We start from the raw sequence: 57,671 nt of genomic DNA, 5'->3' as shown, positions 1-57,671 counted from the left end.
GCTGTTGAGATTTATATCGTAAATGATATTCTGTTGATAGAATTTCTTCCGACTTTCTTTTTCAGTGAGTTAATAAGAGAATGAAAAACGAAAGATTGGAAGAAGGAAACAGAAAATTCCTTTTTCCAACCTATGTCTTTGTATTTTATATCTCGTTTAATGATGAGTTGATGAAGTTCAATTCTTCCTCAGATAGGTTGACAGACATTGCCTGTGCATTTTCAATAGCTTGTTGTGCATTTCTTGCCCCTGCTAATACTACGGTAATTGCCGGCTGCAAAGCAGTCCATCTCAATACCAATTGTGAAAGGGTAGCTCCTTTTTCCTGAGCAATAGGCTCAATTTTTTCTAAGAAAGTTTTCACTTTATTCAGATCAAACTGAGAGAAATATCCGTTTCTGTGGTCATTGTCTTTCAGTGTGTTGTTTTTAAAATACTTACCTGTAAGAAGACCTCTTTCCATGGGGCTGTAAACGATGATTCCTGAATTGTTTTCTAAAGAATAAGGAACAAGATCGCTCTCAATGGCACGGTTCAGCATACTGTAAGAAACCTGGTTGCTGGCAAGCTTTAAAGTTCTGTTGGCTTCTTCCATTTGAGCCACACTGTAATTACTTACTCCTGCAGCTCTTATTTTCCCTTGTTGGATCAGAAGCTCCATTGCTTCCATAGTTTCGCAGATCGGAGTGGTGCTGTCTGGCCAGTGAAGTTGCAAAAGGTCAATATAATCTGTTCCTAATCTTTTTAGGCTTTCTTCCACTTCTTTGATGATGTTTTCCTTGGAAGCCAGTTTGTAAACAGGAATCGTTTTTCCTTCATCTTCAGCGTCAAAGAAAAATTCTCCTGTTCCATTATTGCTTCCGTCCCATACCAATCCGAATTTTGTTAAAAGCTGAATTTTTGAACGGTCTTTACCTTTGATTGCTTCACCAATCATTTCTTCACTTAGCCCGAAACCGTAGAAAGGCGCCGTATCTATTGAAGTTACTCCATGATCCAAAGATGCATGAATAGAATTGATAGAGTCTTGTTTTTCGTTACCACCCCACATATTTCCACCAATAGCAAAAGCACCGTGTGTGATTGTTGATAATTCTAAATCTGTATTTCCTAATTTTCTGTATTCCATTTTTTTGTTTTAAAATTGTTGTTGTACTAAACCATCCGTCAAAAATTCTTTGAATTTTTGCCACCCCTCCAGAGGAGAGAAATTCTCGCCGTTTCAATGGTGACATTTTTTAAGAAGTTTAATGTCTGAAAACTGTCGTGAATTTTGTGGTTAATAATTGTCTATTATTTTTTTAATTCTTTTAAAATTGCTTCTCCAACACTTTTTGCAGATTGAGGGTTTTGTCCGGTAATTACTCTTTGGTTGGTTACTACATGGTTTTGCCAAAGCCCCGATTTTTCAAATTTTGCTCCCCTTTCTTTCAGTTTATCTTCCAGTAAGAAAGGAACTACGTCTGTAAGTTTTACTGCCGTTTCTTCTTCATTGGTAAATGCATTGATCTTTTTTCCGTCCACCAGATATTTTCCGTTGGTAAGTTTAATATTAACCAAACCTGCAGGGCCATGACAAACCCCTGCTACAATTCCTCCATTTTCATAGATCTTAGAAGCTATCGCTGACAGTTCTGTATTATCAGCAAAATCCCACATGGCACCATGACCTCCTGCGTAGAATATGGTAGAATACTCTTTGGGATTCACCTGAGAAGGCTGTAAAGAATGATCAATTTTATCTTTGTACTCCTTATTTTCCCAGAATTCTTTGTTTACGGGATCTTTTAAATCAAAACCATCTACCGGTGGAGTTCCTCCTTTTGGACTTACAAAGTCGATTTCGTAGCCTGCTTTGTGAAGAACTTCCCAGGGATGAGAAACTTCGCCCAAATAATATCCTGTATCTTCACCTGTACTTCCTTTTTTATCGTGACTGGTGATTACAAATAAAATCTTCTTTTTCATATGTTTTGATTTTTTGGTTTGGGCCTGAACGATTCCTATAGTGAAGACAGCTAGCATTAATAAAGCGAACCTTTTCATAGTTAAAGAATGTGTGTTAAGTAAATTTGTGGCGTTTCCTGAAGCTTTTCATCAACCAAAGCCCCAAAAGCCTGAATATAAGGTTGCTGATTATGTTGTTCTAATCCTGCTTCGTTTTTCCAGATTTCGTAGAAGATAAACTGATTTTTGTCCTCTATTCCCTGGTGAAGAGTATACAATTCACAGGCTTCTTCTTTTCTGGTTTCCTGAACCATGTTCTGAAGAACTTCCAATACTTCTTGCTGATGTTCTTCTTTGGCTTTAATAACTGCGGTAAGGTGAATTTTCATTATACTAATTCTGGTTTTAATTCTATTGCAAATACATTTCTTACATGCTCTCTGTACAATTTCATATCACGTTCTACATTAGCATTCTTTTCTACATCATGAAAGTGGAAACTTTTCATTTTTTCTAATGAAACGAAGGCGTTCATTCTATGGAATCCAAATAATGGTCCATCATCTACACTTTTCTCATCGAAAAACTCTCCGGGAAGGGTGAAAGCAGTGGCAGGTGCATTCCAGCTCGTAGTCAGCATGTATTTTCTTCCGCTAAGCATTCCTCCGGTTCCATAGTTGATTTCCGGGTTTTCAGCATTTCTTCCGTCACTCATATAAATACCTTTGGCGTGGCCGGCTGTGAATACTTCATCAATATATTTTTTTAACCCGTTCGGAAGCTGGAACCACCAGATTGGCGTGTGATAAATAATGTAATCTGCCCAAACAAATTTTTGCACTTCTTCATTTTTATCGTAATTTTCACTTACATTGGTGATCTTTACTTCTACATTGTCAAATTCCTGAAGAACCGCTAAGGTATTGTCTGCAATAGTCTGATTATATTTTCCTCCGGAATGTCCAAAGTTCTGTCCTCCGTTGATGATTAATACTTTTTTCATTTTTTTATGATTGTTTAAATTTTACTCTGCAAAGTTAGAACGGAACTTTGTATAATAAAAATAATATAAATTATATCAAAGTATCATTAAAATTATAGATTGAGTAGTTCAATATCTTAGCGCGATAATTGTAGGGTCTGTATTGCTGAATTTCGAAATGAATCTGTTCGTTATTGATTTCAGGAAGTAAAATTGACAACTGATGAATCTTCTTTTCATGGTAAAATGTCATATCATATCTGAACAAAAATTCCTTTTTGTCACGTAAATTTGTTTAACAAATTGAAGGACAATGATACAGATTGCAGTTTTTAGTGATGTGCATGGGAATCTTCCTGCATTGGAAGCCGTACTGAATGATATAGAGCAGAGAGGAATTCATCAGAAATTCTGCCTGGGAGATCTTGTTGATTTTGCTCCATGGGGGAATGAAGTGATACAGAAAATTAAAAATCTGAATATTCCTTGTTTAATGGGAAATCACGATGAGAGAATTGCCTTTGATATCCCTGTTGTTGCTCTGTCTAAACATTCTGAAGAAGAAACCAGCGCCAGGTTTATTGCCATAGACCATTCTAAAAAGTATATTACGCAAGAAAACAAAAATTTTTTAGCAGAATTACCATTTCATTTTAAACTCAACTATAAAGTAGGTGAAAAACATTGGAATATACAGCTTGTCCATTCCAGCCTCGAAAGTAATGACACCTATTTATATGAATCTGAAAATGATGAGGTTTTTATCAATATGCTGAAAGAATCTCAATCTGATCTCGTAGCGATGGGGCATACCCATTTATCATTCCAAAAACAATTTGAAAATAAGACGTGGGCCATTAACTGTGGTTCTGTAGGACGTTCCAAAGAGAAAAACAGGCTGGCTTCCTATCTGGTTCTTACGCTCAGCGAAGAAAATATCATTCCAGAGATCATACAATTGAGCTATCCTCTTGAGGAAGTTGCCCTTCAGATCGAAGAAAGCGGGATTCCGGATTACTATGCTTCATTTTTAAGAAATAAAAAGGTATCAATATAATAATTGTTTTGTAACTTTGTATCAGAATATTAATGATATAAGTTATGGTCAATTTAGAATGGTATCGTACTTTTAAAGCCATCTATAAAACCGGAACACTCACCGGAGCAGCAGATGCTTTATTCATTTCGCAACCAGGGGTAAGTCTTCATTTAAGCTCTCTTGAAGCATATGTGGGATATAAACTGTTTGACAGAACAGGAAGAAGAATGATTCCTACAGAAAGAGGAAAGGTTTTATTTAATGCTGTGGCCGAACCCATCACCAAGCTCGAAGATGTAGAGAAGAATTTTCAGAAATCAACCGAAAAGCATACCCCGACAATTAGCGTCGGAATGTGCTTCGAGACTTTTCAGACGACTTTGGAGCAGTATGTTTCCTCTTTACCTTTTAACCTGATTATCAGCTTTGGGGAATATCCTGAGATGTTGGATCAGCTGGATAAAGGTATTCTGGATCTTATTATCACACCCAAAAAAGGATCTTCTCCCAATATAGAACATGAGGCTTTTTCTTCGGAACAAATTGTTCTTGTTGGTGGAAAAGATACCGACACTGCAGCCTTTAATAAAGTGTTGAAATCAAAAGATGCCGAACAGATAGAAAATTGGCTGAAGAATGAAAAATGGTACGGAACTACAGGCGATATGGAACATCTCTTTCAGTTCTGGACTTTAAATTTTGGGCATAAACCTGATTTCAGACCCAATTATATCGTTCCTAATCTGAATTCAATCATTCGTTGCCTGAAAGGAGGGACCGGACTGGCTGTTATCCCGGACTTTTTATGTAAAAATGAAATTGAAAACGGAGAAGTTAAACTGATTTGGGAAGGAAAGAAAAAGTTGGAAAACACTCTATATTTCGGATGCAGAAAAAAGACAAACTACCACACGGAAATAGAACACATCAAAGGGCTATTCCGAAAAATGATGGGTAAGTAGAACCATATCACGCATTTGTAAACCGTTTTCGTAAATAGGTTCAGGGTAATTTTCAATAAAGAAATTTTTCTTTAGACCTGTTATAAGAAATCCGTTTTTCTCATAAAACCTGATTTGTTGGAACCCGGTGTCTGAAGTTCCAACGGTCAGTTTTTTGTAACGATGGGTTTGGGCAATTTCTTTAGCCTTATTGATGAGGATACTTCCAATTCCTTTACTTCTGTAAGCATCAATGACTGCGATATTTTTTATTTCCAGTTCAGTGTTATTATTTTTATGAAGAGCCATCACAGCAATGTTTTGCTTGTCATCAATCAAAAGATAAATATCACAATTGAAAATATACTTATCAATAGCGGCCGTAGTTTCGTCGGCTAAAAGCAGCAAGTCATACGGGATTCCCTCCCCTGGCTCCAAATGTTTAAAAGTAAAATCTTCCATTACAGGCTCATGTGAATAAGTGGATAATCTTTTCCAGAACCATCTTTCTCAGATCTTCCGATTTTTTTGAATCCCATTTTTTCATAGAAACCTATCGCCTGTAGGTTTTGTTCGTTGACATCTACTTTGGTAAGCCCGGTTTTTTCTTTCATAAAATGATAAAGCTCTTTACCAAAACCTTTTCCACGAACATCATTATGAATGAAAAGCATTTCCAGGTTACCTTCTGCTACCGATGCAAAACCTTGGGCTTCATCGTTTTCTGTAATTAAATAAACTTCCAGATTCGGAAGATAATCTCTTGGGATAGCCTCTTTGAAATAATTGAAATCTTCTTCTGCAAGAAAGTCGTGGGTAGCCCGTACTGCCGATTCCCAGATTTCCATAATTCTTGAATAATCCTCAGCATTAGCCAGTCTAATTGAATGTGACATGATTTAAAAAATTTACACAAAAATAGAAAAATTGAGGTAGGTAAAAGAAAAGCCGGAGGTAATGAAAGAAAATTATACCGTTCAATTCATCAATTAAGATTGCGTATTCATAGAGAAAGAATGAAATTTTCATTACATCGACTGGTATTTTTTACCTGAAAAATTTAGTAGAAACAGTAAAATTGGTAAGTGGAAATCCCGATTTTTTATCGCAAATTTGTTTAATCACTTTATATTAAAATCAAAAATAAACAACTATGCAAAAGAAAACTTATACAGGGCAGCCTGTGGTAACTTTCAATAACGGAGTAGATATTCCGGCTTTAGGATTTGGAGTATGGCAGATGGAAGATCTGCAAGAATGTGAGAATGCTGTGATCAAAGCTATCCAGACCGGATACAGAATGATTGATACAGCTGCTATTTATCAGAATGAAACAGCAGTAGGGGATGCAGTGAAAAGTAGCGGTGTAAACAGAGATGAGTTGTTTATCACATCAAAAGTATGGGTTCAGGATCATGGTTATGAGAAAGCAAAAGCCGCTTTTCAGAGAACTTTAGACAGATTGCAGATGGATTATCTGGATATGTATCTTATCCACTGGCCTTATGGAGATTTTATCGGTACGTGGAAAGCTTTGGAAGATTTATATAAAGAAGGAAAGATCAAGGCAATTGGAGTATGTAATTTTACCGTTGAAAAACTGGAAGAATTAAAAGCTAACTCAACAGTTCTGCCTGTCATCAACCAAATTGAGCTTCACCCTGTATTTCAGCAAAAAGAGCTTCAGGTATATGATAAAGAAAATAATATCGTAACACAGCCATGGAGCCCTCTTGGAAATGGAAATGCCAATCTGTTAAGTAATCCCGAACTGAAGTCTATTGCTGAAAAGTATGGCAAAACAGTAGCACAGGTAATTTTGAGATGGCATTTACAGGAAGGTTTTGTAGTGATTCCAAAATCTGTAACTCCGTCAAGGATCGAAGAAAATTTCAAGGTATTCGATTTTGAACTGACAGAAGATGAAATGAACATAGTACGTTCTTTAGACACAGGAAAAAGACTGTTCTTTGATCCGAAAGATCCGGAATGGGAGCAAAAAATGCTAAATTCTGTAGCAGATATTTAATTGTTGGAGATTAAAAATAATTCCCGCAGATTTCACTGGCAGTACAGATTTATATTCTGTGAGACTCGTGAAATTTACGGGAATTTTTTATGGATGATCATCATGGTGAGCAATATCATGTTATTCCGGGGCGGGCATTGCTTCTTTCTTCGTACATTTTTATAAAAATAATTCTTATGTTTTGGCCAGATACAATCAGTAAAAAACTGGGGATAGAATACCCTGTCATTCAGGCTCCGATGTTTGGAGTGAGTACAACAGAGATGGTAGCTGCTGCTACAAGGGCAGGATGTCTGGGATCTCTGGCACTGGCGGATCTCTCTGCCGATCAAACTGTGGCGCTGATCAGAGAAACAAGAACGTTAACTAATCTACCTTTTGCTGCCAACATTTTTGTTCATCATATTCCTGAAATCACAGATGCTTTAAAGGACAAGTATCTGAAAACAAAACAGTTTATAGAACAATTGGCTTTAGAACATCATATTGAAGTGAAACTTCCTGATCTTGAAGAAATTAAAGTAAATTCTTATCATGAACAGGTAGACGCTATTATTCAGGAGCAATGCAAGATTGTAAGTTTTACTTTTGGTAATCTGGATGATAAAAGTATTCAGAAACTGAAAGAGAACGGTACAATACTCATAGGAACTTGTACCTCTCTGAAAGAAGCTCAGATTCTTGAGAAATCAGGAATTGATATTATATGTGTTCAGGGCATTGAAGCAGGTGGCCACCGTGGCACGTTTGATGCTGATCATATTCTGCAAATCGGAGGATTATCTTTGCTGTCACACATCTATGATCATGTGAATGTTCCGTTGATCTATGCCGGAGGAATTTACAATGCAAAAACTTTACGTGCTGTAAAGGATTTGGGGGCGCAGGGCTTTCAGGTAGGAAATCTTTTATTAGCTTCCCAGGAAAGTGCTTTGTTGCCATTCGAAAAAGAAAGACTGCACAACGTAAAAGAAGAAGATATTTTGCTTACAAAAAGCTTCTCCGGAAGATATGCCAGAGGAATTAATAATAAATACATCCAGGCTGTAGAAAATTCTGAGTATATTTTACCTTATCCTTACCAAAACAAATTGACGAATGCATTGCGAAAAGCCGCAAAATCTTTACAAAACCCTGAGTTTGCAGGAATCTGGATAGGACAGTCTATTCATCAATATAGTGAGCTTTCTGCCGAAGAAATATTGAAAAAACTGATCTGGGAATGTGAAGATCGTTTGGGTTAGATTTTTAATGCCAGTAAAGTATAAGTAATAAAAAAGCTTCAGAAAGATATTCTGAAGCTTTATATTTTATTTTGTCAAATCAAGACCTCCAAAATTTCCGGAACTCATCATTAAATAAACTCCTCTGGATTTGTCTAAAGTTTCCCAATACGCATGAAGATCTTCGGCATTGGTGAAAACTTTTAAATGTTCATTCTTGAATTTTTCCTTGATGAATTCAGGAGATATAGGTTCCATTCTTTTGATTTTCAAAGCATCTTCAGAATAGAAAACTACAGCTTCATCCAAGCCATCCATTGCATGGTCGTATTGCTCTAAGAAAGCAGGATTTAAGCTGGAATAGGTATGAAGTTCTAAGAAACCATATTTTTTATCAGCTTTAAACTGCTCGCAAAAGGCTTTTACCGCTGCTTTTACCTTGCTTGGTGCATGGGCAAAATCTTTGTAAAGAATTCCTTTATCTTCTCTTTCTACCTTTTCAAGACGCTTAGATGCCCCTTTGAAGCTCATAATAGCTTCATAGAAGTCTTCATCCATAATCCCCATATGGTGGCAGATATGTCTTGCTCCTTCAAGATTCAACAGGTTGTGCGCTCCAAAAACAGAAAGCGGAACATCTCCCATTTCGGTTTTTAAATATACTTTTCCATTGGTGATATCATATTCAGGAGTTTTGTAAGGTATTTTTCTGAAATAATTTTCAGCGTTTTCCACTACTTTTACTACCTCCGGATCTTCTTCATTATATACCAAAACACCTCCGGCTGTTATACTTGCCACAAACTTTCGAAACTGATCGATATAATCATCAAATGTTTTGAAAACATTGATATGATCCCATGCAATACCGCTCATTAAAGCAATATTCGGTTGGTATAACAGGAACTTTGAACGAAGGTCGATAGGAGAAGAAAGATACTCGTCTCCTTCCAGTACCATAAAATCATTATCTTCAGTAAGTTTTACCATGCAGTCGAAGCCTTCCAATTGCGCTCCTACCATAAAATCCACATCTTTCTGGTGGAAGTTCAGAACGTGAAGAATCATTGAAGTGATGGTGGTTTTACCATGAGAACCTGCAATGACTACTCTTGTTTTGTTTTTAGACTGCTCGTAAAGGAATTCCGGATAAGAATATATTTTCAGACCCAATTCTTTAGCTTTTGCCAATTCAGGATTATCCTGATGAGCATGCATTCCCAGAATTATAGCATCAATATCCGAAGTGATTTTTTCCGGAAACCAACCCATTTCCTGAGGCAGAATTCCCTTTTTCTCCAATCTGGATTTTGAGGGTTCGAAGATTGCATCATCCGAACCTGTAACCTGATATCCTTTATCTTTTAATGCAATAGCAAGATTGTGCATGGCGCTGCCGCCAACGGCTATGAAGTGGGTTTTCAATTGTATTTACTGTTTTTTAACATTAGTATTAATGATCTGCTGGAATGCTTCAACAATGTTTTTCCAATTGGTCTGATAGTTGGGAATAATCAAACTGGCGTCCGATTTACTTCCTTCATTGGGACCTTTTTTAACGTTGATAGAAATTGAAATATTGTCGTACAGCTTTTTACGGTCTTCCTGTATTCTTCTGAAATTGTTTTGAGAAAGAACCTGATCCAGCTTTTTTAAATCTTCGTCGGTAATTTTAAAATCCTGCTTGTATTTTTTTCCCTGACCTTCGAAAGAGTAGTGTACACTGTTACCTTTTATAAGCAGATTTTCATAAACAGGCGCAAAGCCTCCGCTTTTCGAATAGCTGATGTCAAAATCCGAATATACTTTCTGGCTGTTGCATGAAACTAATACTATGACTGCGAATAGGATTCCAAGTATTTTGTTCATAATTTTCTTTTTTACTTTAATTATTTGAGTCCTTTTGTTCTAATTTTTTAGCTTTAAGTTCTTCATCATAACTGTGTAATAGATTGAAAGCTTCAGTCTGCTCTATGGCAGTCATAATTTTCAGGAGAATCTCCGGTGCTTTTTCGTTATCGTAATCAATATCCAATGGAGCCTTAAACTCCATAGTAGGTTTTACACCGGTAACCTTTACTCTGAGTCCTTTTTTATCAAAAGCTCTTCTGAATCCGTTTATTTTAATGGGAATAACGATAGGGCGTTGATTTTTTACCAGTTTTGCAGTTCCTCTTCTTCCCTGTGCAAACGCAGACGTTGTACCTTGAGGGAAAGTAGCAACCCAGCCATTATCCAGGGCCTTCATGATATTATCCACCTCGCTCATATCAACCATTCTGTTCACATTTTTTCCTTCTGCTCTCCAGGTTCTTTTTACGGTTACAGCTCCTGCAATTTTGAATATTTTGGGAAGAATACCTTTGTTCATGGTTTCTTCAGCTGCTACATAATAGAAATCAATCTTAGGATTCAGCAGATAGATGGGGTTTTTAATGGTATTTAAATATCCATTATTAACGGCACAGAAGGCATGGTACATTGCAGCAACGTCGGCAAAATACGTTTGATGATTGCAAACAAACAATACATTGGAATCCGGAAGGTCCACAAGATGTTCTGTTCCGGTAATTTTCAGTTTATTAAAGCCATTGAATCTTCTGTAGGATACAAGTCCTAAAATAAAAATAATTAACCTTTTTAAAAAATAAGGTGTTCCGAATGCATCGGTGAAAATATTTTTCTTCGCCATTTTTCAATTAAACACGGTAGTGCAAAGTTACATTTTTTTCAGCAACTGACTGAATTCACTTAATATCATTGCTGTAGCTCCCCAGATAATATATCCATTAAAGTTGATGACAGGAACTTCATGTCCTCCGGCAGTAGGAAGTGCCATGATTTCCGGAGTGTCTGGTAAACTTAAAAATGAAGTGATAGGAAATTCAATGGTTTCCTCTACTTCACTTTGCTGAAGTATAAAAGCAGGATTTTTTTTGGTGTATGAGATGTAAGGGTACACATAAAAATTACTTGGCGGAATATATATAGGAGACATTTCTCGGATGATCCTTACATAATGTTTATCGATGCCAATTTCTTCTGATGTTTCACGTACAGCAGTTTCTGCGAAATCTTTGTCCATTTCCTCACGCTTTCCGCCAGGTAATGAAATCTGACCGCTGTGTCTGTCGTGCTCATTGATCGTTCTTTGGATTAATGGAAAATACCACTCGTTGTCTTTTAAATATAAGACGATGTTAACCGCAGCAAATTTGGGATTTTTTGACAGAACTTCATCGTAGGTAAAAACGGGACGATAGGGAGGAGAAAATACTCCATGAGCAGGTTCGCCGGGAAGAGCGACACTTTTTATTTTTCGTAATAAATCTTTTCCAAAACTTTCCATAGCTCAAATTTAATAATATATCTTGAAGAAATAAGACACTTAACATATATTAACCTATACCGAATGGTAAGTTGAGACGTAAAAGCAGAAAATGGAATCTTGAAGATGAAGAACTGATCATTTTAAGCAGTTGAAAGACTGAATAGATGGTGGGTAAAGTCTGTGGTTTATTCTTTCATGAAAGCATATCTTAAGACATCTGTAAATAGGAAAAAGCTACAGTTTTCAAGATTTCTTTTTCCGTGTTTTTCCCTCACTGAATCCGGTGATGATTCAGGTACAATGGGTTACCGAAAATAATGACTTCCACAACTGTAAACCGTGATTTTTAAAATTTACACTTTGATGGTGGTTTTTCATTTTGTGGTAGCCTATACCTTTGTCATACTATTAACCAATTAATTTTATCAAAATGAAAAATTTACTTACAGGTGTATTTACACTATTGGCAATGAGCTTTGGTTTCGCTCAGTTTAATATTGATGTGACCAGCCAGACAGGAAACTTGAATGTAGCCACTGTAGATCAAACAGGTCTTTTGAATATGAATTCTTTAACACAGACCGGAAATCGTAATACAGCAGATATTGACCAGGTAGGAATCTTAAATGTGAATACTGCACAAAGTATTGGAAACAGAAACTCCGTAGATGTAGACCAAATAGGCATTGGAAACTCCAATGATGTATTGCAACAAGGAAATAGAAACTCTGCTTCTACTTTACAGATTGGGATTCTGAACTCTACAGATCAAACTCAGATAGGAAGAAGAAATGACGCTTCTTCAGTACAAGTGGGGGTAGGAAACTCTGTTACTCAATATCAGGATGGAAGAAGAAATGATGCTTCTGCCATTCAGTTAGGAGCAAATAATACAATGTATCAGCTACAGTCGGGAAGACGAAACGAGGCTAATGGTCTTCAGGTAGGATCTAGTAACTTACTTGTTCAGTATCAGGATGGAGATGATAACAGTGCTACTCATACTCAACTTGGTAACAGTAATGTAGCAGGTTCTCTACAAATTGGTGATGATAATACAGCTGTAGGTATGCAGGTAGGTAACAGCAACCAATTGTATCAGGTTCAATTAGGAAATTCCAATACTGCTGTGGATTTACAGATGGGTAACGGAAACTTTACCTGGGTAACTCAGACTGGTGATTCTCATGTGCATTTGGGAACTCAAATGGGTAATGCCAACTCAATGATTATCAATCAATCCAACTAAATAAGTTCTATGGCAAGGATGCTGTACATCTAAGAAACTAAAGGAGAAATAATCAGCATTGTTTCTCCTTTTTATTTTGAATGGAAATATACCGGAAAACCGTGAGCCGTTATAATTCCCTACAATACGTGTTTTTCCCGATATTCAATTAATGTACCTTTAATATAATAAAAACACATATCATGTTTAACTTAAGATGGGGGGTATTGCTTTCTTTTATTATACTTCCCTTATATGCACAGCAGATCGACTGGGATAAAATCAACAGCAATGCAATCTTCAATATAATCACAGAACAGAATTTGGGACAGGATCTTTATTACTCCAATATTATTCAAATAGGTGATTATAACAGGGCAGAACTTTCTTTGAATGCCAAAACAGGTATTGAGGTAAAACAGCTGGGAGATTATAATACCCTTTACTTTATCAATTCTTTTACAGATAAAGAGAACAGAACAGGCATTACGGCACAGGGAAATAACAACATTATTGATGTTACAGGAAGCAACAGTGTATCGGATGGAATGCAGATTAACGTAAAAGGAGATAACAAAACTATTTTCATGAGAAATTATTAAAACGCAAATGATGAAAATTTTATACTCCAGAAGTCTGTACACTTTTTTGATCTTCCTGTCTGTTCTTGCTTATGGGCAGGAAGATAAAAAAGTAATTGCAAGGCTGGAACAGAGCCCTATCGAAAATCAGATCAGACTTAAAGCTATTGTAGCCAACAATACTCCCGTTTATAAAGAACTGAATTATCTTCTGGTATCCATAAAAAAAGGAGGGAGCGGAAATCTTTCCAAAAATCAGCAGAGTGGCAAATTTTCAATCAATCCTAATGAAGTGAAAGTTCTCTCCGAAACCGGTGTAAACCTTGAGCCTGCAGATGCTTTGAAAGCTTTTTTATATATCCGGGATGAAGAAACCCAGAAATTGATTGCCAAAGACAGCGTAGAACTTAATGGCGATCTTTTCAGGAAAAAATCAGCCAAGATAGAAGAGGATACATCTTTTGAGCTCAAAGGACTTACGATTGATGAAACCAAAACGAAGGTGGGAAAAGATTTTTATGATCTGTTTTACATGCAGTATAGCCAGCAACCGGATAAAAGCAACAGCATTATTACCATTTCTGAACTTCCTCTCCGTGGAACAAGCGGCCAGATCAATATTCAGATGGATGATAAAGTGATTTATAGCTTTATGACGAACCCCGGAGAAGATTATTTACAGGAACAGCTTACTTATAGTTTAAAATATATCAAAGAATTTAACGCCAAGAAAAACCTTATTAAAAATGAATTTATCTACTAAAAATGTCCGCTATGAAAACTTTAACCATTATTTTGATCTTTATTGCTGGTATTTTTTACGGAAAATCTCAACAGCTTGTTTATAAACCGATAAATCCTGCATTTGGAGGCGATACCTTCAACTATCAATGGCTTTTAAGCTCCGCGAATGCACAAAATCAGTTTGATGAAAAAAATAATTACAGCGACCTGCTGGATCGTGTGAACTCTCTTGACAGCTTCACACAGAGTATCAACAGGCAGGTACTGAGCGAACTGTCAAGAAAATTGTTTGAAGATCAGTTTGGAGAGGGAAGTATAAAGCCAGGAAATTATCTCTTCGGTTCCCTCTACTTACAGATTACCACTACCAACCAAGGACTTTTGATCAATATTTTGGATACCAGTTCAGGCGATCAGTCCGAGATCGTAATTCCAAAATAAATACTAACTAAAAAAGAACTTACCATGAGAACTTATACTTACACCAGAATTTTTTTCTGTAGTTTTCTGCTATGTGTTTTGCAGGCCTGTAGTTCTATCTTTGGCTTGCCTTCAGATCCCGAAAAACCTACACTTGGGGAGATTACGACTTCCACTACAGAGCTCAGAAACCTTCCTCTACCTAAAGAGAAGATTGTAATAGGAGTTTATAAATTCAGAGACCAGACCGGGCAGTACAAACCTTCAGAAAATGGAAACAACTGGAGTACTGCCGTACCTCAGGGAACTACAACAATTCTTATTAAAGCGTTGGAAGACAGCCGATGGTTTATTCCTATTGAAAGAGAAAATATTGCCAATCTTCTCAACGAAAGACAGATCATCCGCTCTACAAGACAGGAATATATAAAAGACGCCGATAAAAACAGCCAGTCACTACCACCACTTCTTTATGCCGGAATTCTTCTGGAAGGCGGGGTCATTTCTTACGACAGTAATATTTTGACAGGCGGGCTTGGAGCCAGATATTTCGGTATAGGAGCTTCTACCCAATATCGTCAGGATAGAATTACTATTTATCTGCGCGCTGTTTCTACTCTTAACGGGGAAATTCTTAAAACGGTATACACCTCAAAAACCATACTTTCTACCAGCGTAAACGGAAGTTTTTTCAGATATATTGATACAGAAAGACTTCTGGAAGCAGAAGTAGGACTTACCCAAAACGAACCCGTTCAGCTTGCTGTAACAGAAGCTATTGAAAAAGCTGTAAAATCTCTGATTGTAGAAGGAGTAAGAGACAGGATTTGGGGGAAAGCTGTGGATGGCACAAACGGATATCAATCTTTGATCAATGAATACAACCGTGAACAGGAACAGAATAACGGAAGAGTAATAGGAAACCGATTTCCTGAATATGTCAGACAGAAAATTTCCGTATTTGCCAATGTAGAAGCACAGAAAGTAAGAGATGATTATGTAAACCCAAAGATGAACATAGGAGGAAAGCTTGGTTTTAAATATTTTCTCAATCCTAATTTTAATGTGGAGATCAACGGAAGCTATTTTACCATTGAAAATACCAACATTGTAAAAAGAAGCTACTTCGTCCCCGAAGTTAATCTTGAATATCTCCTTTTTCCCAAATACAGATTCAGCCCTTTTATTTATGGCGGAGCCGGTGCGATGTATTCGAAATATAAACCTCAGTATAAGGGACAGTTTGGAGGCGGACTTGAATATATGCTTGACCATACTTTTTCTCTCAGAGCTTCTGCTCAGTATGATCTCGGTTTCAAAGATGATTGGGAAGGCCTTGTAAACGGAAAAAGAAAAGACCAGGCTTTACGATTTGCATTAGGAATCAATTTTTACCTTGGAAACAAATAAAAACACGAATTATGAAAACTCTAATAAAAATATTCAGCATCTTGATCTTTATCTATTGTCTGTTTTCATGTAGTGAAGATCTTGTAGAGCAGGCCCAGACAGGCGCTTTAAAAGGAAAAGTAGTAAAAAGAGGAAGCAATGTACCTCTTGCCAATGTGAAAATTTTTACCACACCTACTACACAAACGGTTTTCAGTGGTGCAGACGGATCTTTTGAAATCTCTTCAATGCCCATAGGAAATTATTCTGTAAAAGCAGAACTTTCAGGATATATAACCAATTTCCAGGCCGTTAATATACAGAATCAAAATCAGGTGGTAACGGTTGTTTTTGAGATGAGTGATGATACTTCACTGAATTCTCCTCCCACAGCACCGCAGCTGCTCAGTCCGATTGATAATGCGGTTAATCAGCCTTTAAGTGTTGAGTTAACCTGGAATGCCACAGACCCCGATACTACGGATGTTTTAAAGTACAGTTTGACAATTAAAAATAATCTTGACACTAATGTGATTCAGGTTAATGATTTGGCAGCGACTCATTATACGCTTTCAAATTTAAAGTTTGGTGTAAGTTACTTCTGGCAGGTGTCTGTTTCGGACGGCATTCACCAGCCAGTTTTAAGTCAGATCAGTAAGTTTACCACCAATACAGTTCCAGTCAACAGATATCATTATGTACAGAAACAGAATGGAAATTTTGTGATAATATCCAGTGACGGACAAGGTAATAGTTTTCAACTTACCAGTTCATCATACAATAGCTGGAGACCAAGGAAAAATAATAATGCCGGCCTCATTGCATTTCTTCGTACAGAAGGCGGAAGTACTCATATTTATACAGCCAATCCTGATGGATCCAATCCTTTTAAAGTGACGACAGTAGCTGCAGCTGGTTTTAATAATTATGAAATGGACTTTTCCTGGAGTACCAACGGACAGGAAATTATTTATTCAAACTTTAATAAACTCTATAGAATTAATAAAGATGGCAGTGGCTTGAATCTTATATACACCACTCCCGACGGAAGTATGATTTCAGAATGTGACTGGAGTTATGATGGAAGTAAAATAGCCCTCAAAACCAATGATTACAGCGGCTATAATACCAAAATTTATGTCATAGATACTACCGGGAGCGTTATAAAAACAGTTTTAACAGGAGCTTCCGGAGCCAGTGGAGGATTGAATTTCTCTGTGGATGGGCACCTTCTTCTTTTTACCCGTGATATTTCCGGATATCAGGATGGAAGTGGAAATTATCGTCAGCTTGATACTCATATTTTTATCTACAATCTCACCAATGATACTGTAAATGATATTTCCGTAGAAAGCGAGAAACCAATGGGAACCAACGATCTTGATCCAAGATTTTCACCGAACAACGCACAGGTTATCTTTATGAATACCTCCAATGATAATATCTCACAGAAAAATATTATGGTGATTGATCTGAACAGCAGTATGACAGATCTTTCAAGGACATCCGTTTTCACTAATGGAGAGATGCCGGACTACGAATAATCAGTTTAGTCAGCTTTAAAGATGAAAGACCGGAATAGGGTTTAAAGTTCCAGCCTTCAAGTCTAAGAATTCTTATGATGCTTGCAGGTTTCGCCTCTGGTCTTTTCATCTTTTTTGAGTAGGCATTATCGTAAAAGTCTTCTCATTTTAAAGGAAGTTTATGGATAAAACAATTCCGGGCCGTAAGGCCCGGAATTGTTTATGTTTTTTGTAAATGGATTGTTTTCAGTCTATAATATGGTTTTCAATTGCATATTTTACAATGCCGACAGAGTTTTTGGCATTAAGTTTTAAAAGAATTCTTTTTCTGTGTGTTTCTACCGTATTGATGCTGATAAAAAGTTTTTCTGAAATATCTTTACTGCTTAGCCCATCGCAAATCAATTTAAGGATTTCCATTTCACGACGGGTAAGGGGTTCTTTGATGTGTGGATTTCGTTTATCCTGCTCATTACTGATGAAGCTGATCATTCTTTCTTTTGCATGATCACAAATATAAATTTCATTGAGTAAGAGCGCGTTGATGGATTTTAAAAACTCATTATAGTTGCTATTCTTATCAAGATAACTTTTGATGCCTTTGTTGAAAAGCTTTCTGATATCAATCATATCATAACAGTTCCCGATAATGATAATCTTAATGCTGCTATGTTCTGAAATAACATTTTCTATCACTTTATAGAGTTCCGTAAGCATAAGCATGTTAGAACTCATGACAAGAATTTCCGGTGGCTCTTCTTTTAAATGTCTGGAAAGGGTTTCCAGGGAATTACAAATATCAATAGTATTGAAAATTTTGCTTTGTGTAAGTAGTTTTGAGAGCCCTTCTGTATACAAAATGGGTTCGTCGAAAATAGTTAATCTTGGTTTCATCATGGGTTGTTTTGTTTATATAAAAATATAAAAAAAACTTCATATTTGTGTATTAATTATTGAATATTTTTAAACTTAATTGCATTTATTCGTAATTAAATACTGATTTCATTGATTATTTGTTAAATAAATCTCTTTTTGTTGAATTTTTGTTGTAAAAGTTAGAATTATTGTTGTCATAATGTAGTGATAGAGGTAGTTGTGTGATTTTATTATTGAGAAGAAATTTGTTTAACTAACACTGTGGGGATATGTTTTACAGGAAAATTAACAGAGTTGGCAATAAAACAATATTCATTGGCCTTATGGTGAAGTTCCCTGGCTGTTTCAATCATTGATTCTTCTGTTACAGTAATCATCGGATGCAGTGTAACCTCTGTAAAATGTCCACTTCCATTAACCGTTTCATTCATTATTCCTGTAGCTTCATCTGTATAATCTGTTACGATAACTCCAGCCTGAGAACAGAAATGGAGGTACCAAAGCATATGGCAGGAGGATAGGGAAGAGAGTAACATTTCTTCAGGGTTATATTTTGTTTGATCTCCCCGGAATGCAGGATCAGATGATGCTTCAATAATGACCTTGTTTTCTGCTGAAATTGTATGACTTCTTTCATAATCTTTATAGCTGCTGGTTCCGGTTCCTTTATTGCCTGTCCAGCGGATAAGAGTTTTGTAATGGTGATTTTTCATCCTGTAGATCTGTAATAAAATTATATTGGTTTACATCAGTTTAAATGTAATGATGTTTTTTTATAATAACCTCTTCAGAACAATAAAAAAACCTCCAGTAGAAACTGAAGGTTTGAATTTTGTCTTAATTAGAGAATTCTATCAATTCTTCTTTTTTGGAATTGTAGATCTTGTATTCTAAATATTTAAAAGAATCCCTAGGTACAATGGTTACCCATTTTTTGTATTTAATGAACCATTTCATTTGGATACTTTTGATGCCTTTGGTTAAGTAGGCTTCTACGAAAGGGTGTACGTGCAGGTATATTTTTCCTTTTTCTTTCTGCAGGATATTTCGTAAGGTTTCACCCATTCTTTCCACGATAACAATAGGAGCTACAATTTCTCCGTCTTTGTTCGGGTTTTCTTCTTTGGTTTCAATCTGTTTCTCCGGACGGTTTCTTTGTCTGGTGATCTGGATCAGTCCAAATTTACTTGGAGGAAGTATTTTGTGGCGAGCTTTGTCGCGCTTCATTTCCTCTTTAAGATGCTCATAGAGATCTCTTCTATGATCAGAGTTTGGCATATCGATGAAGTCGATTACAATGATGCCCCCCATATCACGTAGACGAAGCTGTCTTGCAATTTCGGTGGCTGCCATTTTGTTCACTTTCAGTGCGTGTTCTTTGTTGACGGCGGTTCCGGTGGTAATGTTGTTTCCGGAGTTGACATCTACGACGTGAAGTGCTTCTGTGTGTTCAATAACAAGATAAGCGCCTTTAGAACTTGGAATGTTAACGTGTTTTCCGAAGCTCTGTTTTAGCTGTTTTTCAACATTGTAATATTCCAGAAGAGGAATATGAGAATCATAAAACTGGACAATATTTTTCTTTTCAGGAGCAATTACTTCAATGTAATTTTTCATTTCGTGAACCATCTGCTCGTCATCACACATGATATTCACGAAATCCTGATTAAAATTGTCCCTTAAAATAGCTGAAGCTTTGTCTTCTTCGCTTAAAACTTTGGATGGAACTTTGTTTTTCTGGATATTTTTGAAAGTGCTTTCCCATTTTTGAACCAGTTGGTTCATATCATTATGAAGGTCTGCTACTTTTTTTCCTTCGGCCACTGTTCTGATAATTACCCCGAAACCTTCAGGCTTGATGCTATCGATAAGGGTTCTCAGTCTTTCTTTTTCCTCAGTGCTTCTGATTTTTTTGGAAATAGAAACTTTGTTGTCGAAAGGAATTAATACCAGGAAACGTCCCGTGAGTGAAATCTGGGTAGATATTCTGGGACCTTTGGTAGAGATGGGTTCTTTGGTAATCTGCAGCAAAACGACGTCGTCTTTCGCAATTACTTTGTCTACCGTTCCATTTTTATCTATTTCGGGTTGTATCTCGAAATTTTTTAAGCTTGAAGTGCTTTGTTTTTTAGAAATAGTATCTCTTAAAAACTTTCTGTATGTAAGATATTGCGGGCCCAGATCCTGATAATGCAGAAATGCATCCTTATCATATCCTATATTTACGAATGCCGCATTCAGGTTAGGAGCCAGCTTTTTTACTTTTCCTATAAACAGATCTCCAACTATAAAATCGCTTTTGTCTTCTTGCTCATGAAGTTCACATAGTCTTCCGTCTTCCAGCAGTGCAATCTTTGTAAGATCATCTTCATGCGAAACTATTAGTTCTTTCTTCATTTTGTTATAAGATAAAAATTTTAAGATTATAGGGAATTCGGTAATGTTGTCGATTAATTCATCTAATAAATATAAGGATTTTGAATGAAAACCATTATATTTTTATTAAAATAATATTTGAAACCATCCGTTTTCCGCGAAATCTTATAGTTGCAAACAAAAATATAGTCGGTGAACTTTAGAAATTTAAAACCACCAACTATATTATTATATTGTAAATCTCGAGAAGAGGAGATTATTTTTTCTTATGTCTGTTCGCTCTTCTTCTTTTCTTTCTTTTGTGAGTCGCAACCTTGTGTCTTTTTCTTTTCTTTCCGCTTGGCATAATTTTAATTTTTTAGTAACTAGTTAATATTCAGTTAATGTTCTTATTTTACTGCAACTTTAGTTTTTACTTTCTCAACAAAAGATTTTGAAGGTTTGAAAGCAGGAATGTTATGAGCAGGAATCTCAATTGCAGTATTCTTAGAAATATTTCTTCCTGTTTTAGCAGCTCTTGTTTTAATGATAAAAGATCCAAAACCTCTCAGATAAACGTTATCCCCATTATACATAGAAGTTCTGATCTCCTGCATAAAAGCTTCTACAACTTTCTGTGTTTCATTCTTTTCTGTTCCCAACTTATTTGAGATGGTGTTTACCAATTCTGCCTTTGTCATTTCCTTATTTTAATTTTAAATTTTAGGTGTGCAAATTTAGTTAAAAAAATTGAATACTAGCAAATTAGTGGCAAAATATTTTTGTTCAGAGAGTTGGAGGTTTTAATGTATACTCTATATTAAGGCGGCTTCGGCTAAGTTAATGATAAAATAATATAGTACAATAATTAGGTGGAAAATTAAGGGAAATTTTTGAAAAAACGACTTATGTTGATATTTATCAAGCATTTCTGTCTCAGCCGGAGTGAAATTCTCTCCCCCGAATTTTCTTCCTTTATTTTGATCTAAAGGCTGGAATTGTAATAGCCATTTTCTACACAAAAACGGATAAGATGAAGTTTGGTTTTAAGACCTAATTTTTCTGTAAGACGATTAATGTAAGTGTCAATCGTTCTTGTACTGAGGTTTAGTTTTTCCGCAATTTCTTTGTTGCTGAACCCTTCATAGCAGAATCTCATAAGCTGTATTTCGGCAGGAGAAAGTTCTTCCTGGCCTTTTTTCTGACGGTCCATGTATTCTTGCACGGCCAGAGGCTGCTGCTCCCATTCTTTGGAGTAAGTTTGGTAATCGAAATCTTCAGAAGCAATACTCCCTTTGATAATATCCTTAATAATAGTACTTTTCTTCTGGCAGTAATAGATATTAGGAATCTTCGAAAGAATATCAGCCATATCTTCCTGATAGGTGTTGGAATAGGTGATAATAGGAGTTTCAGTATTGTTTTTCCTGATGTATTTAATGGCTTCAATTCCGCTTAATACCGGCATAAAAAGCTCAATAACAAACACGTCTTCCTGTCTTCTGTATATTCTGTTCACAAGCTCATGCCCATTGTTGCAGTCATTAAGAAGCATATAGAAAGGATTTTCCATTAATGTTTTGATCATTATTTTTTTAAAATAAAAATCGCTGTCTGCAATAGAAAAACGTACGGTATTAGATAATATTTTACTCATTCTTAATATCGATTTGGCAACTGATATTTAAAATTCAGAGGCCTAATTTAGGAAAAACTTATTAAAGTGGAAATTAATATTAAGTTAATCAGGGATTTCACGAAACCGCCACAGGGAAATTACGTATTGTGCATGATATTTTTTTTTTATATTTTCACAGGCCAAACAAATCGCAAATTATGTCTTCGAACAGGGAAAAAAAATTGAACAAATCTGACGTCAGAATAGGCATTTGGAAGTTTATACTATCTTTTGCCGTTTTGTCGGTGGTATCTTTTGCTTGTCTATTTCTCTTCTTTAAGAGTTATGATATACAGCGGGAAGGAATCAGCAGAGAAGCAGAAGCTTATAAAGAACTGATGCTTCGAAGCGATGTACTGAAAGATCATATTGATGATATTTATGAGAAAATGAACCAGCTTAGTATTAATAAGGTGGATAATGACATTTTCCTCAGAACCAGTATTATGGATAACGTGAGGGATGCTCAGAATATTATGGGTAAAGACAGTGCCCAAAGCTTTAAGCATTATGCAATACTGATGAAGCAGATCGTTCCTATGATGAATCTGAAAGCCAAAATCATTGAGGTAGAAACCGACAAAAAGAGAGTTTTAAGAGATCTTGATGAATGTATTGGCAAAGTAAGGATTACCAACAATCAGCTTAGAATAGATCCTACCCGAAACTTCACCGGAAGTAAAAGAAAGAAATAAAAAGAAAAGATATGCAAGGACAAATCACACTATCTAAGAAAGAAAGGCATTATCAGTTTTTTTATTTGATACTGATGCTTGTAACCGCCATGTTATTTTTGGGAGTTATCTTTTTAAAAGGATTTGTATCCCCGTTTTCCGATGAAGACGTAAGAGGAATTCAGAACCTTGAACAAAAAGCAGAATTTGAACACCACCAAAAAGTAATTCTACCTATCATGGACAGTACTTATACCATGATCAGCAAGCTTACCAATGAAACACCACAACCCTTTGTGGAAAATAATATCCAATTAGGAGTAAACGATCTCAACAGTTACTTTAATGGCTATGACGTAATCGACATCCGAAAAGATGCTTATCCTCAGATTGCGAAATTCTATAAAATGTATTTTGACGACAAGAAAGTAATTTCTACAACTACTGAAGATATCAAGATCTTTCAGAAGCAGGTAGAAGAATGCAGAATCGGATTTAAAGATAAGCAGAACAAACTTTATGATCGTGAAAAAGCATTAAAGGAAAGAATGCAGTAAACAAAATTTAAATACTAGGAACTATAAAACACATCACAATTACTTAATTATGAATTATTTTCAAAAGAACAAGAAAAACATTATTATCGGTGTTATCGCAACCTTGCTCATCGCAGCACTTGTGGCTCTATGGCTGCAGAAGAAAGTGATACACTCTGCCGACGATATTGTTGGAGTGGTTTATCCGTCTTCACTGGCGGTGGGAGATACCCTTTTATTTGAAGATAAAACCCAATTTGCAAAAACCAAAAGATGGAATTTCGGAGACGGTACTACTTCTGATAAAAATACAGGGATTCACTTCTATAATAAACCAGGATACTATCAGGTGAGTCTTATTGTGGACAACAAGTACACAAAATCTTTTCCGGTAATGGTATCGGCAAGAAGCATTAAAGCCAAAGATACAGTGAAGTCTAAGACAACAATTGAAGCACCGTTACAGGCTATGCAGAACGAAAACGTACAGTTTCGTGCCGTTTCTGAAGCAAAGCAGTTTGCATGGAAATTCGGAGAGACAGGAAATACAGATTCTAAAGACAAGTTCACCATCTATTCATATAAAAAACCAGGAGATTATCTGGTTACTTTATACACAGAAGAAACGGAGGAACCTATTTATCACCGTATCAAAATTCTTCCTGTTTATGACGCTCTTGCAGAAGATGAAGTATCTGTAGAAGATTCTTATGCAAAGGTTGACAGTGATTTCAAATATCACCTCCAGCAGATTGCCAACGGAAACAGTTTCAATATGCACTACAATTACCTGTTGAAAACTTATCTGTGTAACAATGAAAACACAGTAGTAAAGGTAAATGACAGTAAAGCAAATAACTTCTATATGTACTGTGCCGGTCTTCAGTTTGACAAAAACGTAGTGATCCAGACTGTAAAAGTGAACCTTGATGATAAACAGAATTGTGTTACTAAAGTAGATATCAATCAAAGCAAATAATATCGTCCGTTTGTACGGATGTGCCAATCATAAAAAGATAAAATAGGATGAAAAATAAATTTCCTCTAGCAGCATATTATATAGGACTATCGGTATTGTTGACGAGTTGTCAGGTAAAGCTTCCCTCCAAGAAGACGCCCGAACCTTCTCAGTATGGGCAGATAGACAGCTCTCCTGTAGTCAATGGGTATCCTAAGAAGTCTACTCCCTGGATCGTTATTTCAGACAGATCCAGAAATACGGCTTACTTGGACAAAGACAACGAAAAATCATACAAAGAAGTAAAGTTCCTTGAACCTTTGATGGTTTTAAAGCATAGAGACGGAATGGTGAAAGTCGCGGAATACGTTCCCGATGCTTTAATGAAAAAAGTTTCACCAAAATCAGTTAAAACATACGGCTGGATTCATGAATCTGATTTGCTTCTTTGGAACAATTCTTTAAAAAGCGAAAAAACAGGTTATCCGGTAAGAGTAGCAGTAGTACCAAGCAACAGTGAAGTTATCAGAAACGCTGAAAGGTATTACAAAAATGACTCTATCATGGTGTTCAACTCACCAAGTCTTATTGAAAATGCCAAAGTAAAAATTCCCAACGGCCAGATCGTATATGTTTATAAACAGGCTGAAAATAACAAAAGATTTTTAGTAGGTAAAAAACCTTCAATTGACATAGACAGCATCGGTACTGGGCTATACGGATGGGTAAGTTCCAATGTAATTTCTTCATGGGGCGAACGTTCTGGTGTAAAACTGAAAAATACGACAGGAATTAGTGAATCAGCTTTGGGAATTCACGAAGGATATCCCGGAGGTTCAGCATCCGATGCTGAAAATAAAACAGCAGTACTTCTTACAGATGTTAACAAGAGAACTCCTCTTGAAAATATCTTCCCTGTGAATCTTTCCTTAGAAGAAGCTCCGGCTCCGGATACAAAGACCAAATATTTCACTAATATTTTAGATTACAGCAAAAACTTTGTTTCCAACGTATTGGGAGAACCTATTTACTTTGACAGATACAGAGAAATTACAGAGAGAGATAAAAATATAAACATCGTTTTTGCATTGGATATCAGTGCTCCGAACACTCCTTATACTCCTATTGTAAAATCATTACTGCAGGACCTTCAGCTTAGATTTGAAAAACCATCCTATTTCAGCAATGTAAAATATGGAGTGGTTTTATATAAAAATAATCCTTGCGGAAACAATATTTCTGTTTCAAACTTAAGTACAGATTACAGCAAAATAAGCTCATTTATTGATCAGAAAACCAATGAAATGAACTGTGCTAGCAATAATGGATATCAGCCTGTAGGGGAGGCGCTTACGGCAGCAGGAAATCTTCTTTCCAATGTTTCTGATGAAACCAATATTGTTGTAACAGTAGGAACATCTGCTAACCAGAGCGGAAATATGTATAGTGTTATCAGTTCACTTACTCAGGCTCAGGCCAGGCTGATCATGTTCCAGACCAGTGCAAGATCTTCAGATACTTACAACGATTTTGTATTGATGGCCGAAAATGTAGTAACCAATACAGCGAAAAACATTGCGGAATTAAAAAAGCAGAAGATCATTAACCAGTATGATGTTCTTACCAAAAATAACTTCAGTCTTGTAGAAGGAGACGCAGGATTCTTCTCCTTAGATTATCCAAAACAGAGTATGTCTCAGGGATTTGTAATCTTTCCTAAAAAAGGCGACATTACAACTCCAGGGTTCCTGAAAAAATCAGTAGACAGTCTTATTTCTCAGGTTACTTTAGATAATCAAACTGTGGACAAATCTCTGAATGCCTATTTCCATTCATCAGTGGGAGCAGGAAGAACAGATGTAGACGTAAAATACAAATATCTGTATCCAGGACTTACCAATCCTGTTTCTGCAGGAATTGCGGCTCAGTTGATCAACTACGGAAGTCCGTTCCTTGTAAAAGGTTATATTCCTAAAGAATTGAAAGAATTTACGCCTGGTATAGAAAAAGGGATCCTTATTTCTGAAGCGGAATATGATAATTTAAAAGCATTCTACACGGAAGTCTATAGAAATACTGAAGCAGACAAACCAGGATTCAGCCAGTCCAAGGCGATCAAAGAATACGTGAAGTTGCTGAAAAAATATAACCCGACCATCAAGTTTCTGGACAAAGGAGATCTTTATGAAATGCCAATGTCTTATGCTGTTGGGATGAGTACCGGGTTCGATCTTTCGGAAGAAGAGCTTATGTCTAAGTATAAACTGAAAGGGTGGAAAAAGTCAAAAATTGTTTCCAGTGAAACCGTAAGAAACTACTTTCATCATTATAAAGATTTAGCGGACAGAATGCTTGCCAACAGAAATAATCCGGCAGTAAAAATCCAGCAAAACGGACAGACTTTCTATTGGTTGAACGAATACTTTACCCCAACAAGAATTCCGACGGAACAACCGGAATATACCAAGCATTAAAAAAAACAAATATTTAATTTTTATAATTACTAAAAGCAGAAGGCAAGTACTTCTGCTTTTTTTATCTCTTTTTTTGAAAATGAGGAGATAAAAGTAGAAATTGAAGTTTGGTTTTTGTAAAGATGAATCATTTTTAATCTAAATTTTGAGCCTTCAATGAACAAGGTGAATTTTCCATTCATAGTGAATATTTATCGCTTTTAATGCTGTTTATTTCTCTTTTATGTGTAAAATATTCTTTTTAATGGCGTTTTTTTAGAAGCTGTAAAATACTTTATAAAGCTTGTTTGAGTGATTTTATTAAATCCATTGTCGTAGAATTACGACACAAAATCGTAGAACTACTACAATTTTTCAGATTTATGGAGAAAAGTTTTTTTTACAGGAAAAGACCCTCTATATTTGCTGAACAATCACCGAATCACAAAATATTAATTACGATCAAAATTTACAAATCATGGCAGAAAGAAATTCGAGAGGAATCTTAAAATTCAACAACGGAGAAGGACAGAAGCTGTTAAAAATGAACTACAGCGTTTCAAGATCTACAGATGTATCTGGACGTGTAGCATCAGATCCTTCCAATGCTCTTATCAAAATTACTGTAGAAGCTACAGAAAAATCTGATATTCTAGAGAGCTTGCTGAACGGAAAATACAAACCAACAGTAGGAGAAGTTACATTCAACAAATCACACGAAGAAGGAACGTTGATCACGCTAAACTGGAAAAACGGTTACGTTATCCAGCACGAAGTAGATTTCGACGCTATCGACAGCAACAGTATGCTGATCAGTTTTGTAGTAAGTGCAGAAACTATTGACTACGGTTCTTCAGAATATGCAGGACTTTGGCCAAGCAGCTAGAATTTATACACATTATCAACATTCATAAGAAAAAGACTGTCTCTATTGAGGGCAGTCTTTTTTGACTGCAAATTTGAAAGTCAAACTATCTGACGAGGATTTCATCAAATATCTTTACATTCACAAAATAACACCAAAAATTGGGTACGGGCTAAAAAGCTAAAAACAAACCATGAAAGCAGCAATCCTTTTTTTTTCAATATACCTTCTAATCGGTATAGTCAGTTATTTTGGCTATCGTTTAGTATACAATTCTTCATTTGATTTAGGGCTTTTTTGCGAGGTGAGTACAGATTGTTATGAAATGGCTCAGAAAAGCATTATTTTTAATTGGATCCTATTGTTCATCCTGATCGCAGTGGGAAGATTGATCTTAAAAAATAAGTATCAATATCTCATGGTCGTACTACTGGTTTTATTTTTCAATATTATAAGACTGGGGTCTGCAGTAGCCATGTTGTTACTTTTTATCGTAAATATGTTGGTATTGCTTTTTTCGGCATTTCTTATAGAACAGGAATCCATCTGGCATCGCATTATAGCTTGTATAGGAATCATATTGATATATTTTCTTGAATTGTTTTACATCTCTGAGTTGTTTTATTACAATCCACGATTTGAGGCTTTGGAAAATGTAATGTATATTGTGCTACCATTTTTTTCTCTATGTAATCTGTTACTAAGTTTCTTAAAGAGAAAAACGGATAAGGTTGTACAGCCTTTACATTAACATATCATATAAAAACTAAACCATCTATGAATACCATTACAACTCACCTCAAATATTTTTCAAAACTTTCTGCAGTCTTTATTTTCAGCCTTTTTAAAATATATGCATTAGGAGTTCTTTCAACCATTATTACTCTGGTTCTGGGAATTTACATCCTTTCAGAAACTTTGGGCTCATCACTGGGACATATTGGTGCTGTTGCTTTTTTAGTAGCGACTGTAATGGCAAAACCGGTGTCTGCAGGTTTATTTTATATTGTAATGATTGCTGCACCTTTTTTTACCGCTGTTTTTGCTACAAAATATGCTATGTCGGTAGTCATTCATAAATTGCTTCAGGATCATTCAAAAACAATCGTAACTCCTTTTATTGATAAGGTAATTAATGTATTTAAAGCGAAACAGCCTACAGTGATCAGATCCAGCGCAGATTTCGCAATAGCAAAAGTCAAATTACTGAACGAATTTAAAAACAGCTCCGAAAACAAAATCCTCAAAAAAATCATTGGCTATGCTCTCAACAAGATAAAATTTGATGAATTGAATCTGGGGGCAGAAAATGCAGACTTCTCCGAGATTATTAAAACGCAATTGCTGGAAAAACTTCATGAATTGGCAGAACCTTCGGCGGTGATATTCTATATCTACATCGGACTTCAGTGGATAAGTTTGATTCTCTTGTATTTTTTGAATATATAAATCATTTTGTAGAATAAAAGAATTTAAAAGAAGAAATTGGTGGTTTCAACTTTATCATAAAGCAGACCCAAAGAAAGAAAAACAACGGCTGCTACTTCTCTGGATGAAGAATTAACTATCTTTATCACATTTAGAATAAAATATTTAATTTTAGCAGAATAAAATACCGCTTTTCATTTCTCCATCACCAAGGAAGAAAAAAGCAAAAATTCAGACATCAAATCATCTGAAAAAAGTAAAACAGAACGCAAATATATTAATATAAGAAAAATTATAAATGGGAGTACTAGTAACCAACGAAACAGTAAAGCAACTATTTCACATTGCTCAGTCGATAGCGAAGGAAAATTACAACGGAACATATGGAGGACCACATATCCTGCAGGCTTTAATGCATAAAGATATTGGACTTAATGAATTCCTGAAAAATATAGATAAAGACCCAGGCTATTTCTATGAATGGGCAGATGTTCGTATTGAAGAATATCCTAAAACAGCTCATCTTCCTGATGAAGTAGGTCAGGATGATGCCATAGATACACTTATCGAAGAAGCAGATGATATCCGCTTGAAATTAGGACTGGATGAGATTACACCCATCTGTATTCTGACTGCTATCGTAAAGCCACAGGTCGTATTCTCGCTTCAACAGTTAAAATCTCTTCCATTAAGAGAACATGATATATTCAATCTGTATAGAAAAGACACACCTTTTACCGTTTCAGAAGATGGCGATTTTTCTTCTGTATTTTCAAACGGATCAGACTATTCAGATTCATCCTTTCCATCCATTAAAAGCTACTGTGTAGACAGAACAGCGCAGGCCCGAAAAGGAGATCTTGAAAATATCATCGGTAGGGATAAAGAACTCAGAATGCTTGTAGAAATCCTTTGCCGTAGAAGCAAGCCTAATGTAATTATCATCGGTGAGCCTGGTGTGGGAAAAACAGCATTGGTAGAAGGTTTTGCCATCGAAATTACCAAAGGAAATGTACCGGAAATGCTGAAAAACGGAACCCTTTTGGAATTGGACACTGGGGCATTATTAGCAGGAACTTCCTATAAAGGCGAAATAGAAGACCGTCTGAAAAAGGTGATCAATGAATGTAAGAAAATTGAAAAAGCCATTTTGTTTATTGACGAAATCCATACCCTTCTGGATCCAAAAGGAAGCATTGGAAATGTAGCCAATCTTCTGAAACCGGAACTTGCAAGAGGGGAAATTACAGTAATTGGAGCCACCACTCAGGAAGAATATAGAAAAATTATTGAACCGGAACAGGCTTTCAACCGTCGTTTTGAAGTATTAACAGTGAACGAGCCGGACGAAAAAACCTGTGTGAAAATGATTGATGTATTGCTGGAAGGCTATAAAAAACACCACGGTATTGAAGTCGAAAAAACAGCCCTTCCAGAATGTGTAAGATTGGCAAAAAGATATGCAAAAGGTAAAAAATTACCAGACGCCGCCATCGATTTATTAGACAGAACAATGGCTGCCATCAAAATGCTTGATGAGCTTTCCGAAAAAGAACTGGAAAGCTGGAAAGAAAGCTATGAATCTATTTTAAAAGAAGAATTTACAGACAATAAAGATAAAGCAGATGAGCTCATCTGGACCTACAATCTCCTGAGAGATAAAATAAGCCCTATTCTTTGGGGATCCCTCAGTGAGCAGCCGGCGATAGATAACTCTATGCCTGTAGACCAGATTCAGAAGATTATTGAAGATACTTACGCAGAACTTTTACAACACGCTGCTAAGAAGAGAGAAAAAGTAGACCGACTTGAGCTGGCCGCAGTAATGGCTGCCAAAACCAATATCCCAATCGGGAAAATTCAGGCTCAGGAAAAAGAAAAACTCCTGAATATGGAATCTCTGCTACTGAACAGAGTTGTAGGCCAGGATCATGCCTTGAAAATACTTTCTGATGCTATCGTTGAAAACCGAAGCGGTTTGAACAAACCAGGACAACCTATCGGATCATTCTTTCTTTTAGGGCCTACCGGTACCGGAAAAACAGAGCTGGCAAAATCGATGGCAGAATTGCTTTTCAATGATGAAAAAGCGATGGTACGTTTCGATATGTCGGAATTTAAAGAAGAACATTCTGCAGCATTGTTATATGGAGCGCCTCCGGGATATGTTGGATATGAAGAGGGAGGTATGTTGGTGAATAAAATCAGACAGCAGCCTTATACTGTTGTTTTGTTTGATGAAATTGAAAAAGCACACCATTCTGTATTTGATGTATTCCTTCAGATCATGGATGAAGGAAAGGTTCATGATAAATTAGGAAAAGAAGGAGATTTTAGCAATGCTTTGATTCTTTTTACGTCAAACATCGGAAGCGAAGAAATCGTAAAACAATTTGAAGAAGGGAAAATCCCGGAATCGTCCTCGTTGATGCAAATTATGTCCAATTCTGGAAGATTCAGACCTGAATTTTTGGCCAGAATTACAGAGATCATTCCTTTTGCACCGATTACAGAATCTATTGCAGAAAGAATTTTCAATATCCAGCTGAAATCACTTCATACCTCACTGACAAGGCTGGGAATTGCTTTAAAAATAAGTGATGATGCAGTAAGAAACCTTGCTTTAGGAGGATTCAGCAGTAAGTATGGAGCCAGACAGATTTCAGGAGTCATCCGTGCACAGCTTGCAAGGCCGATTTCCAAAATGATCGTTAGAGAAGAAGTAAAGTCAGGACAAACCGTTCATGTAGACTGGAATGAAGAAGAAGGGAAAATAAGCTGGAAAGTAGACTAATCATGAAGCAAAAAGGTAGATTTACAAATCTGTTTTTTACCTTTTCGCCTTTCAAATATATTTAAAATGAAAACGATTTTCAGAAATATTTTTACAGGGTTGATGCTTTTAGGAACCGTTGTTTTTGTAAACGGGCAATTCCTTGAGGCTTCAGATACCTCAGAAAGCAGTGTAAAAAGATACCAGGGAATCATTAATGCCAACAAAGATCTTGTTGAATTTATTGAGCAGCTGCTCCTTCAAAAAGGACTTCCAAAGCATTTGAGAAATCTGGCTCTTATAGAATCACATTTTAATAAAAATATTACCTCAGGAGCAGGTGCTGTGGGAATCTGGCAGTTTATGACCGCTCATGCCAATCAATATGGGCTTACGGAACAGGGGCGTACAGATATTTATAAAAGTACAAAAACAGCAACGATCTCTTTGAGTAATCTTTATAAAAAATACAACAATTGGGTAACTGTAGTAGCTGCCTACAACTGTGGTGAGGGAAATATAGCAAAAGCAATGCAGGCGGCAGGTTCTTCTCAATACCACGAATTTTATAAATATCTTCCGGCAGAGACCATTAATCACGTCAAGAAGTACCTCAATGCATGCTATGCAACAGGAGAACTTCAAAGCGTGTTGAGTAACTACAACTCAGCAAGAATTAATAAAATATTCTTTGAAAACGGAAATAGAAAAACAGTAACTGAAAACCTGGCCGAAACAGAGATCAATGCAGGATTTAACCTGAAGGTAGTTGCTGATGAACTGAATGTTGAGGTAGATAGAATTTTATCCTGGAATCCTGGAATTGTCGAAGAATTACAGAAAAAAGGTGAAAGTACATTTTTTCTTCCCACTGACCTGATGCCGGATTTTCTGCTAAGAAAAAATAAAATCCTGACGCGTTCCATAAAAGTAGGAGCTGCCATTCAGCAATAGAATTACAGTAACGATTTCAAATACAAAAATCTCCTTCGTGCGAAGGAGATTTTTTGTTATGAATAAATTTTCCTGAATACAGTGAAAAAAATATAAATCTTTAAAATAGCTGAAATATAGTTGCTTAAGATCTCCTTTTTTGAGCTGAATTTTTTCCTTTAATCATCATTATTTCTCTTTAATGTGTAAAATATTCTTTTTTTTAAATAATAAATAAAACATGAAAAGCTTATCTGGAGCCATATAAACGTGCTTGTTAAATCCATTGTCGTAGAATTACGACACAAAATCGTAGAACTACTACAATTTTTCAGATTTACATTCAAAAGTTTTTTTTACCAAAAAAGACCTTCTATATTTGTTGAACAATCACCGAATCACAAAATATTATTAACGATTAAAATTTACAATCATGGCAGAAAGAAATTCAAGAGGAATCTTAAAATTCAACAACGGAGAAGGTCAGAAGCTGTTAAAAATGAATTACAGCGTAGCAAGATCTACAGACGTGTCAGGACGTGTAGCATCAGATCCTTCTAACGCACTTATTAAAGTTACAGTAGAAGCTACTGAAAAATCAGACATCCTTGAAAGCTTATTGAATGGAAAATATAAGCCTACAGTAGGAGAAATCACATTCAACAAATCACACGAAGAAGGAACGTTGATCACTTTGAAATGGGAAAACGGATACGTTATCCAACACGAAGTAGACTTTGACGCTATCGACAGCAACAGTATGCTGATCAGCTTCGTAGTAAGTGCTGAAACCATTGGATACGGTACTTCTGAGTACGCTGGACTGTGGCCTTCATCTGGCAAATAAGCCTATTCATCATCTTAGTAAAAATAAAATTGGTACAGGACAGTGCACTCGTAAGGGTATACTGTTCTGTTTTTTCCATATAATACCATGATATTTCAGGCATATTCTTTGTGAGTATAACTGTCAAATATATATTGATTCTGTATTTGCTGTATCAGCAGTCATTTATTTAATGTATAACCCAAACACAAAACACTATGTTTCAGGATGACAAAACAATTAGAGTAGAAAACTCCGATGCCAGCTTGAAGGCAGGTAAAGAACAGCTGAAAAATGCTGTAAAAGAAAATATTACTCAAAAAGCAGAAGAAAAAGTGAGTAACGCAAGCGGAAAAATTAAAAATGTTGTAACAACAGGACAACAAAGTGTAGCCGCTGTACAGGGAGCAGATTTGTTCATGAATCAGACTCTGGTTCCCAATAATTCTTCCATTGTTGAAAATAAAGTATGGGCTAAACAGCCTACTTCAAAAATACATAATGTAGAAGCGATTGCCGAAAGTTTTATTGCCGGAATCAACCGGGTGGTAAAACTGGATATCGTTATTGAAGGTCAGATTATTAATCATTTCAAACATTTTAGACTGATACAAAGCGCCGCCAAACATCATGAATTCAGTCTTACATTGGCACATGACACACTAGGAAGCGCAGAAAATCACAATCTGGAAGAAGCACAGAATTTTTTAGGAAAAAGAATAACGGTCGTTTTTAAATATAAAGATATTGATAAGGGCGCTGAACGAAACTTTGTTGGAGTCGTTACAGAAGTAGGATTCAGCCAGGAAAAAGGCAGTTTGGGAAATATTGTACTGAAAGGTTACAGCCCAACCGTATTATTGGATGCGGCCCCTCATATTCAAAGCTTTGGAGGCAGTCAGCCTGTAAGTTTGAACAGTATTGCAGATCATGTAATCAGGGAAGGATTGGGGCAAAATAAATTTGACTTTAGAGTAGATGCTCAACATGGAAATGTTTCCTACAGCTCACAATACGAAGAAACCCATTACAATTATCTTGCAAGAATGGCGGAGGCTTATGGTGAGCAGTTCTATTATGACGGGGAAGTGCTTCACTTCGGTAAACTTCCTCCACAGGAAAAACCGGTAAAACTTACCTATGGAAGCAGTGTAAGCGATATTGCCGTTAAGATGAAAGCCCAGCATGTAAGTCCAAGTTTCTATGGATACAACAGTAGTAAGCATGAAAAATTAACTGGCGGAAGCTCGAAAATCAATCACACTTCAGATATTGCAAGACGTGCTTATGAAATCTCCGAAAAAACATTTACCACTCCTTCTTTAAGAGTGGCACCTATCAAGGCGTCGTCTTTTATGGATATTGATGCTTCTCAGAAAGGAACTGCCGGAAGTAAGGCATCGGAAGTTTTTATCACTTCGGGAACCACTACAGTACCTTTTTTATATCCGGGATGTACTGCAGACATTGAAATGCGTAAAGCAGATACCAATGATACAGCCTATTTTACTAAATTAATGATCATCGGAGTCGTTCATGACGTAGATGCCCGAGGATATTATGATGGTCATTTTGAAGCCATTGCCGCAGATACAGGTTTCATTCCAAGACCTGAGTTCGAAAATCCAAGAGCCGAAGCTCAGTTTGCCAAAGTAATATCCAATACAGATCCTCAAAATCAGGGAAGAGTTCAGGTACAGTTTGACTGGCAAAACGGACCGGATATCACAGAATTTATCCGAGTAATGTCCCCTGATGCGGGAAGCAGTGATAAAGTGAACAAAAACAGAGGATTCATGTCTATCCCTGAAGTTGGAGATCAGGTCATTGTCAACTTTGTACATCAGCATCCTGATCGTCCGTTTGTAATGGGAGGCATGTTTCATGGTCGCGTAGGTGCCGGAGGTGGAGCTGGAAATAATGTCATGAGCTTTAGCGGAAGAAGTGGAGCCGAGCTGAAATATGACAACGGAGCCGGTTCTATGAATTTAAAAGACCAGGGAGGAGCCAATATGTTTTTCGATGGAGCTGGAAATGTAGTACACAATGCCAATAATGACAGTACCAAAACCGTTGGTAATGATAAAACGGATAAAGTAGGAAATAATAAAAAGCTGGAAGTAGGTTGCGATCATATTGCAGATGTGGGAAATACCCATAAAGTGGCAGTAGGAAAAGACCAAAGTGTATTTACAATGGATAATACCGGTACAATTGATTTAACAGGTGTTAAACAAATTAAACTTAAAGTGGGAAGCAGCGAAATTGTGATTACTGAAAATAAGATTTCTATTACAAGTCCGGAAGTAGATATTAAGGCAGGAAATGCAAGTGCCAATTTTAAAGGTAATACAAAAATAACAGGAACACAGGTAGATATTAATTAGAAAATGGAATTTATAAAATACGAAATAAAAAAAGGAGATACATTAAATTCTATAGCAGAAAAACAAGGAATATCAGTTAAGGAGCTTATTCGTTTTCATAATGAAAATTGTGGATTAACGAATATTATTATTGGAAGTTCTATTCCTTTACAGTTAAGCTTTCTGATCTTGGAGAAAAATAATAAGAAAGCTTTCAATGAAGAGGAAAGGGATAGAATTAATTATATGGCAAGGTATAGATGTGAGCAAATTAACATATCTAGAATAAATAATAACGTAATAACACTTTCTGCTAATACATATTCAGAGTATCTTTTAAAACGGGATGAAATAGCTTCAAACATTTTTGAAGTAAAATTGGTCGACAGTACATTTAATGCAGATCCCGTTATTTATGAACAGGGTTTTGATTTTGCATTAAAGCTTGAAAAATTAAGAACTCCTGTCGTGTGTAGTATTGATTCCAGTGGAAGAATTGATAAAATTTATAATGAAGATGAGTTGCGATCAAGATGGGAAAATTTCAGAGATAACAAATTAAATAGCGACCCTGTATATACTCAACTGCGTACCCAAGCACCTGAGCAGGCTAAAGATCTTATAATCACAGGAAATAAAGAATTTTCTTCAATGTCTGATTTTGCGATGACATTGGATAAAAATCTTTTCTTCCATATTATATTTAGAGCTATTCAAGGAAAAAAATTAGAAGATTATGATTTGAATCAGATGTCTCAGATATTTCCTAATGTAGATCTAAATACGAATGTGATTAAATCTTTAGTAAAGGAAGATGATAATGTGGAGGTTTATAGGCTGGTAGGTACTCTTTCTAAAGAAAAAATATCGAATGAATCATTGGAAATAATGTATAATGAAATATATAAACCAATGATTAAATATTCGTTTACAGAATTTGATTATATCTATAGAGTAAATTACACTATCGATAAAAGCTCAGGCATGTTGGTTGAAGGAAGAGCTGCTCTGTCAGAGAAAATAAAAAATAATTATGAAATACTCACGGAATTTAATATAAAAAGAGTAGAATTATAAAGAGAGTATTTGGAAAAGAATATACTTTGTTGGAAGAAGTTTATAGGAAAAAAATTATCTTTTGACATCATATAAAAATAGAATGTAATGAATAATTTTGAAGTAAGAGTTGCGAACAAAAAAGTCACAGTTTTTGGTTTTATAGGAGCTATACTACTATGTGGAATTCTATATCTATGGGGCTCAGAAATGAAATATACAACTCAGCAAACCTATATGATGATTGTTGGTCTAAGCTTGTATGTATTGATAATGTATCGTGTCAATTTAAAAAAATCCCAAATAGTCAATTTTAATTTCAATAATAATGGGGATATGGTTATTCGAGAAAATGAGAGCATTTTACAGGAAGTATATGATATAAATAGTTATTATTATAAGAATATAATTCCTCGAAAATTTGGGTTTTTATTATACGTAAGAACACATAAAGAAAACCATCTCTATTATATTGTATCTAAGGATTTAGCCACCTATAAAAAATCAGATTCCGATAATGTTGATCAACTTAGCAATTGTATAGATACTTTATTTAAAGGTAAGAAAAATAGAAATGTGATTGTTGATTTTATTGCATACTTACCTCCATTACTAATTCTTATTTCTATCATAGTAGTGATATCGGTTTTATATGGAATCAATACACAATAAGCAGCTACTAACAATCTTTTTAACAGTTTAAAATTTAAAAATATGGCAGTTTCATATATTCCACAAAATAAGGTTTTTGCAGTATGTACTTTTCAATTGAGTTCAGCGCCACAAAAATTTTCTTACAGTAGAGGAAAAGTCAATGTCTATTATCAGAATAAAAAACAACCGGTACTTACTGCGGATGATAAAAATATAATGAGAGAATTTACCTGTAAATCTCCATGGAATCTAGCAGGTACATTATTAGCTTTTGGTGCTGGTTTATTACTTGTGGCATCTGGTCCTGTGGGATGGATTGCTGTGGGACTTATTGTAGCTGGAACAGTTGCTGTAATTGCTGCTGCTGTTCATAAATGCACTGATCCACTAAAAGCTGGAAATTGGTTTCTCGCTCATAATTCGGTAAAAATTAATGGAGCAGCAGCAATTACCCGCTCATCTATATTGAAGTGTGATAAAGGGGGAGTTCTTACTCCTTTTTTTGATGAGGCAACTGCAATTGCTGTAGCAGGTTCAATTTCAACAAGAAATAGATGGGAATTAGGAATTAACGTAGTAGCTTCGTTTGGTGCTGGTTTTTTTCTTCCAAGTGCTTTTTCAGGCTGGGGTGCAGCTTCTGTTGGAGGAAAGATCTGGTTAGGAGGAGGAAGGTTTGTACTTGGCTTTCTTGCATTTAGTGGGCTTAATTATGGTGAAAGGGGAATAATCAGAACATATCATGAAAACGCTGGAGATCTAAAGGATAATACCACTTACGATCAAATGAATAATCATAAAGAAGTATTTGTTGAAAACGGAAAACCTGTTGAAAAAGATATTGATCAGAATAGTTATCTAGGAATGCCTTCAAAGCCGGATGATTTTACACAGGACTCTGAAGATTTAGTAAAAGTTGAGAAAACAGGTGGATCAGGAAGCAACTCCTATAAGATATCATATATGAGTAAAATTACAGGAGTAATAGAATCATATACAGTACTTGCAGAAAGTAGAGCATTACAGAAGCAATTAAATCAATTGGATGGACTTAGCAGGCCCGTACTTAGTAGAAACCCTATCGCTCAACAATTACTGAATGATTTAAACGCTGGAAAATACCCAGAATGGAAAAATGCTATACGTTTTTATAATCAGAATAAAATGAGACCGGGAATGGTTGATGACGGAAGAACAGCAATGGCTAATGCAACAAAGGAAAATTTAAAGAGCTTTGCATCAAACTCTGTACAGGGAATTCTCTTTGTTATTCCTTTTATAGGAACTTGGTTGTCGGAAGAAGCACGAGCAGATCTTGCATTAGCCGTATCAACAGATCTTGCGGCCAATGCTGGTGTTAGTCTTGTTGCTGAAACTCCTGTGGATTAAACCAGATAATGAAAAAATAGAGATATATTTTATAATTATCATCCGGCAAAGAATATAATTGGAAAGTTAATGAAGAGGTAATTATAAAATTTGAAAAGTAGAATTATAATGATGAGTTCACAGGCATTATCTAAAGGAAAAGGATATTATCACTCTGTAGTCACTAAAACTGCCTATTTATATCTTCCTCTATTTGCAGTAATCGTTTTAGTCTGTACCATTTTTGAAAAATTGAGGTTTATCCTATATTGTACAGTGGTAGGCGCATCTTATACATTTATTTTAAATCAGTTGAAGAAAAAAAGTATAGACATTGAGTTTAGCTCAGATCATATTGCATTAGATAGCTGCATCATACCTATTGAAGATATACAGAGTTATTATCTTTCTTTACCTTTAAATCAATTATTGATGCTGAGGATTAAAACAAAAAATAAAGACATTCCCATTTACATAGATAAAGATTTAAAGACCGTTATTGAATCTTTTTTTGAAAAGCATTCCATTCGACCCTTGAAAGAAGGATATGACAACTATTTAAAATATGGACATTTGATCATGCCTTTTGCAGGATTGTTTATTTGTGGATTTGTTTATAGTATCTATAATTGCTTTAAATATAGTTGATTACAGTTGTAAGTCTCAACACTAAGATTATTGAAAGCAAAGTATATAAATTAGAAAATTTTGACACTAAAATAAAACTGTAAACTATATATATCATTTTTATACTATTTCTATTTATTAATTTTATTGCTTAATGAAAAACTATTTTATTATTAGGTGTTATCGGACTATTGGGAATTGTAGCTATTGCAAAAAATAAACTGTTTACAAATCCTAATGATGATTTATACAATAAAGGCTGGACGGAATATCAAAGTGGAGAATTTCAAAAATCAATAATGTCTTTATCCGGTCTAGATATCAAAGAATATCCTAAAATATCTATGGCATTGGGAGATAGTTATTTTGAAATGCAGGATTATAAAAATGCCGAGAAATACTTACAAATCACTTTTGATAAGCATCTATTCAAAAATGTAGATGAAAAGAAAATGCTGACAAATATGCTGGGGATTTGTAATATTGAATTAAAAAATTATAAAAATGCCAGATTCTTTCTTGAAGAATCAGAGAAACTAGGAAACCCTAATAGTAAAAGAAACCTACAAATTTTAGATTCTCTGGAAAATCGTAATAATAAATAGACCTGAAAAAGGTCTTTGTTAGATAAAAATAGATGTTAGAAAGACATGATATTTCCCATTTTTGTGTATTAATTTGTGTTTATTTATTTCTATAACATGATCTATAAAGTATTTATTACTAGATATTTGTATTATTTATTAACTCCATTGTCGTAGAATTACGACACAAAATCGTAGAACTACTACACTTTTTCAGATTTCCTTTCAAAATCTTTTTTTTCAAAACCATGGGTTTTATCTTTGTTATATAATTATTGAATTACAATTTATTACTAACGATTAAAATTTACAATCATGGCAGAAAGAAATTCAAGAGGAATCTTAAAATTCAACAACGGAGAAGGTCAGAAATTATTAAAAATGAACTACAGCGTTTCAAGATCTACAGACGTATCTGGACGTGTAGCATCAGATCCTTCTAACGCATTGATCAAAGTTACAGTAGAAGCTACTGAAAAATCAGACATCCTAGAAAGCTTATTGAATGGAAAATATAAGCCTACAGTAGGTGAAATTACATTCAACAAGTCACACGAAGAAGGAACGTTGATCACTTTAAAATGGGAAAACGGTTACGTTATCCAACACGAAGTAGACTTTGACGCTATCGACAGCAACAGCATGCTGATCAGCTTCGTAGTAAGCGCAGAAACTATCGGATATGGTACTTCTGAGTATGCTGGACTATGGCCTTCATCAGGTAAATAAGCCGATACACTTTAATAAAAAAATTACAACAGAACAGTATGCTTATGGAGTGTACTGTTTTGTGTTATCAATCCTCAGACTTATAATAAAAAAAATGTTCAGAAAATTTTTACTCATTCTTGCCTTTACTACTTACTTTACCTCCTTACAGGCACAGAATACTTCTACTTTATACAAAGGAACCGTAAATGGAAAAATGCAGGTAACCTTATTCCTACAGTCAGTTGAAAATGGGTGTGGAGGCGACCCTTTCTACAACGGTATGTATCGCTACGAAAAAGTCAGCAACTGGTTGCAGCTTAATGTAACCGAAGGGGTAAAACAACAATTTGCCATGGTAGAAGAAGGCTTTACCGGTCTCATGATTTTGAAAAAAGAAGGAGATGTGATGAACGGAACCTGGATAAGCCCGGATAATAAAAAGCAACTCCCGGTACAGCTTAAAAAAGTAAACATAAGTAAAAAAGAAATGCAGACTTATGAAGACAAAATGGAAAAGCTGAACTATGAAAATCATGATTGTTAATAGGCAAATCATAAGACAAAAATAATCCCTCAGAAAATGAGTCCGAAATCGTTTAAGTACTAAACTTTTAGCCATTTCGGACTCATTTTTCGTTTTCAACTTTCTATTTTCACCTCCCGATTTCTATCCTATTTTCATATATTTGTTCATTATAGATAATATGGACGCAACACAAGATAAAAGGCTGTTTCTCATCGATGCTTATGCGATGATTTTCAGAGGATATTACGCACTGATCAGGAATCCGAGATTAACCAGTAAAGGTCTGGATACTTCTGCTATTTTTGGTTTTACAAACTCTCTTATCGAATTGATTAGAAGAGAAAAGCCTACCCATTTGGCAGTCGTTTTTGATGTAGGACAGGCAAGTGTAAGAACAGATGATTTTGCAGACTATAAAGCCAACAGAAGCGAAACTCCCGAAGCCATTAAAATTGCAGTTCCATATATTCATAGAATTTTGGAAGCTATGCATATTCCAATTCTTGGTGTAGAAGGTTACGAAGCCGATGATGTAATTGGTACCATAGCTTGCAAAGCAGAAAAAGAAGGCTATACTACCTTTATGGTAACGCCTGATAAAGACTTTGCTCAGTTGGTAACAGACAAAATCAAAATCTATAAACCAGGTTTGAAAGGAGGCGATATAGAAATTCTTGGAGTAGATGAGGTGAAGGCAAAATACGAAATTGAAGATCCAAAACAGGTGATCGATTATCTTGCCATGATGGGAGATGCGGTAGACAATATTCCAGGTCTTGATGGCGTAGGAGAGAAAACTGCAATGAAGTTCCTTAAAGAATATGGAAGTATTGAAAACCTTCTGGCTAATACAGACCAATTAAAAGGAAAACTGAAAGAAAAAGTAGAAGCTTCGGCAGAACGTGGTATCATGTCTAAGAAATTAGCGACCATTATCTGTGATGTTCCAGTAGAATTCCATCAGGAACAATACGATCTTGAAACCCCTGATTTTGAAAAAGCAAAAGAAGTTTTCGAAGAAATAGAATTCAGAAGACTGTACGAAAATCTTTACAGAGCTTTTGCACCTTCTACTACAGAAACCGTAGCAGTAGTGAGTGAAGTGGAAGTAAAAGAAAAACAGACTCCCACAGCAGCAGAAGTGAAAGGACAGGCCATGCAGCTTGACCTTTTTGCCAATTTCGAAGAACTTGATCAGGCTACCTCTACAAAATCTAATATTGAGCACAACGACCATCTTTATCAGTTCATAGATAATCCTAAGGCTCAGAAAAAATTGGTGGACAATCTGTTGAAACAAAGAGCAGTTTGCTTTGATACAGAAACGACATCTCTGAATGAGCTGGAAGCAGAGTTGGTAGGAATGAGTTTTTCTTATAAAAAAGGACTTGCCTATTACATTCCTTTATCCGAAAACAGAGAGGAAGTATTGCAGACTTTGGAGATTTTCAGACCATTTTTTGAAAAAGAAGATCTGCTGAAAATTGCCCATAATCTGAAATTCGATTATAAAATCCTAAAACAGTATGACATTACCGTAAAAGGAGCCATGTTTGATACCATGATTGCCCATTATCTCCTAAATCCAGATGGCAGACATGGAATGGATTATCTTTCAGAAGTATATCTGAACTACAAACCCGTATCTATAGAAACCATTATCGGGAAAAAAGGTAAAAAACAGGGAACTTTCAGAGATGCAGATCTGAGGACACAGACAGATTATGCTGCTGAAGATGCCGATGTAACATTCCAGTTATATGAGCTGTTTGCACCACAACTGAAAAAAGAAAACCTTGAAGAACTTTTCTACAATATAGAAATGCCTCTGATGGAAGTTTTGGCCAAAATGGAGCTTACCGGAATTTCTCTGGATGAAAAATGGCTGGCACAGGAAAGTGTTGATCTTGAAAACGATTTGAAACAGTTGGAAGCTAAAATTTTCGAACTGTCCGAAGAAGAATTCAACATGAACTCACCCAAACAGCTTGGTGAAATATTGTTTGAAAAAATGCAGCTTGATCCAAAAGCTAAGAAAACTAAGACCGGACAATATGCAACTTCAGAAGATGTCCTTCAGAAACTGTCTTCAAAACATGAGATCATTAAACACATTCTGGAATACAGAACCTATCAGAAATTAAAATCAACCTATGTAGACGCTTTGCCTTCACAGATTGACAAGCAAGATAACAGAGTACATACGAACTTCTCTCAGACTACAGCTGCCACAGGTCGTCTTGCCAGTGTGAATCCGAACCTGCAGAACATCCCGATCAGAACGTTGAGAGGACAGCAGATTCGTGGAGCTTTTGTTTCAGGAGAAGGAAAAAAGATTATCTCTGCCGATTATTCCCAGATCGAACTTCGTCTTATTGCTGAGATTTCAGGCGAAGATAATATGATCAAAGCCTTCCAGGATGGCGAAGATATTCACGCTTCAACAGCAGCCAAACTCTTTAAAATTCCTTTGGAAGAAGTTTCAAAAACGCAGAGAAGCCAGGCAAAAACCGTCAACTTCGGAATCATCTACGGACAGGGAGCTTTTGCGTTAGCAGAACAAACAGGTTTGTCCCGTACAGAAGCCAAGCAAATGATCGAAGCCTATTTTGAGACCTATCCAAAACTGAAAGAATACATGGCAGGACAGGTAAATAGAGCTCGTGAGATAGGATATGTGGAAACTATTCTAGGAAGAAAAAGACATTTGAAAGACATCAACTCCAACAATTTTGTAGTAAGAGGCCATGCCGAAAGAAATGCGGTAAATGCTCCGGTACAGGGAAGTGCTGCGGATATCGTAAAAATGGCTATGATTAAAATTGATAAAGAGCTGAAAGAACAAAAATTAGAAACCAAAATGCTGCTTCAGGTACATGACGAATTGGTATTTGAATCTCCAATTGATGAGGTAGAAGCTGCTTCAAAATTAATAAAAATAGAAATGGAAAGTGCTTTAAAAACACAGGTTCCGTTACTGGTAGAAATCGGAGTAGGAGACAACTGGCTGGAAGCTCACTAAACAACAAGGTATGAAAGATAAAATCTTATATATTCTTTTTATTTTTCCGGTTCTTATTCCTTCTCAGACAAAACGCAGCCCTGAGAAAGAATGGTATAATTATCAAATGGGTAAATGCCAAAAACAGAACCAAAAAGATAAGGCGGAATATATGAGATTGAAAAAAGAAGCTTCAGAAATGGACTTCTATGAATTGACGAGAGCAATTATTAACGATCTGGATAAAACACAGTTTACAAGAAAATATATTAATTTTTGTTATCAGTTTTCTCAACTTTTATGTGATACTGTAGATCCGGAAGAGTATAACTGTATCAAAAAATACAATATTAAAGATTCTTTTTACAGTCGTAAAAGCTGGACTGCCGGTGACCTGAAATATCTGGGAAGTATTTTTGATGACAAAATTATCATTCCGAGTAAAAAAAGTACCGGGTTCGGTTATAAAGAAGGATTTTATTATACCGACGAAGAAACAAGTTCTATATTCAACAGTTTTAAAAAGGGAAAAAAAGGAGGAAGTGAAAGAGAATTTTTTTACTACTCTAAAAAAGACAAGACCCCTTTGGTGATATCTTCTGAAGAGGTAATGGACACTCTTTTCTTTGATTTTAAAAATGTATTGGGATATCAGGTAGAAGTAAGCCAATATATCAACGGTAAGAAATCTGTCAAAATATTTGAATATCATAATGGAGAATGGGTAAAGAATGAATAACCTCTCCATCATTGTAAAACATAAAAACTTCCGCACTACTGCGGAAGTTTTTTTATGGATGAAACTATCTTCTTCTGGAAGGTGCACTTCTGGTATGAGGTTTTACATAAGTTCCGTTTTTTCTGTAATATCCTTTTACACTGACACTTCCTCCCGAGAAACTGTTGCTGGGTTTATATTGAGACGTTGAAGCAGGAGAAGCGCTTTTGCTCAATGAAGTATAGTTGCTATAAGAAGTATATACAGGATTGTAGAGCCAGCCGGAATAATTTCCCCATTTTACCCTTTTATAACTGTTTTTATTCGAATTTGAAGAGAGGAAAATTTCTGTGTTTTTAGGAATTATAGTAACCACATTGGAAGAATCTGTAGCATTGTAGATTTTGGCTTCTTCAGACAGTAAAACAGTGTAATAATTGGTGGAGCAGGATAATGGAGCAATACAAAGGATAAAAAAGAAAAATACGTTTAAAATACGCTTCATAATATTGTTATTAGATCACCAAATCTATAACGTATTTTGAAGCAATGCTTACGGAAATCCGTAACTGAAATATTCTTATAAGAAAGTAATAGAAGCGGTTGATAAAGAATCAAGGCATGAGTTTTTCTTTAATTTTTCTATAATGAAGCAAACAAATACTGATGAATCCAAGAGTAATCACAGGAAAAATAGATGAAGAAAAGGTATAATATATTTCAGTGTTAAAATCGTAAGTGCTCCACAAAGATTCTCTGTCTACAAAAATAGAATAGTTCCAAAAGATCCAGATAAAGCATAACATCAGGAATTCAATAGCAATTCTGACAAAGATTTTTTTAATAAATGAAAACAGAATAAAAACAGAAGAAAGAAACATTCCCGTAAAAAAAGACATAAAAACAGCGTCTTCAAGAAAACTACATTCCAGGCAGCCGCTTGACATATGATCGGAAAGATAGCCCATCGACCAGTAGAACTGTACCAGAGTAATTCCAAAAATGATCAGAATGCTGATTGATATTTTCTTCAAAAAGATTAAAAAACGATGAGATTTGAGTTCGGTCCTTTCCAAAGTATAAATGTGTTTTATTTTTTTATTAATCTTATTAATGCCAGGTCGTCTGTCGGCTTCATTCCATAATGATGTTCCAGTTTTTTTATTTTTTTATTCAGCATTTCTTCTGTCTCATCCTCGGTTAGGCCTGTCATTAGATATTCCATACAATTGATAGATTCATTAAAATCTGTTTTTTTTACTTGAGAAAAAGTAAGGATCCCGTCAGTAGCAATAGACACATCATCCAGATGATCAAAATGTATTTTCTGATGCAGAGACTCATACCATTCTTCAAAATTTTTATTCAGATGATACGCCAAATAATCAGGCTTATTATCACGGTCAAACTCAGTGATTTTTCCATTAATACAAACGATGCCATCACCAATAGATAAAATAATTCCTTTGTTTTGAAAACGGTCATAAAGCAGAATGATAAGAGTGCTCAATAGCTCCTTTTCGTCTAACATAAGATGCTTTTTAAGAAACACCATTTCTTCAAAAAGACTTTTTATGATCTCTTTAAGCTGTTTATCAAGACTTAGATTACTGTTTTTGTCATATAATTCCCTGTATCCACGTTCAACGATAATCTTACGGAGAAGTTTTCCAATCAAAGTAGATGCGAAATGACTGTCCATCGCAGTGGAGCATCCATCCATTACAGCGCATATCATTTTGTTGGTACTTATTTTTTTGATGATGAGGTCATCTTCACAGTGGAGTGTATGATAATCTCCTATTTGAAGGGTAGAGTATACTTTCATATCATATACAGAAAGGATAGATAATGTATTTTACGAATAATAAAGTTTTCCATGGATAAGTTGAACAGCGGCTCCAGGCTCATTATAAACCCATCCAAGATCAATCGCCTCAGATATTTTGGATTGAATAAGTTGGGGAGTGATTTGCATGGGTTCGCGCCCATAAGATATAGACCTGCAAAAACCTACGCTGATTAATAGAAACCGTCCTTCACTTTCATATCGTATGGGAATCTTATAATCACTATCGTGCTGTTCATTATGAGAAATTTTTCGCCTTATTTTCCAGTAGAAAACTTCATTCTTTACAACAGTCTTTCTGAGTCCTTTTTTTGCTATTGCCATGGTATATTTAGTTTTTGAAAATTGTTGAAGAAATTTCTCAACAAATAAAAGTAGAAATAAATGATAGTAAAGATAGAACTAATAACATAAAAGAACTTCAGGAAATTAATTTTTAATAGATATATGCTTACAAAATATCCCGGAACATCAACTTTTACAGTAAATATTCCGGGATAATGTTGATATGAATTACATATAAGAGATGATGAAATCTCAGAATAATTTAGGTATTGAATTCAATTTCTCCCATATAATAGAGCTTGTTTTCTTCTCCGTCTACAGAAACAGGATTAGGAATAACAAACCTGCTGGCAAAAATAATGGCATTCACAGGAGTATCCAGATTCATTTCGTTCAGTTTGTTTTCAAGGATCGGAAGCCATTCATCTGCATAAGAATACTCCGAGAACTTTTCGTAAAGACCCAAGTTTTCATTTTCAAAGCCATACTCCATGAAGTCATCATCAAACCATTGAATATTTTGTGATTCTGCAAACTTAGACATATACAGGTCTTCATTTTCCTCTTCTATATAATAGTTTTCATCCTCTTCTACAAAATCATAAAAGTCTTCTTCGGTCTTAAAATACCCTAACCAGAAGTGTGAAATTTCTTTATCCATAAGTGAAGTTTTATATACGTTTTATTTTTTGATATTTTTTAATAAATGGGACTCTTCCTGAATGAGCAGCATCGCAATTATCGGCGAACCTGGGGAGCTTATCTGAGTACTGATGGATGAAATCCCCTTTATTCAGATCATCAAGACGGAATATTGAGTTCCCAAAAATCATTTCTCAGATGCTTTTTGCACACGGAAAAATGAACTTTCAAAGATAAGCACAATCCATGTAAACGCAAGGTTTTTCATATAGAGTTTCAATATCGAAATATAATATTACAAAAGATTTCCGGGAAATCAGTTGGAGTAACAGAACAAATTCTCACATCAAAAATAGTTCCGTAATTTTTTTTATTGTATTTTTATTTTTAGTTTAAATTAAAAACTATGGATTTTCTTCAGGATCACTATGCTGTCAAAAACGAATTGGTACTTATCTTCATCTCTGTGATTCTGGGATTACTGATCGGAGCAGAAAGAGAGTACCGGAACAAGTCGGCAGGTCTTAGGACCTTTATTCTGGTCTGCTTTGGAGCCTGTCTGTTTACTATTCTTTCCATCAAAATAGGAGTGGCAAATCCGGACCGTCTGGCGGCCAATATCATTACAGGAATTGGTTTTCTTGGAGCAGGAGTGATCTTCAAAGGAGAAAATAAAATTGAAGGAATTACTACAGCAACAACAATCTGGGCAACGGCTTCCATAGGAATGGCTGTAGGATCCGGATATGTTTACCTTTCGCTTTTAGGTACTGTCTTGGTACTTATTATTCTGAGTGCTTTAACGTACCTTCAGAATTTTATAGATAATTATCACAAAGTAAGAGAATATAGAATATCATTAACGACCTCCAAAGATATTCAGTATTGTGAGACTATTTTTAAAGAACATCATTTAAGCTTTTTGATGATCAAGCAGATGTATAGCCAGGGGAGTTTGGCTGTTACCTGGAGAATTACAGGGAAAAACACCTATCATGAAGAAGTTATCCGACGTTTGGTAGAGGACCCGAAAATTACGGCGTATCAATTTTAGGTAAAAAATAAAGGCCAGAGCCTTTACTTCTTATTTTTTTCTGAAAATATACAGGTCCTTGTCAGGTCCTTCAATCTCTTTACCTTCCCTATCTAGCTGGATAAGCATATTTTCTCCGACTTTATATTGATAGTTGGCCGTTTTACCGTGTAAGGTAATCATACTTCCGGTATTGTCCCAGGAAAAAGTTCCCATATCCTGATTCTTTGAGTTTCTGTCGATATATTCTTCCGTAACGCTGAAGGTCTTATCATCATTCAATAATAAAGACGTTTTTATTCCCGGGCAATCTGCACATGGTACAGTAGCGGTATAGGTTCCGGCCCAGTCCAGTGCATTTTCAGAAGTATCTCCGGGAGCTGTTGGAGTCGCTTTCGTTATACTGTCTGAAGGAGCAGGATGAACAACAGCAATTGAATCTGCGCCTGCACCAACCGATTCTCCGGCTTTTTCGTTTTTAGTACAGGAAGCGAAAAATACAGCAACTCCCATCCCGGCAATAAGCATTTTGCTTTTCATCATAATAATGGTTTTCAAAAGTGAAATGACTTCCAATCAACAAAAACCAAGCCACGGAAGGAATATGAGTGGATGATGAATTCGCTTCCCTTGTCAATTTTTAATGTACCTGGACGTTCCATATGATTATAAAGATTCACCATTTATTTGTGAAGCAAAATTTACTATTGACGATCCATCTTTTGAAAAACGACCCTATAATAACTTTTCCGCCAGTTTTATGAAGCCCATTCATATTTTTCTTCGTAAATTCGGCAAAATTTTGATTATGACAAAAAAGATACTTTTATCTGTATTTCTTTTGCCAGCTGCAATGGCATTTGCACAACAATATGGAGGAATGTGGATTCCTACAGAGCTGAATGAAAAGGAAATGAAGGATTTGGGAATGAAGATTTCTGCTAAAGATATTTTCAACCCTCAGAAACCGAGCATAAAGGATGCGGTGGTACAGTTTAATGGTGGATGTACTGCAGAAATCATTTCACCTAAAGGATTGCTGCTTACCAACCATCACTGTGGTTTTGGACAGATTCAGGCACATTCTACCGTTCAGAATGACCTTCTTTCCAATGGATTCTGGGCAAAAAATACAGAAGGAGAACTTCCTAACCCGGGAGTAAAAGTAGATTTTATAGTAGATATAAAAGACGTTAGCGATCAGATTTTAGAAGGTACAGATAATCTTACAGAACCTGAACTTACTAAAAAGATCAACAACAATATTGAGGTGTATAAAAACTCTCAGAAAATTGAATCGTACCAGTCGATAATGGTAAAACCGATGTATTATGGTAACAAATACTATGCATACACCACCGAAACCTATAAAGATATCCGTCTTGTAGGAGCACCACCTCAAAGTATCGGTAAATTCGGTAGTGATACTGATAACTGGGTTTGGCCTAGACATACGGGAGATTTCTCAATGTTCAGAATCTATGCAGGTAAAGACAACAAACCGGCAGAATATTCAAAAGACAATGTGCCTTATGTTCCAAAACATTACCTTCCGGTTTCCATAAAAGATAAAAACGAAAACGATTTCACTTTTGTATTCGGTTTCCCTGGAAAAACTACGGAATATCTTCCTGCTGTAGCAGTAGAGAAGATCATGAAGGAAATAGATCCTGCAAGAATTGCTGTACGTGATGTTGCTTTAAAAACATTGGACGAGAAAATGCGCGTTGATAACGAAACGCGTATCAAATATGCATCAAAATATGCATCAGTAGCAAACTACTGGAAAAAATGGATAGGAGAAGTAGAAGGATTGAAAAAATCTAATGCTGTAGAGAAGAAAGTAATGTATGAAGGATCTTTAGTGGCTAAAAATCCGGAAATCAAAACTACTCTGGACCAGCTGAACAAATTTTACAACGATCAGGCTCCTTATGCATTAAACAATGCTTACTATACAGAAGTAATAAGAAATGCTGAAACATTGAAGTTGGCAGGAGATTATTACGACTTTATCACTTCCGTTGAAGCCGGAAGAATGGACGAAAAAGAACTTACGAAGCTTAAAACAAAACTGACTTCTTTCTACAAAGATTACAGTGCAGAGCTGGATGCAAAAGTGACAGCAAAATTATTGGCATTATATGTTAATAAAACAGCGCCACAGTTTTTACCGGCTGGTTTCAACAAATATAAAGATGAAACTCCAAACATCCCTGTGCTGGAAGATATGTCTAAAAACTCTATCATTACAGGAAGAACAGCTGTAAACGGGGCGGCATTAAATACAGATATTGAAAAAGCATTCTCTAATCAGGATAAGCTGATCAAAACCCTGAAAAAAGACCCGATTTATCAGTTGTATGCTTCTATAAGAGAGACATATATGAAGACTGCTGATCCTCAGTTTACTTCTATGCAGACGAAAATTGATGCATTGCAGAAGAAATTTATGGCACAGCAGATGCAAACCGACAAAGACAGAAAATTCTTCCCGGATGCGAATTCAACACTTCGTGTAACGTACGGTAAAGTAAAAGGATCTACTCCTAGAGACGCTGTTTCTTACGGTTATCAGACACACTTAGCCGGAGTTATGGAAAAATATGTTCCTGGTGATTACGAATTTGATGTTCCTAAAAAACTGATCGATCTTTACAACAAAAAAGATTTCGGAATCTATAAAGATAAAACAGGTGATGTTCCGGTAGGATTTACTGCTACCAACCACACAACTGGAGGAAACTCAGGGAGCCCGGCACTGGATGCTAACGGAAACCTTGTAGGTCTTAACTTCGACAGACAGTGGGAAGGAACCATGAGTGATATCAATTTTGATCCTCGTTTCAGCAGAAATATCATGGTTGATACAAAATATATCCTTTTCATCATCGAGAAATTTGCCGATTCTAAATGGCTTGTTGACGAAATGAAGATTATAAAATAATTTTTAAAAGTTATACCTTTAAAGAATCTATTTGAATTAAGTTTTGAATAGATTCTTTTTTATTTATAATCATGATGAAAGATAAGATCATTAATGCACTGGCTGCGCTGGAAACAGACAATCTGGGGAAATCTTTTCCGCTGGATTACTGCTTGCCGCTTTATCATACCGTTTCTGATCAGGACCTTCCCCATATTCGGAATGTGATCCGATATAAGACGACAAAACAGTTTGAACAAGATCTGGACTATATTTCACAGCATTTTCAGTTTGTAGACTGGAGAGAATTTAAAGACTTTACTTCAGGAAACTTCAAACCGAAGAAAAAAATAGCGCTGCTTACCTTTGACGATGGTTTCAGTGAATTTTACGATATTATTGCCCCTATTCTGGAACGTAAAGGGATTTATGCCTGCAACTTTATCAATCCGGCTTTTGTAGATAATCAGGATATGATGTTCAGGTGTAAAGCCAGTCTTCTAGCCGATGCTGTTGAGAAAAAGAAAACTATAGATCCCGAAATATATGTCGCTTTATCACTTGGAGATACAGATAAACCGACTCTAAAAAAGAAAATTTTAAGTATAAACTATCAGGAAAGAGATATTCTGAACGGGCTTGCAGAGAAACTTGAGGTAGATTTCAAAGCATATTCAGCAGAATATAAGCCTTATTTAAGTTTCGAAGAATTGAAAACACTTACCCACAAAGGATTCGGAATCTCGTCTCACAGTTGGGATCATCCAAAATACAAAGATTTATCCTTAAAAGAGCAAATGGAAACTACAGACCAAACTTTTGCTTATTTAAAAGATAACGGGTTCCTATACGAAAGCTTTGCTTTTCCTTTTACTGATTTTCAGGTGAGAAAGGAGTTCTTTGATGAACTCTTTAAAAACGAAGAAATTTTCTGCAGTTTTGGATGTGCCGGAGTAAAACTGGATAGTGAAAAACGAAATTTTCAACGAATTCCTATGGAAATGGGGGAGAGTGGTGAAGCTATTCTGAAAAAAGAAGTAGCCTACTTTAAGCTGAAAAAGCTGATCAATAAAAATACGATTCTAAGAAAATGATACAGCTGAAAACATTCAACAGAAAAGAACTGGAAGAATTTGTTGTATCCGGAGCGTATCAGCAGTATGGCTTTCTTCCTATTACGAAACACAGAGCTTTGTCACAGATTAGAAATCCTAAGGCATCGGATGAAGATACTCTTCTTATTTTGGCCTTTTTCGAAGATCAGCTCATAGGATATGTGGGATGTTTTCCTGATCAATTGATTGCGGATGGAAAAACCATTCATTATGCCTGGCTCAGCACATTCTATGTGAATCCGGAATTCAGGAAAAAAAGACCTGCGAAAATTCTACTGAAAAAAGTTTTTGAAGAATATCAGGGAAAAATTGCCATCACAGAATTTACTAAAGAAGCAGAAGCCCTGTATACGATTATGGGAGTTTTTGATGACGTTTTCCCGAAAAATGGAAAGCGGTATTATTTCAGAACGGACGCTGCTACAATAATTCCAGAAAAAAAACCAAAAACGGAAAAGCTGAAACCTCTTTTTAAGCTTCTGGATGTTGCTGCGAATGCTGTGATCTCTATCAAAAACCTGGGAATAGAAAAAGCGGATTTTCGTTATGAAGTTCTTCCCCGTATTGATGATGAAAGTCGTCATTTTATCAAATCTTTTCCCAGCGTGCGTGATGCGGAAGCAATCAATATTTTTATAAATCATCCATGGGTTTTGGAAGGGAAAAAAGATCCGAAGTATCTCTTTTCAAGCTTTGCCGGGAAATTTCAATATTTCTGGATCAAGATTTTTGATGAGAATACTCTTCTTACAGACTGTTTTTTACTTCAGCTTCGGGATGGATATCTTAAAATTCCATACCTTTTTTCTCATTCGGATCTTAGCAAGGTTGTCAAATTTCTTCATTTTTTCATTGTTAAAAATAAAGTGAAAGATTTTACCAGCTATCAGACTCGTTTAAATGAGGCGATCGGGCATTCGAAATCATTTCCGAAGATCTATGAAAGGAACTTCAAAAGGGAGTATCTTTTCCATAAAGACTTACTCAAGGAACTGCCTGCCAATTTTAATCCTCAATTTCAGGATGGCGATGGCGATTGTATGATGACCTAAGATCATAGTAACGTCTGTACGGTCAACTCAGCAGAGAATATCATATAGAAAAAAAACGCTCAACAATTTTGTTGAGCGTTTCTGTTTCTTAGTGTCCGAAGATATCTTTCAGTTCTACTTCATTAAAAGTTCCCATTTTGCTTACAGCTTCCATATTCAGATTTTCTTTTTTTCCGATAATAGCAGTGTTAAAATGGACTGATTTAATTTCTGTCTGATAAAACTCTCTGATGTCATCAAACTTTAGATTTTGTATCTGATGGTAAATATCTTTTCTGAAATCATGATGAATATTCAGTTTTTTCAGCCTTAGTGTATTAAAGAATACATTGTTTCTGGTCACTCTGGTAGAGGCAATTTGCTTCAGAGCTGCATTTTTAGCATTTTCAAACTGAATGGTTACTTCTGGAAGCTCATTCATCAGCTCATTCATAGTGTCTACAGCAATCATCAGTTTATCAGGTTGAGTTCCGATGTAGGTAGAAATATAATCAGGATGGTTTAGCTGAGAATTGGCAGCATAAGACACATAGGCTGAATATGCCAAGCTCTTGCTTTCACGGATCTCCTGGAAAACGATGGAAGACAATCCTCTTCCAAAATACTCGTTAAAGACATTGATCTTTCCAAAATAGTCGGTATTTACAGGGTTTCCTTTTCCTATTTTACTCATCTCCATTTGAACCATATCATAATTAATGAAATATACATTACCTCCTGTAGCAGGTTCCGGATATTTTTTAGGTTCCGGGATCTGAAGGCTTTCAGTTTCTGTATAATCTCCGATATATCCTTTGAATCCTTCAAGATTTTTTCCGTAGAAGAATATCTGATAAGGATATTGGAAAAGCGTTTTCATACGGTTTGTGAAGATTTCAGAAGAGCTGCTTTCCAGTTCTTCTTTTGAAATAACATCGGTAAAACGTGAAGTGCTGCCCAATTTAGTATAATTCGTCAAAGCGGTCATGATGCGGTTTTTGTCTTTCTTCACGGCCTGACGGTTTTCCAGTACAGTGCCGACAAACTGAAGATACACTTCCTGATCAGGTTGTACATCGTGCATCCAATGTTGCAGAAGAGCAATTCCTTTTTCTATATTTTCTTCCAGTCCGCTTAAAGAAATAATCAACTGATCATTGGTGGTTTTAAAATCATTACTGATCCCTATTTTAAAGAATTCCTTTTTCAGATCTTCCGGCGAAAGCTTTTCTGTTCCTAAATACTGCAGTAATTGAGTTGAAATTCCCAGATCACGGTCATGATCACTTCCCAGAGGGAAAATAAAGTGCACCTGAGCAATGTCGTTGTACTTATTTTTAACGAAACTTAATTTTTTACCTTTGATATTTTCAGTAATAATTTCTTTTTGATAATCGATAAATTCAGGCTGGATATCTTCAGTTTTATCAGACAATATTTCTTTTAAAAACTCAGATTGATCTTCACGGTTGATTTTTACAGGGGTAATACCTGGGTTTTCAACTCTTATAAGCCTGTCGTTAACTCCCTTCTCTTTGTTGACAACCACATAGTTTTCTTTGAAGAAATTATTCGCAAAATTTACCACTTCTTCTTTGGTGAAGCTTGCGTATTCGTCCATTTCATTCAGTTCCTGTTCCCAGGTTCTTCCTTTTATATAAGTGTCATAAAGATTGGTGGCCAAACCTTCAGCAGTTTCTAGACCTTTCATTCGCTGAAGTTTGAAATCATTAATGATGGCCGGAAGCATCCAGTCCGGGAAATCTCCTTTTTTGATGAGCTCAATTTCCTCCAAAACCATTTCTTTAGCTTCTTCTAACGTTTGAGTCTCCTTAGGAACGACAACAATAGAAAAATAGCCATATTGTTTTAACCCTACAGAAAAAGCCTGTGCCCAAAGCATCTTTTGAGTCTGATTGATGTGAAGATCCAATAAACCGGCTTCCCCTCTGTTACTAAGAATATTAGCAACCACATCAGCCAGCATGGCTTCTTTCGTTCCGTAGCTTTCTGTTCTCCAGGCCAGTTGAACCCGGGGAGTAGTGGGGCTTTTTACTGTTCTTGTTTCAACTGCTGTGATAGGTTTTTCAATGATAGGAGTCTTCTCAGGTAATTCTTTGTAAGGTAAAACACCAAAATACTGATCAACCAGTTGAATGGTTTCTTCAAAATTAAGATCTCCAACCAATACCATTGCATAATTGTTGGGAACATAATACTCATCAAAATATTTATGAATAGCCTTCATTGAAGGGTTTTTCAAATGTTCAGGATTTCCTAAAGTGGTTTGTTGTCCATTAGGATGAGTAGGGAATAGAGCGTCCATTAGCTCATAGTTCACAAGTCTCGTATCATTATCCTGCGCTCTGTTGAACTCTTCATATACAGATTCAAGCTCTGTATGGAAAAGACGCAATACAATCTCAGAAAACCTTTCTTTTTCTATTTTTAGCCACTTCTCAAGCTCATTATTCGGAATATTGTTCTTATAAACCGTTTCGTCGAACCAGGTATGAGCATTTGTGCCACTGGCTCCTAAAGAAGAAATCGCTTTGTCATACTCATTGGCAATCGCATATTGACTGGCTTCCTGAGAGACTTCATCAATCTTTTTATAAATTTCTTTTTTCTTCTCAGCATCCTGCTCAGCTTTATGCTCTTCATATAATGATGAGATCTGCTCAATCAGTTGCTTTTCTTTTTCCCAGTTTTGAGTACCTATCCTTGAGGTCCCTTTAAACATCATATGTTCAAGATAATGGGCAAGACCGGTGTTGTCGGCCGGATCATTATTGCTCCCCGTTCTTACCGGGATAAAGGTCTGAATCCTTGGCGCATCAAAATTCTGTGCAAGAAAAACCTTAAGTCCGTTTTTCAAAGTATAGATTCTTACTTTATTCTCGTCATGGATAATGGTAGTATATTCGTAATGGTTGGGATCGGTGTGAACCGTTTCCTTATATTTTTTGTCGATCATATATATAGATTTCATTCTTCAAAATTCGGAATGCAGTACAAATGTAAGGAATTGAAAAAAAATACTTTTCCGTTTTCATTACTATTACATCTATTATTACAGTTGAAAAGGTAAATCAATAAAAAACGGACACGCTTATAAAAAGATAGGTATATAGTGTTAACTTAATCTCATAAGGTAATTATGAACGGATTTTCATTCCTATATATTAGGATGCGATTTCTCAGGAGCTATTTCCTGCTATCCATTTTTACTCCTCGCTCCCGCGCTGTCCTACACGCAGACCCATTCACGCACCTACCTAAGCTGTGGGGTAACCATTCCTATCAGGGCTATAATCCTTGTCGAGAAAAAAAATACGGCCAAAATACCTCATTCCTTCTAAAACCCATCTCCCAATCCTACAATAAAGCATTATCATCTGTGTAAATCCGTGCGATCTGTGGTTAATAGATATCTCGAGATTCAATAGA

The 57,671-nt window shown here is 35.7% G+C and carries 56 protein-coding genes; 33 read left to right on the top strand and 23 right to left on the bottom strand.

The annotated features are described in order from the left end of the window. Positions 1-145 precede the first annotated feature (145 nt). The 4 genes from ACQ76T_RS23380 to ACQ76T_RS23365 form a co-directional block, all read right to left on the bottom strand. The gene (locus tag ACQ76T_RS23380) at positions 146-1,129 is read right to left on the bottom strand and encodes an aldo/keto reductase (RefSeq protein WP_431345600.1); all 984 of its coding nucleotides are present in this window, start codon (positions 1,127-1,129) and stop codon (positions 146-148) included. 164 nt (positions 1,130-1,293) lie between these two features. Next, entirely contained in the window at positions 1,294-1,968 is a 675-nt protein-coding gene (locus ACQ76T_RS23375) for a type 1 glutamine amidotransferase domain-containing protein (RefSeq protein WP_431345599.1), read from the bottom strand. Positions 1,969-2,048: 80 nt separating this feature from the next. After that, entirely contained in the window at positions 2,049-2,336 is a 288-nt protein-coding gene (locus ACQ76T_RS23370; RefSeq protein WP_431345598.1) for a putative quinol monooxygenase, read from the bottom strand. Then, positions 2,336-2,950 (bottom strand): NAD(P)H-dependent oxidoreductase, encoded by a 615-nt coding sequence (locus tag ACQ76T_RS23365; protein WP_431345597.1) that lies wholly within the window; start codon positions 2,948-2,950, stop codon positions 2,336-2,338. Before ACQ76T_RS23365 ends, ACQ76T_RS23370 begins: the two co-directional genes overlap by 1 nt. Positions 2,951-3,242: 292 nt before the next feature. Between ACQ76T_RS23365 and ACQ76T_RS23360 the strand changes: the two genes are divergently transcribed. Further along, positions 3,243-3,986, top strand: a complete 744-nt coding sequence (locus ACQ76T_RS23360) for a metallophosphoesterase family protein (protein WP_431345596.1) — start codon at positions 3,243-3,245, stop codon at positions 3,984-3,986. Between the two features lie 44 nt (positions 3,987-4,030). Then, positions 4,031-4,930, top strand: a complete 900-nt coding sequence (locus tag ACQ76T_RS23355) for a LysR family transcriptional regulator (RefSeq protein WP_431345595.1) — start codon at positions 4,031-4,033, stop codon at positions 4,928-4,930. On the opposite strand, the gene ACQ76T_RS23350 is transcribed toward ACQ76T_RS23355, so the two are convergent. Further along, positions 4,904-5,371 carry a GNAT family N-acetyltransferase gene (locus tag ACQ76T_RS23350; protein ID WP_431345594.1) on the bottom strand — a complete coding sequence of 156 codons (468 nt, stop codon included), beginning with the start codon at positions 5,369-5,371 and terminating at the stop codon, positions 4,904-4,906. The genes ACQ76T_RS23355 and ACQ76T_RS23350 overlap by 27 nt on opposite strands. Continuing rightward, positions 5,371-5,805: an acetyltransferase gene (locus ACQ76T_RS23345; RefSeq protein WP_431345593.1), complete on the bottom strand. Its 435-nt coding sequence runs from the start codon at positions 5,803-5,805 to the stop codon at positions 5,371-5,373. The genes ACQ76T_RS23350 and ACQ76T_RS23345 overlap by 1 nt, the downstream gene beginning before the upstream one ends. Positions 5,806-6,062: 257 nt before the next feature. Here ACQ76T_RS23345 and ACQ76T_RS23340 point away from each other — a divergent pair, with 257 nt between their 5' ends. Together ACQ76T_RS23340 and ACQ76T_RS23335 are read left to right on the top strand one after the other, a co-directional pair. Beyond that, a complete protein-coding gene (locus ACQ76T_RS23340; RefSeq protein ID WP_431345592.1) occupies positions 6,063-6,938 on the top strand; it encodes an aldo/keto reductase in 876 nt (291 codons plus the stop codon). 176 nt (positions 6,939-7,114) lie between these two features. Then, entirely contained in the window at positions 7,115-8,182 is a 1,068-nt protein-coding gene (locus ACQ76T_RS23335; protein WP_431345591.1) for an NAD(P)H-dependent flavin oxidoreductase, read from the top strand. A 66-nt stretch (positions 8,183-8,248) separates the two neighbouring features. Here the strand turns inward: ACQ76T_RS23335 and ACQ76T_RS23330 are convergent, their stop codons facing one another. From ACQ76T_RS23330 to ACQ76T_RS23315, 4 genes are read right to left on the bottom strand one after another with little or no spacing between them, the layout of a single operon-like run. Then, a complete protein-coding gene (locus ACQ76T_RS23330; protein WP_431345590.1) occupies positions 8,249-9,586 on the bottom strand; it encodes a UDP-N-acetylmuramate--L-alanine ligase in 1,338 nt (445 codons plus the stop codon). Positions 9,587-9,592: 6 nt separating this feature from the next. Beyond that, entirely contained in the window at positions 9,593-10,030 is a 438-nt protein-coding gene (locus ACQ76T_RS23325) for a hypothetical protein (RefSeq protein ID WP_431345589.1), read from the bottom strand. A 16-nt stretch (positions 10,031-10,046) separates the two neighbouring features. After that, positions 10,047-10,853 (bottom strand): lysophospholipid acyltransferase family protein, encoded by an 807-nt coding sequence (locus ACQ76T_RS23320; protein WP_422694689.1) that lies wholly within the window; start codon positions 10,851-10,853, stop codon positions 10,047-10,049. Between the two features lie 27 nt (positions 10,854-10,880). Beyond that, positions 10,881-11,510, bottom strand: coding sequence for an NUDIX hydrolase (locus ACQ76T_RS23315; protein WP_422694688.1), 630 nt, complete (start codon positions 11,508-11,510; stop codon positions 10,881-10,883). Between the two features lie 412 nt (positions 11,511-11,922). Here ACQ76T_RS23315 and ACQ76T_RS23310 point away from each other — a divergent pair, with 412 nt between their 5' ends. The 6 genes from ACQ76T_RS23310 to ACQ76T_RS23285 all read left to right on the top strand — a co-directional run bounded on the left by ACQ76T_RS23310 (position 11,923) and on the right by ACQ76T_RS23285 (position 17,398). Further along, positions 11,923-12,741: a hypothetical protein gene (locus tag ACQ76T_RS23310; RefSeq protein WP_431345588.1), complete on the top strand. Its 819-nt coding sequence runs from the start codon at positions 11,923-11,925 to the stop codon at positions 12,739-12,741. Positions 12,742-12,923: 182 nt separating this feature from the next. Continuing rightward, positions 12,924-13,322, top strand: coding sequence for a hypothetical protein (locus ACQ76T_RS23305; protein WP_431345587.1), 399 nt, complete (start codon positions 12,924-12,926; stop codon positions 13,320-13,322). Between the two features lie 7 nt (positions 13,323-13,329). Next, entirely contained in the window at positions 13,330-14,064 is a 735-nt protein-coding gene (csgH, locus tag ACQ76T_RS23300; protein WP_431345586.1) for a curli-like amyloid fiber formation chaperone CsgH, read from the top strand. 11 nt (positions 14,065-14,075) lie between these two features. Next, on the top strand, positions 14,076-14,486 hold the full coding sequence (locus tag ACQ76T_RS23295) for a curli production assembly/transport component CsgF (RefSeq protein WP_431345585.1): 411 nt from the start codon (positions 14,076-14,078) through the stop codon (positions 14,484-14,486). Between the two features lie 24 nt (positions 14,487-14,510). Continuing rightward, complete coding sequence (locus tag ACQ76T_RS23290) at positions 14,511-15,875, top strand: CsgG/HfaB family protein (RefSeq protein WP_431345584.1); 1,365 nt, start codon at positions 14,511-14,513, stop codon at positions 15,873-15,875. Positions 15,876-15,886: 11 nt separating this feature from the next. Then, the gene (locus ACQ76T_RS23285) at positions 15,887-17,398 is read left to right on the top strand and encodes a carboxypeptidase-like regulatory domain-containing protein (protein ID WP_431345583.1); all 1,512 of its coding nucleotides are present in this window, start codon (positions 15,887-15,889) and stop codon (positions 17,396-17,398) included. Here the strand turns inward: ACQ76T_RS23285 and ACQ76T_RS23280 are convergent. The 6 genes from ACQ76T_RS23280 to ACQ76T_RS23255 all read right to left on the bottom strand — a co-directional run bounded on the left by ACQ76T_RS23280 (position 17,370) and on the right by ACQ76T_RS23255 (position 22,265). Beyond that, positions 17,370-17,507 carry a hypothetical protein gene (locus ACQ76T_RS23280; protein WP_431345582.1) on the bottom strand — a complete coding sequence of 46 codons (138 nt, stop codon included), beginning with the start codon at positions 17,505-17,507 and terminating at the stop codon, positions 17,370-17,372. The two genes, ACQ76T_RS23285 and ACQ76T_RS23280, sit on opposite strands and share 29 nt — an antisense overlap. Positions 17,508-17,623: 116 nt before the next feature. Continuing rightward, positions 17,624-18,274: a response regulator transcription factor gene (locus tag ACQ76T_RS23275; protein WP_431345581.1), complete on the bottom strand. Its 651-nt coding sequence runs from the start codon at positions 18,272-18,274 to the stop codon at positions 17,624-17,626. A 209-nt stretch (positions 18,275-18,483) separates the two neighbouring features. Then, positions 18,484-18,966 carry an OsmC family protein gene (locus ACQ76T_RS23270; RefSeq protein ID WP_431345580.1) on the bottom strand — a complete coding sequence of 161 codons (483 nt, stop codon included), beginning with the start codon at positions 18,964-18,966 and terminating at the stop codon, positions 18,484-18,486. Between the two features lie 124 nt (positions 18,967-19,090). Beyond that, a complete protein-coding gene (locus ACQ76T_RS23265) occupies positions 19,091-20,650 on the bottom strand; it encodes an Rne/Rng family ribonuclease (RefSeq protein ID WP_431345579.1) in 1,560 nt (519 codons plus the stop codon). A 368-nt stretch (positions 20,651-21,018) separates the two neighbouring features. Continuing rightward, positions 21,019-21,309, bottom strand: coding sequence for an HU family DNA-binding protein (locus tag ACQ76T_RS23260; protein WP_002984212.1), 291 nt, complete (start codon positions 21,307-21,309; stop codon positions 21,019-21,021). Positions 21,310-21,593: 284 nt separating this feature from the next. After that, entirely contained in the window at positions 21,594-22,265 is a 672-nt protein-coding gene (locus ACQ76T_RS23255) for a LuxR C-terminal-related transcriptional regulator (RefSeq protein ID WP_431345578.1), read from the bottom strand. A gap of 203 nt (positions 22,266-22,468) precedes the next feature. On the opposite strand from ACQ76T_RS23255, the gene tssO reads away from it, so the two are divergent. From tssO to ACQ76T_RS23160, 19 genes are all read left to right on the top strand, one after another. Further along, entirely contained in the window at positions 22,469-22,981 is a 513-nt protein-coding gene (tssO, locus tag ACQ76T_RS23250) for a type VI secretion system TssO (RefSeq protein WP_431345577.1), read from the top strand. 11 nt (positions 22,982-22,992) lie between these two features. After that, complete coding sequence (locus ACQ76T_RS23245; protein WP_431345576.1) at positions 22,993-23,517, top strand: type VI secretion system transmembrane protein TssO; 525 nt, start codon at positions 22,993-22,995, stop codon at positions 23,515-23,517. 49 nt (positions 23,518-23,566) lie between these two features. Then, positions 23,567-24,475 (top strand): PKD domain-containing protein, encoded by a 909-nt coding sequence (locus ACQ76T_RS23240; protein WP_431345575.1) that lies wholly within the window; start codon positions 23,567-23,569, stop codon positions 24,473-24,475. 47 nt (positions 24,476-24,522) lie between these two features. After that, the gene (gene tssR, locus ACQ76T_RS23235; RefSeq protein ID WP_431345574.1) at positions 24,523-26,928 is read left to right on the top strand and encodes a type VI secretion system protein TssR domain-containing protein; all 2,406 of its coding nucleotides are present in this window, start codon (positions 24,523-24,525) and stop codon (positions 26,926-26,928) included. A 457-nt stretch (positions 26,929-27,385) separates the two neighbouring features. Further along, entirely contained in the window at positions 27,386-27,793 is a 408-nt protein-coding gene (gene tssD, locus ACQ76T_RS23230) for a type VI secretion system tube protein TssD (RefSeq protein WP_422694673.1), read from the top strand. 756 nt (positions 27,794-28,549) lie between these two features. Further along, the gene (locus ACQ76T_RS23225) at positions 28,550-29,221 is read left to right on the top strand and encodes a hypothetical protein (RefSeq protein WP_431345573.1); all 672 of its coding nucleotides are present in this window, start codon (positions 28,550-28,552) and stop codon (positions 29,219-29,221) included. Between the two features lie 277 nt (positions 29,222-29,498). Next, on the top strand, positions 29,499-31,994 hold the full coding sequence (locus tag ACQ76T_RS23220) for an ATP-dependent Clp protease ATP-binding subunit (protein WP_431345572.1): 2,496 nt from the start codon (positions 29,499-29,501) through the stop codon (positions 31,992-31,994). Between the two features lie 66 nt (positions 31,995-32,060). Next, complete coding sequence (locus ACQ76T_RS23215; RefSeq protein ID WP_431345571.1) at positions 32,061-32,927, top strand: lytic transglycosylase domain-containing protein; 867 nt, start codon at positions 32,061-32,063, stop codon at positions 32,925-32,927. A gap of 412 nt (positions 32,928-33,339) precedes the next feature. Then, a complete protein-coding gene (gene tssD, locus ACQ76T_RS23210) occupies positions 33,340-33,753 on the top strand; it encodes a type VI secretion system tube protein TssD (RefSeq protein ID WP_422694669.1) in 414 nt (137 codons plus the stop codon). 197 nt (positions 33,754-33,950) lie between these two features. Beyond that, positions 33,951-36,119, top strand: coding sequence for a type VI secretion system Vgr family protein (locus tag ACQ76T_RS23205; RefSeq protein WP_431345570.1), 2,169 nt, complete (start codon positions 33,951-33,953; stop codon positions 36,117-36,119). Positions 36,120-36,122: 3 nt separating this feature from the next. Further along, positions 36,123-37,175 (top strand): LysM peptidoglycan-binding domain-containing protein, encoded by a 1,053-nt coding sequence (locus ACQ76T_RS23200; protein WP_431345569.1) that lies wholly within the window; start codon positions 36,123-36,125, stop codon positions 37,173-37,175. 87 nt (positions 37,176-37,262) lie between these two features. After that, entirely contained in the window at positions 37,263-37,826 is a 564-nt protein-coding gene (locus ACQ76T_RS23195; protein ID WP_431345568.1) for a hypothetical protein, read from the top strand. Positions 37,827-37,868: 42 nt separating this feature from the next. Further along, on the top strand, positions 37,869-39,194 hold the full coding sequence (locus tag ACQ76T_RS23190) for a hypothetical protein (protein WP_431345567.1): 1,326 nt from the start codon (positions 37,869-37,871) through the stop codon (positions 39,192-39,194). A gap of 90 nt (positions 39,195-39,284) precedes the next feature. Continuing rightward, on the top strand, positions 39,285-39,821 hold the full coding sequence (locus ACQ76T_RS23185; RefSeq protein ID WP_431345566.1) for a hypothetical protein: 537 nt from the start codon (positions 39,285-39,287) through the stop codon (positions 39,819-39,821). A 170-nt stretch (positions 39,822-39,991) separates the two neighbouring features. Continuing rightward, entirely contained in the window at positions 39,992-40,405 is a 414-nt protein-coding gene (locus ACQ76T_RS23180; protein WP_431345565.1) for a tetratricopeptide repeat protein, read from the top strand. A gap of 294 nt (positions 40,406-40,699) precedes the next feature. Further along, on the top strand, positions 40,700-41,113 hold the full coding sequence (gene tssD, locus ACQ76T_RS23175; protein WP_422694661.1) for a type VI secretion system tube protein TssD: 414 nt from the start codon (positions 40,700-40,702) through the stop codon (positions 41,111-41,113). 94 nt (positions 41,114-41,207) lie between these two features. After that, positions 41,208-41,639 carry a hypothetical protein gene (locus ACQ76T_RS23170; protein WP_431345564.1) on the top strand — a complete coding sequence of 144 codons (432 nt, stop codon included), beginning with the start codon at positions 41,208-41,210 and terminating at the stop codon, positions 41,637-41,639. 160 nt (positions 41,640-41,799) lie between these two features. Next, complete coding sequence (gene polA, locus ACQ76T_RS23165; protein WP_431345563.1) at positions 41,800-44,643, top strand: DNA polymerase I; 2,844 nt, start codon at positions 41,800-41,802, stop codon at positions 44,641-44,643. Positions 44,644-44,653: 10 nt separating this feature from the next. Continuing rightward, the gene (locus tag ACQ76T_RS23160) at positions 44,654-45,361 is read left to right on the top strand and encodes a hypothetical protein (RefSeq protein ID WP_431345562.1); all 708 of its coding nucleotides are present in this window, start codon (positions 44,654-44,656) and stop codon (positions 45,359-45,361) included. 64 nt (positions 45,362-45,425) lie between these two features. Here ACQ76T_RS23160 and ACQ76T_RS23155 read toward each other — a convergent pair whose 3' ends face one another. The 5 genes from ACQ76T_RS23155 to ACQ76T_RS23135 form a co-directional block, all read right to left on the bottom strand. Continuing rightward, entirely contained in the window at positions 45,426-45,845 is a 420-nt protein-coding gene (locus ACQ76T_RS23155) for a hypothetical protein (protein WP_431345561.1), read from the bottom strand. A gap of 109 nt (positions 45,846-45,954) precedes the next feature. Continuing rightward, on the bottom strand, positions 45,955-46,374 hold the full coding sequence (locus ACQ76T_RS23150) for a hypothetical protein (RefSeq protein ID WP_431345560.1): 420 nt from the start codon (positions 46,372-46,374) through the stop codon (positions 45,955-45,957). A gap of 56 nt (positions 46,375-46,430) precedes the next feature. After that, a complete protein-coding gene (locus ACQ76T_RS23145; RefSeq protein WP_431345559.1) occupies positions 46,431-47,168 on the bottom strand; it encodes a protein phosphatase 2C domain-containing protein in 738 nt (245 codons plus the stop codon). A gap of 30 nt (positions 47,169-47,198) precedes the next feature. Further along, positions 47,199-47,513, bottom strand: a complete 315-nt coding sequence (locus ACQ76T_RS23140) for a hypothetical protein (RefSeq protein ID WP_431345558.1) — start codon at positions 47,511-47,513, stop codon at positions 47,199-47,201. A gap of 223 nt (positions 47,514-47,736) precedes the next feature. Further along, on the bottom strand, positions 47,737-48,135 hold the full coding sequence (locus ACQ76T_RS23135) for an immunity 22 family protein (RefSeq protein ID WP_431345557.1): 399 nt from the start codon (positions 48,133-48,135) through the stop codon (positions 47,737-47,739). A gap of 387 nt (positions 48,136-48,522) precedes the next feature. On the opposite strand from ACQ76T_RS23135, the gene ACQ76T_RS23130 reads away from it, so the two are divergent. Further along, positions 48,523-49,170, top strand: coding sequence for an MgtC/SapB family protein (locus ACQ76T_RS23130; protein WP_431345556.1), 648 nt, complete (start codon positions 48,523-48,525; stop codon positions 49,168-49,170). Between the two features lie 30 nt (positions 49,171-49,200). On the opposite strand, the gene ACQ76T_RS23125 is transcribed toward ACQ76T_RS23130, so the two are convergent. After that, complete coding sequence (locus ACQ76T_RS23125; RefSeq protein ID WP_431345555.1) at positions 49,201-49,692, bottom strand: copper resistance protein NlpE; 492 nt, start codon at positions 49,690-49,692, stop codon at positions 49,201-49,203. Between the two features lie 265 nt (positions 49,693-49,957). Here ACQ76T_RS23125 and ACQ76T_RS23120 point away from each other — a divergent pair, with 265 nt between their 5' ends. The 3 genes from ACQ76T_RS23120 (at position 49,958) to ACQ76T_RS23110 (ending at position 54,242) form a co-directional block, all read left to right on the top strand. Then, positions 49,958-52,096 carry a S46 family peptidase gene (locus ACQ76T_RS23120; RefSeq protein ID WP_431345554.1) on the top strand — a complete coding sequence of 713 codons (2,139 nt, stop codon included), beginning with the start codon at positions 49,958-49,960 and terminating at the stop codon, positions 52,094-52,096. Between the two features lie 71 nt (positions 52,097-52,167). Then, complete coding sequence (locus ACQ76T_RS23115; protein ID WP_431345553.1) at positions 52,168-53,169, top strand: polysaccharide deacetylase family protein; 1,002 nt, start codon at positions 52,168-52,170, stop codon at positions 53,167-53,169. After that, complete coding sequence (locus ACQ76T_RS23110; RefSeq protein ID WP_431345552.1) at positions 53,166-54,242, top strand: GNAT family N-acetyltransferase; 1,077 nt, start codon at positions 53,166-53,168, stop codon at positions 54,240-54,242. Before ACQ76T_RS23115 ends, ACQ76T_RS23110 begins: the two co-directional genes overlap by 4 nt. An 88-nt stretch (positions 54,243-54,330) precedes the next feature. Here ACQ76T_RS23110 and ACQ76T_RS23105 read toward each other — a convergent pair whose 3' ends face one another. After that, positions 54,331-57,213 (bottom strand): M16 family metallopeptidase, encoded by a 2,883-nt coding sequence (locus ACQ76T_RS23105; RefSeq protein WP_431345551.1) that lies wholly within the window; start codon positions 57,211-57,213, stop codon positions 54,331-54,333. Positions 57,214-57,671: the final 458 nt, after the last annotated feature.

The sequence above is a fragment of the Chryseobacterium sp. JK1 genome (assembly GCF_050632815.1).
GTDB lineage: Bacteria > Bacteroidota > Bacteroidia > Flavobacteriales > Weeksellaceae > Chryseobacterium.
The sequence above is the reverse complement of the archived record's forward strand: the minus strand, read 5'-3'. Positions and strand labels throughout refer to the sequence as shown.

Coding starts and splice junctions, on each gene's coding strand:
- ACQ76T_RS23325 (WP_431345589.1), bottom strand. CDS start 10,030: ATGAACAAAATACTTGGAATCCTATTCGCAGTCATAGTATTAGTTTCA.
- ACQ76T_RS23160 (WP_431345562.1), top strand. CDS start 44,654: ATGAAAGATAAAATCTTATATATTCTTTTTATTTTTCCGGTTCTTATT.
- ACQ76T_RS23110 (WP_431345552.1), top strand. CDS start 53,166: ATGATACAGCTGAAAACATTCAACAGAAAAGAACTGGAAGAATTTGTT.
- ACQ76T_RS23255 (WP_431345578.1), bottom strand. CDS start 22,265: ATGAGTAAAATATTATCTAATACCGTACGTTTTTCTATTGCAGACAGC.
- ACQ76T_RS23340 (WP_431345592.1), top strand. CDS start 6,063: ATGCAAAAGAAAACTTATACAGGGCAGCCTGTGGTAACTTTCAATAAC.
- tssR (WP_431345574.1), top strand. CDS start 24,523: ATGAAAAATAAATTTCCTCTAGCAGCATATTATATAGGACTATCGGTA.
- ACQ76T_RS23315 (WP_422694688.1), bottom strand. CDS start 11,510: ATGGAAAGTTTTGGAAAAGATTTATTACGAAAAATAAAAAGTGTCGCT.
- ACQ76T_RS23320 (WP_422694689.1), bottom strand. CDS start 10,853: ATGGCGAAGAAAAATATTTTCACCGATGCATTCGGAACACCTTATTTT.
- ACQ76T_RS23225 (WP_431345573.1), top strand. CDS start 28,550: ATGAATACCATTACAACTCACCTCAAATATTTTTCAAAACTTTCTGCA.
- tssD (WP_422694673.1), top strand. CDS start 27,386: ATGGCAGAAAGAAATTCGAGAGGAATCTTAAAATTCAACAACGGAGAA.
- tssD (WP_422694661.1), top strand. CDS start 40,700: ATGGCAGAAAGAAATTCAAGAGGAATCTTAAAATTCAACAACGGAGAA.
- ACQ76T_RS23125 (WP_431345555.1), bottom strand. CDS start 49,692: ATGATGAAAAGCAAAATGCTTATTGCCGGGATGGGAGTTGCTGTATTT.
- ACQ76T_RS23200 (WP_431345569.1), top strand. CDS start 36,123: ATGGAATTTATAAAATACGAAATAAAAAAAGGAGATACATTAAATTCT.
- ACQ76T_RS23360 (WP_431345596.1), top strand. CDS start 3,243: ATGATACAGATTGCAGTTTTTAGTGATGTGCATGGGAATCTTCCTGCA.
- ACQ76T_RS23375 (WP_431345599.1), bottom strand. CDS start 1,968: ATGAAAAAGAAGATTTTATTTGTAATCACCAGTCACGATAAAAAAGGA.
- ACQ76T_RS23105 (WP_431345551.1), bottom strand. CDS start 57,213: ATGAAATCTATATATATGATCGACAAAAAATATAAGGAAACGGTTCAC.
- ACQ76T_RS23195 (WP_431345568.1), top strand. CDS start 37,263: ATGAATAATTTTGAAGTAAGAGTTGCGAACAAAAAAGTCACAGTTTTT.
- ACQ76T_RS23130 (WP_431345556.1), top strand. CDS start 48,523: ATGGATTTTCTTCAGGATCACTATGCTGTCAAAAACGAATTGGTACTT.
- ACQ76T_RS23170 (WP_431345564.1), top strand. CDS start 41,208: ATGTTCAGAAAATTTTTACTCATTCTTGCCTTTACTACTTACTTTACC.
- ACQ76T_RS23275 (WP_431345581.1), bottom strand. CDS start 18,274: ATGATGAAACCAAGATTAACTATTTTCGACGAACCCATTTTGTATACA.
- ACQ76T_RS23290 (WP_431345584.1), top strand. CDS start 14,511: ATGAGAACTTATACTTACACCAGAATTTTTTTCTGTAGTTTTCTGCTA.
- ACQ76T_RS23145 (WP_431345559.1), bottom strand. CDS start 47,168: ATGAAAGTATACTCTACCCTTCAAATAGGAGATTATCATACACTCCAC.
- ACQ76T_RS23260 (WP_002984212.1), bottom strand. CDS start 21,309: ATGACAAAGGCAGAATTGGTAAACACCATCTCAAATAAGTTGGGAACA.
- ACQ76T_RS23115 (WP_431345553.1), top strand. CDS start 52,168: ATGATGAAAGATAAGATCATTAATGCACTGGCTGCGCTGGAAACAGAC.
- polA (WP_431345563.1), top strand. CDS start 41,800: ATGGACGCAACACAAGATAAAAGGCTGTTTCTCATCGATGCTTATGCG.
- ACQ76T_RS23370 (WP_431345598.1), bottom strand. CDS start 2,336: ATGAAAATTCACCTTACCGCAGTTATTAAAGCCAAAGAAGAACATCAG.
- ACQ76T_RS23350 (WP_431345594.1), bottom strand. CDS start 5,371: ATGGAAGATTTTACTTTTAAACATTTGGAGCCAGGGGAGGGAATCCCG.
- ACQ76T_RS23270 (WP_431345580.1), bottom strand. CDS start 18,966: ATGAAAAATCACCATTACAAAACTCTTATCCGCTGGACAGGCAATAAA.
- ACQ76T_RS23205 (WP_431345570.1), top strand. CDS start 33,951: ATGTTTCAGGATGACAAAACAATTAGAGTAGAAAACTCCGATGCCAGC.
- ACQ76T_RS23135 (WP_431345557.1), bottom strand. CDS start 48,135: ATGGATAAAGAAATTTCACACTTCTGGTTAGGGTATTTTAAGACCGAA.
- ACQ76T_RS23140 (WP_431345558.1), bottom strand. CDS start 47,513: ATGGCAATAGCAAAAAAAGGACTCAGAAAGACTGTTGTAAAGAATGAA.
- ACQ76T_RS23240 (WP_431345575.1), top strand. CDS start 23,567: ATGAATTATTTTCAAAAGAACAAGAAAAACATTATTATCGGTGTTATC.
- ACQ76T_RS23120 (WP_431345554.1), top strand. CDS start 49,958: ATGACAAAAAAGATACTTTTATCTGTATTTCTTTTGCCAGCTGCAATG.
- ACQ76T_RS23265 (WP_431345579.1), bottom strand. CDS start 20,650: ATGAAGAAAGAACTAATAGTTTCGCATGAAGATGATCTTACAAAGATT.
- csgH (WP_431345586.1), top strand. CDS start 13,330: ATGATGAAAATTTTATACTCCAGAAGTCTGTACACTTTTTTGATCTTC.
- ACQ76T_RS23345 (WP_431345593.1), bottom strand. CDS start 5,805: ATGTCACATTCAATTAGACTGGCTAATGCTGAGGATTATTCAAGAATT.
- ACQ76T_RS23305 (WP_431345587.1), top strand. CDS start 12,924: ATGTTTAACTTAAGATGGGGGGTATTGCTTTCTTTTATTATACTTCCC.
- ACQ76T_RS23310 (WP_431345588.1), top strand. CDS start 11,923: ATGAAAAATTTACTTACAGGTGTATTTACACTATTGGCAATGAGCTTT.
- ACQ76T_RS23190 (WP_431345567.1), top strand. CDS start 37,869: ATGGCAGTTTCATATATTCCACAAAATAAGGTTTTTGCAGTATGTACT.
- ACQ76T_RS23355 (WP_431345595.1), top strand. CDS start 4,031: ATGGTCAATTTAGAATGGTATCGTACTTTTAAAGCCATCTATAAAACC.
- ACQ76T_RS23215 (WP_431345571.1), top strand. CDS start 32,061: ATGAAAACGATTTTCAGAAATATTTTTACAGGGTTGATGCTTTTAGGA.
- ACQ76T_RS23295 (WP_431345585.1), top strand. CDS start 14,076: ATGAAAACTTTAACCATTATTTTGATCTTTATTGCTGGTATTTTTTAC.
- tssD (WP_422694669.1), top strand. CDS start 33,340: ATGGCAGAAAGAAATTCAAGAGGAATCTTAAAATTCAACAACGGAGAA.
- ACQ76T_RS23155 (WP_431345561.1), bottom strand. CDS start 45,845: ATGAAGCGTATTTTAAACGTATTTTTCTTTTTTATCCTTTGTATTGCT.
- ACQ76T_RS23335 (WP_431345591.1), top strand. CDS start 7,115: ATGTTTTGGCCAGATACAATCAGTAAAAAACTGGGGATAGAATACCCT.
- ACQ76T_RS23365 (WP_431345597.1), bottom strand. CDS start 2,950: ATGAAAAAAGTATTAATCATCAACGGAGGACAGAACTTTGGACATTCC.
- ACQ76T_RS23280 (WP_431345582.1), bottom strand. CDS start 17,507: ATGAAAAGACCAGAGGCGAAACCTGCAAGCATCATAAGAATTCTTAGA.
- ACQ76T_RS23380 (WP_431345600.1), bottom strand. CDS start 1,129: ATGGAATACAGAAAATTAGGAAATACAGATTTAGAATTATCAACAATC.
- ACQ76T_RS23245 (WP_431345576.1), top strand. CDS start 22,993: ATGCAAGGACAAATCACACTATCTAAGAAAGAAAGGCATTATCAGTTT.
- ACQ76T_RS23220 (WP_431345572.1), top strand. CDS start 29,499: ATGGGAGTACTAGTAACCAACGAAACAGTAAAGCAACTATTTCACATT.
- ACQ76T_RS23285 (WP_431345583.1), top strand. CDS start 15,887: ATGAAAACTCTAATAAAAATATTCAGCATCTTGATCTTTATCTATTGT.